Origin of the sequence: Cellulomonas fimi (assembly GCF_012952065.1) — a bacterium.
In the GTDB taxonomy this organism is placed as follows: Bacteria; Actinomycetota; Actinomycetes; order Actinomycetales; family Cellulomonadaceae; genus Pengzhenrongella; species Pengzhenrongella fimi_A.
Genome location: NZ_JABCJJ010000015.1, coordinates 1 through 57,671 on the forward strand (window position 1 = coordinate 1; position 57,671 = coordinate 57,671).

Here is a 57,671-nt window from a genome sequence, read left to right on the forward strand (position 1 = left end):
ACGGGCCCGTGTACGGGGTCAGCGCCACACCGTCGGGGACACCCGTGCTCGTCGCATCCGGGAACCCGGTCGACGACGCCACCGGAGCGACGGGTCCCGGAACAGGGGCCGGGGCCGGTGCGGGGGCAGGGGCCGGGGCAGGGGCCGGTGCGGCAGCGGGTTTCAGCCAGCCGTTCCGCTTCGCGTACTCGTCGCTGGCCACGATGCTGCCGATGACGGCCTCCGTTCGCGCGCCCTGCTGGATCGCCGTGACCCACGTCGCGCGGCCTTCCAGGTCGACGCCCCTGCGCAGCAGGTGCTGGTAGTAGCCGTCGATGTCGGTGGAGAGCCGCTCGGTCGAGAGCAGGAAGCCGCGCGCGACCGCCTCACGGCTGGCTCCGAGGGCGAGCTGGCTCACCCAGTGCCGCACCTCCGCGGCACCCGCGTCTCGGCCCAGGACGTGCCGGTACAGCTGCTCGACCCAGACAGGATCCGTGGCCCCGGCCCGGTAGAAGTACTCGGGCGAAGCGACGAAGCCCCCCTCCATCTGCTGGATGGTCATCCCGCTGTCCATGGCCGCGAGCCAGTGCGCCATGCCAGTCGGATCGGGCGCACGGCCCAGGAAGTCCTCGTAGGCCTGCCGGATGAGCCCGCTGCGGTACTCGGCGGCCCGGGTGATCGCGTTCGCGACGTACACCCGAGGTGTCCCCGAGGTCAGTGCCGCCGTCCACGTCTGGAGCCCCGAGGGGTCGGGTGCGCGACCGAACAGGTCCCGGTAGACCGCCGTCACATACGCACCGACCCCCGGGGACGACTGGGCTGGTGCGGCGACGACCGCGGGCACCGCCGCAGGGGCCGCGGTGGCCTGCGCCATCGGGACCGCAGCCCCGCCCGCGAGAACGACGCTGAGTGCTGCGCCTACCGTCAGCGCGGTCCGGCGGGAGCGCGATGCACCTCGGACGCCTCTTCCGGCCGCCCGACGTGTGGACTTGTTCGAAGGCATAAGGAACTCCATGATTCGGCGGCCTGGCAGACCTCTTGGGGTCCCATGGCTTTGCGTCCCCGTCTCGCGACGGGTTTGCCCTTGTCGTCAATGCGTTCCACAGGGACCATGCCCGGAGCCGGCCACCTGTGCGCTGCCATGGTGACCCGCCCACGAGCGTCCCGGAAGCGCAGGCGTGCTCAGCGCCGCCCGCGAATCGTGTGCATTTGGGACTTGTCCGGACAACCTTGTTCCGAATGTGATGAGAATCACAGAGATCGCGGCCCGCCCGGGTGGCTCATGTCCGGCGAATGTGCAAAGGCCTCCCCACGACACCGGCCGCGGTCCCTCCCGATCTCGCGAGAGAGCGGCGTGAGGCCTCGGCCGGCAGGCCCACGCGCCCACCGCCGACTCATTTCAACGCGAAGCGCCCACTGTCCACGCAGAGCGTTCCGCGCTCAGTGCCCGATGAGACCCTCCGCGCAGGCCAGGTCACCAACGTCGGCCCGACCTCGGCCCCGACGCCCTGAGGGTTGGACGGAGCGGCGGTCAAATGGCCTACACGGTCCGCGACACTCGGTCTCACCACTTAACAGACTCTTTGGCCGCCTTATGGTCCGCCCCACGGGTCACAGGCGCTACGACTTGCCTGGTCAACCCGCGCGCGTCTCCGCTCGAGCGCACCACGCAGGTAACGCAACGCACCCCACCGTTCAACGCGCAGCGGTCCCCGCTCCCGCTCCGCCTCCAGGATTCGAACCTGGACCGCAAGGCTCCAAAGGCCTGCGTGCTGCCGTTACACCAAGGCGGACCGACCTCGCCCGACGACCTGTGCAGGCGCCGGCGCGCCCACAGTCTGCCAGCACGGCACGGCATGATGGCCGCGTGGCAGCCGAGAGCAAGCGACCCGCGCGCGCCCGCATGACGGGCAAGGAGCGGCGAGAGCAGCTGCTCGACGTCTCGCGCCGGCTGTTCGCCGAGAAGGGCTTCGAGGGCACGAGCGTCGAGGAGATCGCGGTCCGGGCGCAGGTCTCGAAGCCGGTTGTCTACGAGCACTTCGGCGGCAAGGAGGGGGTCTACGCCGTCGTCGTCGACCGCGAGATCGAGGCGCTCACGGGCGCCCTGACCGAAGCCCTGACCTCCGGGGGCCATCCCAAGGTGCTGCTCGAGCGGACGGCGCTCGCGCTCCTGACCTACATCGAGCAGAACACGGACGGCTTCCGGATCCTCGTGCGAGACTCCCCCGTCGCCCAGGCCACCGGCACGTTCTCGAGCCTCATCGGGGACGTCGCGACCCAGGTCGAGCACCTGCTGGCCGACCAGTTCAAGCGGCAGGGGCTGGACCCGAAGACCGCGCCGATCTACGCACGCATGCTCGTCGGGATGGTCGCCCTGACCGGCCAGCACTGGCTCGACTCGCGCAGCCCGAAGAAGACCGACGTCGCGGCGCACCTGGTCAACCTCGCGTGGAACGGCCTCAGCGGGCTCGAGCGGCGGCCGAGCCTGGCGCGCGCGGCACCGGTCGACGGCGCGCGGTAGCTCAGCGGAAGCAGGCGGGCTTCTGCAGGCGGCCTCGCGCAGGCGACCGGGCGGCTCTCCCGCGGACACGCGTGCGATATCTCGATGTCGAGTAATCTCCGGTCCATGACCTCCGACCCCGACGCGCGCGGCCCGCGACGCGAGGACGAGGTCGACCGCATCGTCGCCGCGTGGCGCCGGGAACGGCCCGATCTCGACGTCGAGCCTCTGACCGTGCTGTCCCGCGTGTCGCGACTGGCCCGTCACCTCGACCTGGCCCGGCGCGGGTCGTTCGCGCGTCACGACCTGGAGCCGTGGGAGTTCGACGTCCTCTCGGCGCTCCGGCGCGCGGGCGAGCCGTACCGGCTGTCCCCCGGTGCCCTGCTCACGCAGACGCTGGTCACCTCGGGCACGATGACCAACCGGATCGACCGGCTCGCCGAGCGCGGGCTCGTCCAGCGCCTGCCGTCGCCCGGCGACCGGCGGGGCGTCCTGGTCCAGCTCACCGAGCAGGGGCGGGCACGCGTCGACGCGGCGATGTCGGAGCTGCTCGACGTCGAGCGTGGGCTCCTCGCGCGGCTCGACACCCGGGACCGCGAGCGGCTCGCAGAGCTGTTGCACGACGTCGTCGCCCCCTTCGACTCCCCCTGACCCCGCGCCCGACGCCCGAGCCGCCCTCGCCCCGCCGCCCCGCCGAGTGCGACGTTCCGCCGCCCATTCACGCGACAGCACCGCCACACGTCTCACTCGCGCGCCCGGAGGACAGGGGACCGGTGGCGCGGTGTGGGTGTGGATGTCGGGTGCGTGGTGCGGGGTGCGGCGTCGTCAGGGCCGGCGGGTCCAGAGCTCGATGTTGCCGGCGCGCCCGGCCGGCGTGAAGTGCTCCTCGAGGTAGGCACGCGCACGCGGCCCGAGGTCCTGCTTGGGGCGGTGCGCGGCGAGCAGCGCGCCGTCGCTCGCGGCGAGCTCCTCGAGCACGAGGGCGTCGAGGTCGCGGGCCGACGTGCGCGGCAGCGAGCCGCCGGCGTGCAGCAGCAGGGAGGCTCCCACCACGTCGGGCGTCGCGGGGCAGCCGGCGTCGACCTGGTCGGCCGCCACGTCGGCGACCTGCAGGAACGACGGGTTGCGCGCCCACAGGCACTCGTGGCCGGCGACGAGCTCCGCGAGAGCGGCGTTGTCGACCTGGCTCCGGATCGGCAGCGGGGGCTGCGTGAGCGCCAGACCGGCCCCGCCGACGACGGCGAGCGTCGTCAGGGCGGCCACGCCCACCCGGGCGGGCCGCCCGCCGCGCGCCCGGACGACGCGCACCAGCCCGCCCGCGCCCGCACCGAGCAGCAGGCAGAGCGCCGGTGCCACGAACGCGGCGTAGTGCAGGTAGTAGCTGGGCGCGAGAGCCAGCGCGAGCAGCTGCACGGCGGCGAGCAGCCCCCACCACACGGGGTCGGCCCAGCGCCGCGGGCGCACACGCCGCGGGGTGGCGGCGGCGAGCGGGGCGAGGACGAGCGCGAGCAGCACCAGCCCGACGCCGAGCGCGACCGTCTCGCTCGGCGGCGCGTGCAGCCCCGCCGTCGGGTCGAGCGTCCCCAGGCGGAAGGCCAACCCCTTGTCCTGCCTGGGGCGGGCGAGCTGGGTCACGACGACGTCCTGCCAGAACGCGCCCGGCGCGGCGACCAGGAACGGGAGGACCACGGGGGCCGCACCTGCGACGCACCACGCGACCCAGCGCCCGGCCGCGCGCACGCCCCAGCGGGACAGCACGAGCAGGCCCAGCACCGCGGCGTCGAGCACGACCCAGGTCTTGACCGTGACGGCGAGGCCGAGCGCGACGCCCGAGACTGCCAGCGCGCGGCGCACGAACGGCGTCGACGCCGACGTGCCCGGCGCCGCGCGGCGCAGAGCGAGGAGCGCGACCAGCAGCCCGACGTTGATCGGGACCTGGAGGTAGGCGGTGTGCTCGGCCGCGACAGCCGCTCCCCACAGCGCGTACGCGCCGCCGCCGACCGCCGCGGCCAGCGCACCCCGCGGCGCGAGGACCAGGGCGACGAGCACGGCGGCCGTCGCACCCAGCGCCATGAACGCGAGCCGCACGAGCGCGAGCGCCCACGAGTCGCCCAGCAGGTCGGCGGTCGCAGCGAACGGCGCGAGGAGCACCGCGATCCCCGGCGGGTGGAGGAACACCTCGTCCCGGTACGGCAGCAGCCCTGCCAGCAGGCGCTGCGCGAGGGCCAGGTGGACGCCGTCGTCGTACCCGAGGACACCGCGCAGCGTGCCCGCGGTAAGCACCGGGACCAGGCGCGCCGCGAGCGCGATCACCGCGACGGCGACGAGCAGCGGGCCGAGCCCGCGCGGGCGGGCCGCTCGGGACGTGCGGAGGCTCCCGTCGGCGTCGTCGACCAGGGCGTCGCGGTCCGCGACCGGCGCGCCGGTCACGCCAGGTCCGCCAGCTCCAGCCACTGCTCCTCGAGCTCCTCACGTTCGGTCGCCAGGGCGCGCAGCTCGGCGTCGAGCGCCGTCACGGTCTCGTGGTCGGTAGCCTGCGCCGCCATCCTGTCGTGCAGGTCCGCCTCGAGGTGGGCGATCGTGGCGAGGCGGCGCTCGATCCGCCCGAGCTCCTTGCGCGCCGCCCGGGCGTCGGCGCCGCTCGCGGGCCCCGAGCGACGCCCGTCGCCCGACCCGGCGGATTCCACGCCCGCGACGCGAGCGACGGCGGCGGCAGGCGGCGGGCCCGACGACGCGGCAGTCCGGCGCAGGGTCAGGTACTGCTCGACGCCGCCGGGCAGGTCGCGGATCCTGCCGTCGCCGAGCAGGGCCACCTCCCGGTCGCACACGCGCTCGAGCAGGTAGCGGTCGTGCGAGACGACGATCAGCGTGCCCGGCCAGCCGTCGAGCAGGTCCTCGAGCGCGGCGAGCGTATCGGTGTCGAGGTCGTTGGTGGGCTCGTCGAGCAGCAGCACGTTGGGTTCGCCGACGAGCAGCCGCAGCAGCTGGAGCCGTCGCCGCTCGCCACCCGACAGGTCGCGCACAAGGGTCCGCGCGCGCTCGTTGGTGAAGCCGAGCCGCTCGACGAGCTGCGACGCCGTGAGCTCCTTGCCGCCGACTGAGACCGTCCGCTTCTCGCGCTCGATCACCTCGACGACGCGCAGCCCGCCGACCTCGTCGAGGTCCTCGACGTCCTGCGTGAGCTCGGCGACCTGGACGGTCTTGCCCCGCTTGACCCGGCCCGATGTCGGGCTCAGCCGGCCGGCGAGGAGCGCGAGCAGCGACGTCTTGCCCGCGCCGTTGACCCCCACGACGCCGTAGCGGTCCCCCGGCCCGAGGCGCCACGTGACGTCGTCGAGCAGCACCGTGGGAGCCGCGCCGGGCGCGGTCCCCGGGAAGCTGAGCGTCACGTCCTCGAGGTCCAGCACGTCCTTGCCGAGCCGCGTCGTCGCCATCCGCGTCAGCTCGAGCGGGTCGCGGGGCGGCGGCTCGTCCGCGATGAGCGCCGCCGCGGCGTCGAGGCGGAACTTGGGCTTCGAGGTCCGCGCCGGGGCCCCGCGGCGCAGCCACGCGAGCTCCTTGCGCAGCAGGTTGTTGCGCTTGTCGGCCGTCGACGCCGCCATCCGGGCCCGCTCGGCCCGCGTGAGCACGTACGCCGCGTACCCGCCGTCGTACATGGCGACGGAGCCGTCGGCCGCGCTTCCCTGGACCTCCCACATCCGCGTGCAGACCGCGTCGAGGAACCACCGGTCGTGCGTCACGACGACCAGCGCACCCTGCGACCCACGGCCGAACCGGTCGGCGAGGTGCTCGGCGAGCCACGCCACGCCCTCGACGTCGAGGTGGTTGGTCGGCTCGTCGAGCGCGATGACGTCGTGGTCGCCGACCAGCAGGGCGGCCAGGGCGACCCGGCGGCTCTGGCCTCCCGAGAGCGTCGCGACGTCGGCGGCGAGGTCGAGGTCGCCGAGCAGGCCCACGTGCACCGACCGCACCCGGGCGTCCGAGGCCCACGTGTGCTCCGCGGCGGTGCCGTGCACCAGCTCGCGGACGGTGGCGCCGGGCGGCAGCTCGTCGCGCTGGTCGAGCAGCGCCACGTCGGCGCCGCCCGCGCGGGTGATGCGACCGGCGTCGGGCTCGTGCCGACCCGCGAGGAGGCGGAGCAGCGTGGACTTCCCCGCGCCGTTGGGCCCGACGACGCCGATGCGGTCGCCGTCGTCGACGCCGAGGCTCACGCCGTCGAGGAGCGTGCGGGTGCCGAGGGTGAGCGAGATCGAGTCCGCTCCGAGCAGGTGGGCCATCGAACCGTTTCGTGGAGGTGTCAGGTACGGGGGGTCAGGTACGGGGGGGTGCGGAAGGACCTCCGCGGTCAGTCCGAGTCGTCCGCCACGTCGCCGACGCCGCCACGCGCGCCGTGCACGACGCGCGCTCCGGGCACCGGGCCGACGGCGGTCGCGACCTGGTCCGCGACACCCGCGGCGGTCCACGCGGCCGCGACGACGAGCGCGTGCTGGCGGCTGCGGGCGAGCGCGGCGACCGTCGGACCCGAGCCGGACACGAGCACGCCGAGGGCGCCGGCGTCCTCCGCGACCGCGAGCGACTCCGCGAGACTCGGGGCGAGCTCGAGCGCGGCGTGCTGGAGGTCGTTGTGGAGCGCGCGGCCGAGCGCGGGCGCGTCACCGGCCCGGAGCGCCTGCATGAGCGCGCGGTCGGCCTCGGGCTCGAGCCGCGTGGCGCCGGAGATCAGCTCGTCGAAGACGCCGAACACGCGCGCGGTCGACAGCCCCTCGTCCCGCACCGCGAACGCCCAGTGGTACTCGCCCCGGCTCATGGCGGGGGTCAGCAGGTGTCCCCGGCCGGTCCCGATCGCGGTGTGACCGGCGAGCGAGAACGGCACGTCGGAGCCCAGGCGGGCCGCGAGGTCGGCGAGCTCCTCGCGCGCGAGCCCCGTGCGCCACAGGGCGTCGCACGCGATCAGCGCCCCCGCGGCGTCCGCCGAGCCGCCGGCCATCCCGCCCGCGACGGGAACCGCCTTGTGCAGGTGCAGGTGCACGCCGGCGTCGACCCCGGTGCGGGCGGCGAGCAGCTGGGCCGCCGCGAGCGCGAGGTTCTCGGGACCCGTCGGCACGAGGTGCGAGTGCTGCCCCGAAACGGTCACGCTGAGGGCCGTCGAGGGCCGCGCCACGACCTCCTCGTAGAGGGAGACCGCCTGGAAGACGGTCGCGAGCGGGTGGTAGCCGTCGGCCTCGCGGGCGCCCACCCGGAGGGACAGGTTGACCTTGCCCGGCGCGCGCACGCGCACCTCGCGGTCGGTCCGGACCTGGCTGGGAAGGCTCACGCGTCCACTGTGCCAGGTGTGCGGCCAGGTGCGCTCGGCCGGGCGACGCCCTCGGCGACGCGGGCGAAGTCCTCGATGGCGAGCCGCTCGCCGCGCGCCTCGGGGTCGACGCCGGCCGTTCGGAGCGCGGCCACAGCGCCTTCGGATGACCCCGCGATCCCCGCGAGCGCCGACCGCAGCATCTTGCGCCGCTGAGCGAACGCGGCGTCCACCACGGCGAAGACCTCCTCGCGTGACGCCGTCGTCGGCGGTGGGTCGCGCCGCTCCAGGGCGACCAGGGCGGAGTCGACGTTGGGCACGGGCCAGAAGACGCTGCGTGCGATGGTCGACGTGCGGCGCGCCGACGCGTACCAGGCGACCTTGGCCGACGGGACACCGTAGGTGCGGCTCCCGGGCGGTGCCGCGAGGCGGTCGGCCACCTCGGCCTGCACCATGACGAGCACGCGCTCGAGGCTCGGGAAGCGTTCGAGGAACGTGAGCAGCACGGGCACCGAGACGTTGTACGGCAGGTTCGCGACGAGCGCGGTCGGGGGCGGGCCGGGCAGGTCGGTCACGTCGAGCGCGTCGGCGAGGACCACGTCGAGGCGGCCCTCGCCCCCCGCACCGGCACCCGGGAGATGACGCTCGACGGTCTCGGGGAGCAGCCGCGCCAGCACCGGGTCGATCTCCACCGCCACCACCGAGGCACCCGCCTCGAGCAGACCGAGCGTGAGCGACCCGAGGCCGGGCCCGACCTCGACGACCCGCTCCCCCGGGCGCACCTGGGCGGACCGCACGATCTTGCGCACCGTCCCGCCGTCGATCACGAAGTTCTGGCCCAAGGTCTTGGTCGGACGGATGCCGAGGCGCCCCGCCAGGTCCCGGATCTCCGCGGGACCCAGCAGGGCGCCGGGGATCTCACTCGTGCTCACTCGCCGGACCTCATGGGCGTCGAGCCTAAGCCGCCGGCCGTCCCCCCGTGTTCCCGGCGCGTCACGCGGGGACAGGCTCGAGGGCCGTCTTGCCGGTCTCGGGACCGCCGAAGTCGTGGACCACGTGCACCGTGGACATCGTCTTCTCTTCTCTCGTGGTCGCGGGTCAGCGGGTGGCGAGCTCGACCGGAGCGGTCGGTGCCTTCTGGGGCGCCTGCGCGCGGGGGGTGGTGTCGTCGCGGCGACGCAGGAGCCGCATCGCGTTGGCGATGACGACCAGGACCGACACCTCGTGGACCAGCATCCCGATCGCCATGGTCACCCCGCCGGTGAAGACGCCGGCGAGCAGGAGGGTGACGGTCACGAGAGCGACGGTGATGTTCTGCCGCATCACGGACACCGTGCGCTTGGCGAGGCCGATGGCCTCGGGCAGCCTGAGGAGGTTGTCACCCATGAGGGCGATGTCGGCGGTCTCGACGGCGACGGCGGAGCCCGCGGCCCCCATGGCGACCCCGACGTCGGCGGTTGCCAGGGCCGGGGCGTCGTTCACGCCGTCGCCGACCATCGCGACGGTGTGGCCCTGGGCCTGCAGCTCCCGGACGGCGTCGAGCTTGTCCTCGGGGAGCAGGCCGGCGCGGACCTCGTCCACCCCGGTGACCGCCCCGATCGCGTCCGCGACCAGCGGGGCGTCACCGGTGAGCATGACGACCTTCTTCACCCCGGCCGCGTGCAGGCGCCGGACCATCTCGGCGGCGTCCTCGCGGACCTGGTCGGCGACGGCGACCACCCCCGCGACCGCCCCGTCCACCGCGACGATCATCGGGGTGCGGCCCGCCGCTGCGAGGCGGTGCGCGGTCAGGGCGGCGCCCACCGTGTCGGCGACGCCCTCGACGGCCAGCAGCGCGGCGTTGCCCACCAGGATTCGGCGCCCGCCGACGACGGCAACGATGCCCTTGCCCGGCACCGGCTCGGTCACCTCGGGCAGGCCGGGGGTGCCCACCCCCTCCGCGACGGCCGCGGCGAGGACCGGGCGCGCGAGCGGGTGCTCCGAACCGGCCTCGGCGGCCGCAGCCCAGGTCAGGACCTGGGCGCGGTCGAGGGCCGGGTCGAGGACCACCACGTCGGTCAGGTACGGGCGTCCCTCCGTCAGCGTGCCCGTCTTGTCCACGGCGACGACGTCGATCCGGGCGGAGCTCTCCAGGAACTCCCCGCCCTTGATGAGGATGCCGTCCTTCGCCGCGCGGCCGATGCCGGCGACGACGGCCACCGGGATGGAGATGACGAGTGCCCCGGGGCAGCCGATCACGAGCAGGGTCAGGGCGAGGACGACGTCCCCGGTGACCAGGCCGACCACCAGAGCGAGGGCCATGATGCCCGGGGTGTACCAGGTGGAGAACCGGTCGATGAACGCCTGGGTCTTCGCCTTGGCGTCCTGGGCCTCCTCCACCCGGTGGATGATCCGGGCGAGGGTGGTGTCCGCACCCACCCCGGTGGCACGCACCTGCAGGAACCCGCCACGCGAGACCGTGCCCGCGTAGACCAGGTCGCCCTCGACCTTCTCCGCCGGCATGGACTCACCGGTGATGGACGCCTCGTCCAGCGCCCCGGACCCGGCGACGACCTCGCCGTCCACCGGGACCTTGGCGCCGTTCTTGACCAGGACGGTCTCCCCCGTGCGGACCGCAGCGGCCGGGACCTCGACCTGCTCACCGTCGCGCAGGACCACGGCGACGTCGGGGGCGACGGCGACGAGCTCGGCCAGTGCCGAGCGGGTCTTGTTCATGGTGCGCGCCTCGAGTGCGTGCCCGACGGCGAAGAGGAAGGTCACCGCCGCGGCCTCCCAGTACTCGCCGATGACGATCGCGCCGGCCGCGGCGACCGAGACCAGCAGGTCGATGCTGATGACCTTCGCCGTGAGCGCACGGACCGCCTTGACGGCGATCGGGACACCGGCCACGAGCGCCGCCGCGACCATGAAGACGTTGCTCACCGCGTCCGAGCCGAGGACCCGTGCCACGCCGAACGCCAGCAGGATCAGCGCTCCGGACCCCGTCGGCACCCCCCACGGGCCGCGCCACCACGAGTGCTGCCGCCTGTTCATGACTGTTCCTCTCGTCGAAGCCGTCACCCGGGGACCCGGGGCCCTGGCCCCGACGTTACGAAGGCCGGTGGTCGTCAGACATGACGGGCGTCAATCAACCGCAGCGCGCCCCTGCCTGGTGCGGTGCGGCGGCCACGCCGCCTCGCCAGGACCGCACATGACGACAGCGCCACCGCCGGGATCCGGCGGTGGCGCTGCTGTGGCGCTGCTGTGGCGCTGCTGGTCGGGTCAGAACGTCGCGGGCTTGGCGACGTACCCGGCCTTGGCGACGGCGGCGACCAGGTCGTCCACGCTCGCCGTCGCCGGGTCGTGGTCGATCTCGACCCGAGCGGAGGCGAAGTGGACCGTCACGGCGTCGACGCCGTCCAGGCGGCCGACCTGCTTCTCGATCTTGGTGACGCACGACGGGCACGAGAACCCCTCGGCGCGCAGGATCGTGCGGGCGGTGGTGGGAGCGGTGGCACTCATCTCGACCTTCCTTTTTTTGTGTGCGGTCCACCCCTCGTCCGGGGTGCTGACCTCGACACTAGGAAGCCGGGAGCACCCGAACCATGACGTGCGTCAATCGACCGCAGCCGAGTGCCTCGCACCGCCGCAGGGGTGGCGCTCAGGAGAAGAGACGTGGCCCGCAGCTCGGCCACTGGCCCGCCCCAGAGCGGTTGTAGAGCATCTTGGCGCGCATCGTCTGCTCGTCGGGCGACGCCTGCGAGGGCAGGCCTGAGCCGCCGACCCCGTTCCACGTCGCCACCGAGAACTGGTAGAGACCGTGGTACTTGCCGGTCGACGAGACGGCGTCCGGGCGACCGCCCGACTCGCACGCCGCGAGCGCGGCCCAGTTGAGCGAGTCCGCGTCGCCGCCGACGTTCGGGTTCACCGGGCCGGAGCTGCCGGAGCCCGCCGACGGCGCCGAGCGAGCCGGCGCGGGCGCGGCCGGGCGCTCCTTGGTGCCGACCGCCACGACCTTGTCGACCGGCGCCGCGGTCACCGCGTCGGTGACCAGCTCGCGGGCCGTCTCGAGCCCGTCGACCGTCGTGATGCGGTGGACGAGCGTGCGCTGCCCCTCGACCCCGGCGGTCGTGACCTTCTTCGAACCCTCGAACCGGTTCGGGTCGGGCTGCTCGACGACGGCGAACGGGATCGGCTGGAGCTCCGGGACGTCCTGCACGACGACGCGGTTGATGACCACCGCGACCTTCGCGCCGCCCGCACGCGCGACCGAGACCTGGTCGAGCTCACCGAGGGTGAGGCCGAGCTGGTCGAGCACCGCGGCCAGGCCGCGCGAGCCGTCGGCCACCTCGAGCACCTGGCCGTCGACGCGCACCTCGACCGGGCCGTCGAGCGCCAGGTCGATCGGCAGCTCGGCGCGGCCGGCGGAGCGCGACGCCACGAGGCGGACGTCGCCGCCGCGGGTCGCGAGCGTCGTGAGCGCCTCGTCGGCGTCGAGCGCCGTGGTCCACACGTCCGTCGCGACGCCGTCGACCTGGGCCGTCACGAGGGTCGCGTGACGGACGACGATCTCCGAGCCGTCGCGCAGGGCCGACGGTGCCGCGGGGGCGACGGTGTCGCGGTCGCCGACCTCGATGCCCTGGTCGTCCAGGACGCCGTCGACGCTGCCGGCGAACGTCGTGACACGGCTGATCTCGCCGTCGACGTCGAGGGTGATGGTCTTGTGCGCGACGCCGTAGGCGGCGGTGCCGCCGGCGAGGACGGCGAGCGCGGCGGCCGAGGCGGCGATGGTCACGCGGCGGCGGCCGGGCTCACGGGAGCGGAAAGGAGCGGACAGGACGGAAGAGACGCGAGAAGGGAGAGCCACTGTGTTCCAGACGTCGGGCTGTCCGGGCACGGGGAGGGTGACGCTCGCTCGAGCGCGACGCGGTTGCGGCGACTGCCGCTGCGATCGCCCGGTCCGACCGGGCAGTCCCGCAGTTCCCGGATCCCCGATCCGGCCGTCACGGCGTCGGGACGGGTGTCCGCACGCCGGTCGCACGCGACCTCGCCCCTATCGGATCCGGGCCGAGCTCGCTAATGCGACACGGAACCGTAACTGATTCGTGACCTCTCGCCAAACGGTGAGACCACGGCGGCACGCGCCGGCCGGGCGCTCGTCACCACCGGCGCAGCGCAACCGGTGCGGGTCAGTACCAGTTCTTGACGAGGAACGACCCCCAGGCGCCGCAGGGGGTCCCGTACCGGCCTCCGATGTAGTTGAGGCCCCAGGTGATCTGCGTCGCGGGGTTCGTCCGCCAGTCGTCGCCGACGGTGGCCATCTTGGAGCCCGGCAGCGCCTGCGGGATCCCGTAGGCGCCGCTCGAACGGTTCTCGGCGTCGACGCGCCAGCCGCTCTCCCGGTTCCAGAGCTGGAGCAGGCACGCGAACTCGTCGTCGCCCCAGCCTCGCGCGGCGGCGAGCTCGCGGCCGATGGCCTGCGCGCTGCCGGGCGTGACCTCGGGCAGGTCGGGCACGACCATCGTGCCGATGCTCACCACCTGGTCGACCGGCTGGGCCAGCACGACCTGCGCGAGGACCGTGCGGTCCACCTCCGCCCCGCCGACCAGCGCGGTCGCGTACGTGATCTGGCGCTGGCCCGCACGGCCGGGCGTCGTGACCCTGCGCGTGCCCTCGGCGAGCCGCGGGTCCTCGACCTCGCGCTCGGTGAACGGCATGGCCTCGACGACCGTGCCGCTCCCCTGCTGCGCGCGCGTCACGAGGACGACGAGGCCGTCCACCGCCGTCGCACCCAGGGGCACCGAGACCTGGTCGCCCTCCTGGAGCACGAGGCCGATCTCCTTGAGGGCCTCGCGCACCGTGGGAGCGCTCGTCAGGCCGTCGATGACCTGGCCGTCGACCACGAGGTGGAGCGTCTTGAGCGTCGACACGCGCAGCACGTCGCCACGAACGAGGGAGGCCGAGCGCGAGGCGGAGACCCGGGCGCCGTCGTCGCGCACGCCGACGTCGCCGATCGCCTCGCCGACCGTGAGCCCCGTGGTCCAGACCGTGCGCTGCGCCCCGTCGACCTCGACCGTGATCTCGCGGCCGTGACGCACCACGATCTCGCCGCCGTCAGGCACCGAGTCGTCCAGGGCCGGCGCCACGAGGTCACGCTCGCCCGCCTCGATGCCGGCGTCCGCCAGCACGTCCGCGACCGTGCGGCCGAACGCGCTGACCTCGACCTGCTCGCCGTCGACGTCGACCGTGACCTCCTTGTGCAGGACGGCGAACGCGCTCGTGGCACCGGCCACCAGCATCAGCACGACTCCCTGGGCCGCGAGGCGGGTCGCTCGGGGGGTCAGGCGCAGGTGCACGCGTCAGGGTCCTTCGGTCGGGACGGGATCGGGCCAGGGTGACCGTAACCGATTCGTGACCGTGACGGGTACCCGCCGGCCGCCGACCGGTGGACGGGGCGGGGCGCCGGCTGGGCGGCTCGGCCCGATCTGCCGCCCCTCACGGGCGCGACCCGACAGATCTCACCCGGGCCCGACGACGTGGCTCACCAAGGGCCGTACACCGCCTCCGACGTCGCCGCGATCGTGCGGCAGACCCGCTCGAGGTCGATCCCGAGCACCTCGGCGACCGCCCGGACGGTGAGCGGCACGAGGTACGGCGCGTTCGGGCGTCCGCGGAAGGGGTGCGGGGTCAGGTACGGCGCGTCCGTCTCGACGAGCAGCTGCCCGAGCGGCACCTCGCGGAGCGCGGCGCGCAGCTCGTGGTTGCTCGTGAACGTCACCGGTCCCGCGATCGACACGAACCAGCCGCGCTCGGCGCACACCCGGGCGAGCTCGGCGTCGCCCGAGAAGCAGTGGAAGACGGTGCGGTCGGGTGCGCCGTCGCGCTCGAGCACCTCGAGGACCTCGGCGTGCGCGTCGCGGTCGTGGATCTGGAGCGCGAGGCCGAGCTCCTTGGCGAGGGCGATGTGGTCCCGGAACGACTCGACCTGAGCGGCCCGGCCGTCGGAGCCGGACCGGAACAGGTCGAGGCCGGTCTCGCCGATCACCCGGATGCGGTCGTTGCCCCGCGCGAGCTCGGCGATCTCGGCGATCGCTGCCGCCAACCCCCGGGCGTGCTCCTCGCGCGGCCGGGGCGGCAGGCCGTCGGGCCCGACGTCGGTGGCACCGGCGAACAGCGTGGCCTCGTTGGGGTGGATCGCGACGCCGCCCAGCAGTGCCTCGTGCTCACGGACGACGCGGTCGGTCCACCGCGCGGCGTCGAGGTCGCAGCCGATCTGCACCATGCGCGGGACGCCGACGGCGGCCGCGCGGGCGAGCTGGTCGGCCAGCGTCGGCGCGACCTCGCCGTCGGCGGGCTCCGGGTCGAGGTCGAGATGCGTGTGGTTGTCGACGACGCCGAAGGGCAGCGGCTCGGGGTCCGGCGGCCAGGTGCGGTCGCGGGGCCGCCGGCTCATGCGCGGCTCACGCGCCCGCGTCCGCCGGCTCCTCGAGCCGCGGGAAGAGCGACGCGCCCTTCGTCACCCGGGTGCCGGCAGGCAGCCGGCCGGACGTTGCCACGGTGCCGACGGGCTGCGCGCCGAGCGGGCCGAGCACGTCCGCCGCCCCGAGCGACTCCCAGAGCCCCGTGGCTGCCTTGGGCGTCACGGGGTGCAGCAGCACCGCGAGGACGCGGAGCGCCTCGGCCGACGCGACGAGGATCGTGGCGAGGCGACCGCCCTGGCGGAACCCGGCGTCGGCGGCGGAGTCCGCAGAGCTGGCGGTGTCCGCAGAGCTGGCGGTGGCCGGGCGCTCCGTCGGGTCCTTCGCGACCTGCCAGGGCGCCTGCTCGGTGAGGTAGCCGTTGGTCGCCTCGACGAGCGTCCACACGGCGTTGATGGCCTCGTTCAGCGCCATCCGGTCGACCGCGGCCTCCGCGTCCGTGACCGCCTTCGCCGCGACGTCGGCCAGCGCCTGCTCGGCGGGACCCGGCTCCCCCGGCGTCGGCAGCGCCCCGCCGAAGTACTTGCCGATCATCGCCGCGACCCGTGAGGCCAGGTTGCCGAAGCCGTTCGCGAGCTCGGCGTGGTAGCGGGCCGACAGGTCCTCCCACGAGAAGGACCCGTCCTGCCCGAACGGGATCGCGCGCATGAAGTAGTAGCGGAACGCGTCCGACCCGAAGTGGTCGATGATCTGGCTCGGCGCGATGCCCGTGAGCTTGGACTTGCTCATCTTCTCGCCGCCCACGAGCAGCCAGCCGTGGGCGAAGACCTGCCCCGGCAGCTCGAGCCCGGCCGCCATGAGCATGGCCGGCCAGATGACGGCGTGGAACCGCAGGATGTCCTTGCCGACGAGGTGGACGTCGGCGGGCCAGATGCGCTCGAAGCGCGCCTTCTCCTCCGGGTCGTCGCTCGCGTACCCGGCCGCGGTCGCGTAGTTGAGCAGCGCGTCGAACCAGACGTAGAGCACGTGCGAGGGGTCCCACGGGATCGGGATCCCCCAGTCGAACGTGCTGCGCGAGATCGACAGGTCCTGCAGACCCTGCCGCACGAACGCCATGACCTCGTTGCGCGCGCTGGCGGGCTGCACGAACGTCGGGTTGGCCTCGTAGAAGTCGAGCAGCCGCTGCGTGTAGGCGCTCATGCGGAAGAAGTAGTTCTGCTCCGAGAGCATCTCGACCGGCTTGCCGTGGATGGCGCAGACCTCCTGCCCCTCGAACTCCCCGGTGCCCGGGACCAGGTCGCCCGGGAGCTTGTACTCCTCGCAGCCGACGCAGTAGGGGCCCTCGTACGAGCCCGCGTAGATCTCGCCCTTGTCGTACAGGTCCTGGATGAACGCCTGGACCCGGGTCGTGTGCCGCTCCTGGGTCGTGCGGATGAAGTCGTCGTTGGTCACGTCGAGGACGCCGAGCACGGGCTTCCAGGAGGCGTCGACCAGGCGGTCGGCCCAGTCCTGGGGGCTGACGCCGTTCGCCTCGGCGGTCCGCATGACCTTCTGGCCGTGCTCGTCCGTACCGGTGAGGAACCAGACGTCCTCCTGCCGCTGCCGGTGCCACCGCGCGACCATGTCGGCCGCCACCGTCGTGTACGCGTGCCCGATGTGGGGGGCGTCGTTCACGTAGTAGATGGGCGTGGTCAGGTAGAAGGACCGGCGGGGTTCGGGCATGGGGTCATCGTAGGGCGCACGGGTGGTGCGCCCAGGAGCCCCGTTGTGAGACCCAGCGCGTCACCGGGCGCGCGTTCCGCCTGACACGTCCGCAGCCTGCCCCCCGTTGTCAGACCCAGCGCGTCACCGGGCACCCGTTCCGCCTGACACGTCCGCAGCCTGCCCCCCGTTGTCAGACCCAGCGCGTCACCGGGCACCCGTTCCGCCTGACACGTCGGCGGCCTGCCCCCCGTTGTCAGACCCAGCGCGTCACCGGGCACCCGTTCCGCCTGACACGTCGGCGGCCTGGTCGGCTCGCTCGACGGTGACGTGGACGATGCGATCATCCCCCGGGCGCGGGTCACCGCGGCCGTCGGTGTTGTTCGTGACGACCCACAGCCCGCCGTCGGGCGCCGGCTCGACCGCGCGCAGGCGGCCCAGCTCTCCCGCGAGCAGCGCCTGGGGCTCGCCGACGCCGTCCTGCGTGAGCGGGACCCGCCACAGCCGAGCCCCGCGCAGGCCCGCGAGGTAGACGCCCTCGGCTGTGACGGCGAGCCCGCTCGGCGACGCGTCGGACGTGGCCCACGTCGCGAGCGGGTCCGTGAACCCGCGTGCGGCGGCATCGGCCCCACCGGTCCCCTCGACCTCCGGCCAGCCGTAGTTCGCCCCGGGCAGGATCTCGTTGAGCTCGTCGAGCGTGCTCTGCCCGAACTCCGAGGCGAACATGCGCCCGTCGGGTGCCCACCCGAGCCCCTGCACGTTCCGGTGCCCGAGCGACCACACCGGGGACCCAGGGGTCGGGTTGCCCGGCGCGGGTGCGCCGTCGACGGTCAGGCGCAGGATCTTGCCGCCCAGGCTCGTCGGGTCCTGGGATCGTTCCGGGCGGCCGGCGTCCCCGGTCGTCACGTAGAGGAAGCCGTCCGGCCCGAACGCCAGCCGGCCGCCGTTGTGGTTGCCGGACGACGGGATCCCCGTGAGGACCGGTTCGAGCTCACCGAGCACCGGGGCGCTCCCCGGCGCGGCGTCCAGGGTCGCGCGGACGACCTCGTTGCCGTCCGCCGTCGTCCGGTAGAGGTAGACGTCGCCCGCGCGCGGCCCGCTCTCGGGGGCCACCGCGATGCCGAGCAGACCGCCCTCGCCGCGGACCGTCGTCGTCCCCGCGAGCGCGTCGGCACCCGGGCCCGTGAGGAACGTGGCGGCGGCGCCGGGCGCCGGCGCGTCGATGACGACGACGCGGGCGGCGTCGCGCAGCGTCACGAGGGCACGCCCGTCCGCCAGGAACGCCACGCCCCACGGCGCGTCGAGGCCGGTCACCACGTCCGAGACGCCCGTGACCGCGACGGTCGGGATCGCCGTGACCGCCGACGGCGTCGGGCCGGTGCCCGCGCCGGCGCTCGGCTGCGAGGTGGACCGGTCGGTCGGCTGGTCGGTGGCGACCGTCGGCGTGCGTGCGGCACCCGGATCCGCCCCGGTGCACCCGGCGAGGACGAGAATGCACGCGAGCGCGCCGACGCCCGGCACGGACGGGCGGGCCGGAGGACGACGCGGCCGCCTCACCAGGCGATCCGCGACGTCACACAGGCCACATGCCCTGGCCGGCCGACTTGCCGCGCTCGATGTCGCGGAGCGCGTCCCGCGCCGCAGCCGCTTCCTCGGGGGTGACCGACCTCCCGCCGTGCCCCGAGCGGCTGAGGTTCTGGTAGAGGTCGAGCCGCCACGCGAGGACGGCCAACGCAAGCAGGACCCCGACCAGGATGATCCAGTCCCAGACACCCATGGCTGCCTCCCGACACCGAGCACGGCACGTGCCGGATCGTCACGCTACTCGCGGCGTGCCCGCGGGACCAGAGCCCGCTGGAGCCGCGCAGCACTCACTGGGTCGCGATCCTCGCAGCCGCACGTGGTGCGCCTGCGACGGGTGGGTCGACAGGGATTCGCAGGAGTCGCCAACGTTCACATGAGTCACTCGCGCGGCTGTCCGGATCGTGCAGACGTGGTGGCTGTCCCCTCACACAATCAGCCCTGGGCGGTCAGGACCGCCTGGACCGCCCGCACCACCATCGACGGAGAGCGCATGACGTCCTCGTACGTGAATCGGAGGACGAGGTAGCCCTGACGGACCAGCTCCCTGTCGCGGCGCCTGTCCTCCCGGTACTCGGCCCGGCCCGAGTGGTAGGCGAAGCCGTCGAGCTCCACGACGACCCTGCCCTCGACGACGAGATCCACCCAGCCGACTCCGGCGATCCGCACGCCTGGCTCGACGCGCAGCCCCGCCTGCATGAGCGCCAGCCGCGCGACGGTCTCGATCGGTGACTGGCTGCGTGCGTCAGCTTGCCGTAGCGCCAGGCGAGCCCCGACCTGACGAGGCCCGCGCACGCGCGCGGCGATCTCCTCGACCGTGACGAGCCGTCCGGCAAGGGCTGAGTCGATCGCCACGATCGCGTCGACCGGCCCACGGCACGACAGCATGCGCGCAAGGGCGTCCGGCACGCTCACGAGCGGGCGAGAGCCGTCACCGACCGTCTCGACCCCGTCCTCCCGATGAAGGACCGCCGGCCACTCCCTCCGCGCGGGTGACGCCGTCCTTCCCCTGGACCGGGGGACGGTCAGATGCGGGGCACTGGCAGGCGTCAGCACGGGGAGTCCGTGCAATGACGCGGCAGTCACGCAGGTCACACGCGCGCGGTGGACGCATGCCGTGAGCAGGTTCGGATCGATCCCGGGAAGCGCGTAGACACCCGGGGCGACCTTGACGACGGATCCACGCTCGACCGCTCGCAGCAGGTCGCGTGCCTGCGCCGAGGAGGTGACGAGCTGGGATCGTCGCGCCATGCCGCCCGATCGCTCGAGACTGTCCACCACATCCATCCGGGAACGGTCTGACGCCGCGCCTGTGCCGCTCCCCCGCACGGACCCGTGCTGTGGACGCGCATGGCCGGGCCTGCCCTGGGGACGCCCGCGGTCCCTGTGATCCTCCCAGCCGCGCGAGTGACAGGAGGTGCCCCCGTGACCCGCGCGACGCACCACGGGCCTCGCGAGCCCCACGCGTCACACGCGCGGCTGTGAGGGCCGGGCGAGCGACCCCGGGGTCAGGCCAGCTTCGGCAGCGCCCTGCGCAGCCCGCGCGCCGCCTGCGCGATCCGCTGCTCGTTCTCGATGAGCGCGAACCGCACGAACCCTTCGCCCCCGGGCCCGAACCCCACACCGGGCGACACCGCCACGTCGGCCTCGCGCACGAGGTGCGTCGCGAGGACGACGACGCGCGGCTTGGGCCAGCCGAGGTCCCACGCCTCCATGACGCGGTCGACGTACCCCGCGCCGTCGGACCCGTCGCCGATCGGCACCTGCCGCGTGTCCGCCCCCGCGAAGTACGGCCCCCAGATGTGGATCGGGTAGCTGGGCGTCGGCACGATGGCGGCGTCCCCCGGCTGCAGCAGCACCCACATGAGGTGGCTGAAACCCTCCTTGGCGCCGATCGTCGAGAGCACCTCGGTCTCGGGGTCGAGCACGACGCCGAACGACCGCTGGTAGTGGTCCGCCACAGCCTGGCGGAGCTTGGGGATCCCGCGCGACGACGAGTAGCGGTGGTTGCGCGTGTTGTGGGCCGCCTCGGCGAGCTTCTGGACCGCGATGGCGGGCGACGGGAGGTCGGGGTTGCCGAACCCGAGGTCGACGACGTCGCGACCCGCGCGCCTGGCCTCGAGCTTGAGCCCGTCGATGATCGTGAACACGTACGGCGGCAGGCCGGGGATGCGGCGGAACCCCATAAGCCGACGCCAGCGCCCTGCGCGCCGCCGCCGGCCGGGACCTGGCAGGCTGGGGTCCAGCCCGGCCTCTGGTTCCCGGCACGTCATCGAGGAGGTCTCCCGTGAGCAACCCCGACGAGCACGCAGGCGCCGCGCCCCCGCGTGAGCCGAGCCGTCGCGCGCTGGTCGTCGTCGACGTCCAGCCCACCTTCTGCGAGGGCGGCGCGCTGCCGGTCGAGGGCGGAAACGCCGTCGCCGGGCGCATCGCCGCCTACGCGGCCGAGCACCGCACCCGCTACGACCTGGTCGTGACGACGCAGGACTGGCACGTCGACCCCGGCCCGCACTTCGCGGTCCCGCCTGCGGAGCCGGACTTCGTCGACACGTGGCCGCCGCACGGCGTCGCGGGGACGGAGGAGGCCGAGCTGCACCCCGCGCTCTCCGAGCTGTTCCCCGACGCGAGCGTCCGCAAGGGCGAGCACCAGGCCGCCTACTCGGGCTTCGAGGGGGTCGACGGCGAGGGCCGCTCGCTGGAGACGATCCTGGCCGAGGGCGGGATCACGGCGGTCGACGTCGTGGGCATCGCGGAGTCGCACTGCGTCCGCGCGACCACGCTCGACGCCCTCGGGGCAGGCCTCCGAGCCCGCGTGCTCACCGACCTCACGGTGCCGGTCACCCCCGAGCAGGGCGCTGCCGCACGCGAGGCGATGGCGGCTGCGGGCGCGGAGCTGGTGGCGTCAGACGCCGTCTGACCCCGGAGAACGTCACCCTCGGCGTCGCGCGATCGCTGCGGCGTAGAGCTCGCGCTTGCCGACGCCGGCGGCCTCCGCGACCTCCGCGACCGCGTCCTTGAGCCGCTCGCCCCCGTCCGCACGCGCGAGGACCTCGTCGACGACGTCGCCCACCGAGCGTGTCCGCGCCGGCGCGCCGCCGACGACGACCGCGATCTCCCCCCGCACCTCGCCCGCGTCGGCCCAGGCCGCGAGCTCCCCGAGCCGGAGCCGGACGACCTCCTCGTAGGTCTTCGTCAGCTCGCGGCACACCGCCGCGGGCCGGTCCGCACCGAACGCCTCGGCCATGGCCGCGAGCGTGCCCGCGAGCCGGTGCGGGGCCTCGAAGAACACGATCGTCCGGCGCTCGTCGGCCAGCTCGGCGAACGCCCGGGCCCGCTCCCCCGACTTGCGCGGCGGAAAACCCTCGAAGCAGAACCGGTCGGTCGGCAGCCCGGACAGCGCGAGCGCGGTGAGCACCGCGCTCGGCCCAGGAGCAGCCGTCACCGGCACGCCGGCCTCGACCGCAGCCGCCACCACGCGGAAGCCGGGGTCCGAGATCGCGGGCATCCCGGCGTCGGTCACCACGAGCACCGTCCCGCCGCCACGCACGACGTCGAGCAGCTCCTGCGCGCGGGCCGTCTCGTTGTGCTCGTGGTAGCTGACGACGCGCCCGCCGACCCGCACGCCCATCCGCGTCGCGAGCGCGTGCAGGCGCCGGGTGTCCTCGGCGGCGACGACGTCCGCCTCCGCCAAGAGCCGACGCAGTCGCAGCGAGGCGTCCTCGACGTCGCCGATCGGCGTGGCAGCGAGCACGAGACGGCCGGCGGTCATGGACGCCAGCCTGCCACGGGGCTCCGGCCGCCGGTCGCGCGAGGGCCGCCCGAGGGTCCGTCCAGGACCCGCACCTACGATGACCGCGTGACGACGAGCCCGACCCCGGACGGCGACCGCCGCCCCTCCGGTGGGACGGGGCCGGCGCTGTGGCCGACGATCGAGCGCGACGGACCGGTCGCGACGGCGCTCACCCCGGCCGAGCGCGAGCCGACCGAGACCCGCCTCCTGCGTCGCCTGCTCGGCGACGCGACCCTGCGCCTGGGGACGACGCCGCGCGACCGCCTCTGGGGCTGGCTCGGTCCCCTGCTGGTCATGGTGCTCGCGGCCGTCGCGCGGTTCCCGGCCCTCGGCCGGCCGGCCGAGCTCGTGTTCGACGAGACCTACTACGTCAAGCAGGCGTACACGCTGCTGCGCGTCGGCTACGAGGCGCGCTGGCCGGAGGACCCGAACCCCGGCTTCGAGGCCGGGAACCTCGACACGTTCCTGCCACAGGCCGAGTACGCGGTGCACCCGCCGGTCGGCAAGTGGCTGATCGCGCTCGGCATGGAGGTCGCCGGCCCGGCGAGCTCGGTCGGCTGGCGGCTCGCGGCGGCCGTCGTCGGCACCCTGAGCGTGCTCGTGCTCGCCCGCATCGCGCGCCGCCTCTTCGCGTCGACCCTGCTCGGCACGCTCGCCGGCGGCCTCCTCGCGGTCGACGGCGCCGCCATCGTGCACTCCCGTACCGGGCTGCTCGACGGCTTCCTGATGTTCTTCGCGCTCGCCGCGTTCGGGGCGCTGCTGATCGACCGCGAGCAGGCCCGACGCCGCCTCGCGGCCCGGGCGGCGCAGCGCCTCGACGCGGGGCACGGCCTGGGCGGCTGGGGACCACGGCTCGGGTTCCGCGGGTGGCGCCTCACGGCGGGGCTGCTGCTCGGGCTCGCGATCGGGACCAAGTGGTCGGGTCTGTACTTCCTCGCCGTCTTCGGCCTGCTCACGGTGCTGTGGGACGTGACCGCGCGCCGCGCCGTCGGGGTGGACCGGTGGTTGCCCGCCGGGGTGCTGCGCGACGGCGTCCCCGCCTTCCTCGGGCTCGTCCCCGTGGCCGCGGCCACCTACGTGGCGAGCTGGTTCAGCTGGTTCCGCTCGCCGGGCGCCTACCTCCGCGACTGGGCCGCGGGCAACCCGGGCGAGGGCGTGACGTGGCTCCCCGAGTCGCTCCGGTCGCTGTGGCAGTACCACCTGGAGATGTGGCAGTTCCACAACAACCTCACCAGCGAGCACGCCTACGCCGCGCACCCCCTGGGGTGGATCGTCCAGTGGCGGCCGACGTCGTTCTTCTACGACACGCCCGTGCCCGCGAACGCCGCGTGCGGTGCCGACCGCTGCTCGCAGGCGATCACCTCGATCGGCAACCCCATCCTGTGGTGGGCCGGGGCGGTCGCTTTGGTCGCGCTCGTGTGGTGGCTGATCCGTGACCGGGACTGGCGCGCGGGCGCGATCCTCGCCGGGATCGCCGCCGGATACCTGCCGTGGTTCGCCTACGCGCACCGCACGATCTTCACGTTCTACGCGATCGCGTTCCTGCCCTGGGTCGTGCTCGCCGTGGTCTACGCCGTGGGCCGGCTGCTCGACCGCGCGCGTGCCGACCCGGCCCGCCGACGCCGGGCCGTGGGGCTGGTGGCCGGCTTCCTCGGCGTCGTCGCTGCCGTCAGCGTGTTCTTCTACCCGATCTGGACCGCGCAGGTCGTGCCGTACTGGTTCTGGCGGCTCCACATGTGGCTCATCACCTGGGTGTGAGCCCGTCGACCTGCGGGCCGGCGGGCCAGGCGAACCCGTCGGCGTCCCAGCGGCGCAGGTGGTCCGCGACGCGCCGGCCGGGCGGGGCCGGGCGGGGTCAGGCGCCCGGGCGTTCCTCGCGCGTCGCCGAACGCGCCGGGCCGACCGACTCGAGGCCACCCTGGATCGCGAGCGCGATGTCGCGCAGGTGGGCGACCTGCTCGGGCGTGAGCGGGTCGAACACGCCGGCGTGCACCGTCTCGACGTGCCCCGGCGCCGCCGCGACGAGCACCTCCCAGCCGAGGTCGGTGAGCACCGCGACGTGACCGCGGCCGTCGGTGGCGTGCCGCTCACGGCGCACCCAGCCGGCCTCCTCGAGCCGAGCGACCGCGTGCGACGTGCGCGACGCCGACGCGTTGAGCACGCCGGCGAGCTGACTCATGCGCAGCGACCGGCCGTCGGCCTCCGAGAGCATCGCCAGCACCATGTAGTACGCGTGCGGCATGCCCGAGGCCTGCTGGAGCTGCCGGTCGAGCACGGCCTGCAGCGTCCCCGTCATCCCGATGAGGGCGCGCCAAGCCTCCTGCTGCTCTGCGTTCAACCACCGGGTCTCGGTCACGGCGACATCGTAGGGGCGGCCGCTGCGGGCGGCCGCTCCCACGCGACGTGCCGAGGGAAAGCCCCGTCGCCCCGAGGAGGACTCGAGGTTGCTCACGCGTCCCGGCATCCCGACCGGCCGGGCGTCATCGCGCTGCGGCGCTTCCCACGCCGTCCGCGACGACCTGGCCGACGACGTTGTCGACGAACACGGGGCTGTCGAAGTAGGTCACGGTCGGGTCGGTGCCGTACTTCGCGCGCACGAAGGTGCGCCACGCGTCGGTGTACAGCGCCTCTGCCGCCGTTCGCGACTCCCACAGGTAGACGCCGCCCGCCGTCCGTCCGTCCTCGGAGAGCGTGTAGTGCTTGCGTACCAGGCCGTCGACGCCCTGGTACGTGGGTGCCGTGCTGAGGAAGATGTCGCGGCCCCGCTCGGGCGTGATCGGTTCCGGCAGGACGAAGGCGGTCACGGCGATGATCATCGGCAGCTCCTGTCGGACGGCGCGTGTGGACGTGACGCCAAACCTGCCAGAGATCGCGGCGCGAGGCGGCGGATCGCTACGGTCGGCCCTGGGGGCGACTGTCCTCCACGAGGGACACGCGTCGAGCACGGACGACCCGGTGGCTACACCAGGCCGACGAACCGTTCGAAGAAGACGGTCAGCCGCTGGAGCACGATCTGCTTCCTCTCGGAGTGGTTCGACCCCTGAGAGAACCGGGACAGGGGCGGAAGGATCGTGGTGACCGCGGTGCCGGTGGCTCTGATCGCACCGTCGCGGAAGGCGGTGTCGACGAACGCGCGAGTCGCCGCCGGCTTGAGCTGTTCTTCGGTGATGATCCGCTCGAGCTCGGCAGCACGCTTGGCCTCGATGTAGGTGCGCCAGTCAGCAGCGACGTCGTCGGTGATGGTGAGGTCGTCGACGAACGTCTCGATGAGGTCCTTCTTGTTGCGCAGCGACGGGGAGGAGTCAATGGCCCGGTCGATGGTCGCCTTGATCTCCTTGTCCTCGCCGTCGCCGTGCGCGGCCCGGTACCGGACGACGAGCATGAGGATGTAGTCGACGTTGATCTCGACCTGCCTGATGAGCTCGATCTCGAAGACGACGTCGTCGTTGATCGACTCCTTCTCCGCGTCGGTGGCGCGGCGGAAGGACTGGTACAGGTCCAGGTACAAACTCTGGTAGTCCTGGAGGTCACGGTCGGACAGGATGCCCTGGCCGGCGAAGTCGTCGAACGAGGTCAGGATGTTGCGCAGGCGCAGGATCGCGCCGAACAGGGCGATGAACGCCTTCTGCGCGTCCTCCCCGACGATCGCCTGCCCGAGTGGGATCCGCTGCTGCAGCTCGGCGACCTTGTCGGCGTACTCGTCGAAGTACTCCTGGTAGGGCTTGAGGAGCACGATGCCGGTGGCGTCCTTGTTGCCGAACAGGGCGATGGCGTCGTTGGTCTCGTCCTCCAGGTTCCTGAAGCTCACGATGTTCCCGTAGGTCTTGACCGAGTTCAGGATGCGGTTGGTACGCGAGTAGGCCTGGATCAAGCCGTGGGCGCGCAGGTTCTTGTCGACCCACAGGGTGTTGAGCGTGGTCGCGTCGAAACCGGTCAGGAACATGTTGACGACGATGACGAGATCGATCTCGCGGTTCTTCAGCCGCAGGGACAGGTCCTTGTAGTAGTTCTGGAACTTGTCGGCCGACGTGTCGAAGCTCGTGCCGAACATGTCGTTGTAGTCCTGGATCGCGTCCTCCAGGAAGTCCCGGGAGGACTTGTCCAGCCCATCGGTCTCGAACTCTTCCTCGTCGAGCAGGCCGTCCGGCTCGTCCTCGTTGGCCGCGTACGAGTAGATGAGCGCGACCTTCAGCCGCTGCGCCTCGGGCAGGTCGAGCTGCTGCAGCCCGAACTGGTTGTAGTAGATCTTGGCCGCCTCGATCGACGCGGTCGCGAAGATGGAGTTGAACCCGGCCACCCGCTTGTCCGCGAGGCGGTAGGTCTCGTTGCGCTTCGTCTTCTGGTCGAAGTGCTCGCGGATGTACTCCACGACCTTGCGCACCCGTTGCGGGGCGAGGAGCGCCTTGGCGGTGTCGATCGCGGACACCTGCTTGTCGACCACGGTGTCGGCCTGGCGGACGGTGTTGACGTAGTCGATGCGGAACGGCAGCACGTTCTTGTCGTTGATCGCGTCCACGATCGTGTAGGTGTGCAGCTTCTCCCCGAAGGCCTGCGCGGTGGTGCGCAGCTGCACGTTGCCGCCCGACCCCGCATTGGCCGCGAAGATCGGCGTGCCGGTGAACCCGAACAGGTGATACCGCTTGAACGCCTTGGTGATCGCGGTGTGCATGTCCCCGAACTGGGAGCGGTGGCACTCGTCGAAGATGATCACCACGTGGCCCCCGAAGACCTCGTGCCCCTTGTTCTTGGCGATGAACGTCGAGAGCTTCTGGATCGTGGTGATGATGATCCGCGCCCCAGGGTCCTCCAACTGCCGCTTGAGCACCGCCGTCGAGGTGTTCGAGTTCGCGGCGCCCTTCTCGAAGCGGTCGTACTCGCGCATGGTCTGGTAGTCGAGGTCCTTGCGGTCGACGACGAACAGCACCTTGTCGACGTCGCCCAGCCTCGACGCCAGCTGCGCGGTCTTGAACGAGGTCAGGGTCTTGCCCGACCCGGTCGTGTGCCAGACGTACCCGCCGGCCGCCAGGGTGCCGAACTGCTTGTACGTCGTCGAGATCTCGATGCGGCTGAGGATCCGTTCCGTCGCGACGATCTGGTACGGACGCATGACCAGCAGCATCCGGTCCGCCGTCAGCACGCAGTACCTGGTGAGGATGTTCAGCAGCGTGTGCTTGGCGAAGAACGTGCGCGCGAACCCCGTCAGGTCGCCGATCGGCGCGTTGCTCGCGTCGGCCCACCACGAGGTGAACTCGAAGGAGCTCGACGTCTTCTTCTTCGCCCGCCTCGCCGCGGCCGTCTCGCTCAGGTGCTGGAAGCGCGTGGTGTTCGAGTAGTACTTCGTCAGGGTGCCGTTCGAGATCACGAACAGCTGGACGTACTCGAACAGACCCGAGCCGGACCAGAACGAGTCGCGCTGGTAGCGGTCGATCTGGTTGAACGCCTCCCGGAGGTCCACCCCGCGTCGCTTGAGCTCGATGTGGACCATCGGCAGCCCGTTGACCAGGACCGTCACGTCGTACCGGTTCTCCCGGCGCTCGGCGGCGGTGGCGCCGGTCGAGGTGACCTCGTACTGGTTGACGACCTGGAGCCGGTTGTTGTGGATGTGCCGCTTGTCGAGCAGCGTGATGTTCTTCGTCGACCCGTCGTCACGCTTCAGCAGCTGGACGTGATCCTCCTGGATCCGGACCGTCTTCTCGACGATCCCGTCCTTGTCGCCCGCGATCGTCGTGGTGAAGAACCGTTCCCACTCCGCGTCCGAAAAGGCGATGTGGTTGAGCGCCTCGAGCTGCGTGCGGAGGTTCGCGACGAGCTGAGCCTCGGACGTGATCGGCAGGTGCTCGTACGCCTGCTCCCGAAGCAGCTCGATGAATGCCGCCTCGAGCTCCGACTCCGACTGGTACCCGTGCTCGGCGCGTTGGTCCGCGACGAACTCGGCGACGACCGTGCTCTCCGAGCTCAGCGCGATGGGCTCGAAGTGACGCGCCGGTGCCTCACTCACGGGACAGCCTCCTCGAAGGACAGGAGCCGGTCACGGTAGTACTCGTACTGCTTGCGGCGCCCGGCGATCTCCGCAGGCAGGCCGACGGCGATGTCGGCGATCAACGCGTCGAACTTGTCGAGGATCCCGACGACGCGCTCCTGCTCCTCCCTCGGCGGCACCTGGATCTTGATCTTGGCGAGGTTCGCACCAGAGATTCGAACGACCTTCGACTCTGAGGCGAACTTGACCTTCTGCTCCTGAAAGCTCGCCGACTGGAAGAAGTACGACGCGTACCTCGGGTCGAGTGTGTGTCGGAAGATCTGGCAGTCGTCGTGGACCGCCACCTCGTCGTCGCTGAGCCAGGCAACCGCCTTGCAGACGTCCTCGACGTTCTCCCCCGTCGCCGCGATCACCAGGTCGCCCTTCTTGGCTAGCCGGAGCGATGCACTCATAGCGGGGTTCAAGAACGCAACCGTCGACGTCGCCGAGGTGCCGTAGTCGGTGTAGATCTGCCCGTAGTGGATGCACCCCAGGCCGGACTCGACGTAGTCGTCCTTGGTGAAGCGGCGGCCCCGGATGAACTCGCCGACGTCACCCAGAGTCGTCCACCGCGCGTCCCCGTCATCGGGAAACGTCAGGAGCCGCTCCCGATACTGGGCATACTGCGCCTTGCGGGCCTCCAGCTCCGCCTCCAGCTCCGCCTCCAGCTCCGCCTCCAGCTCCGCGAAAGAGTCCAATACTCGCACGATCTCCTGTTGAATATCGAGAGCGGGAGCGGGGATTCGAACTCTCGCCAGCCCTGTGCCCGAAATACGTCGCACTTTCGTACCAGTGATGCCGACCGTCTTCTGCGCTTGGAATCGCTCAGACTCGAAGAAGTATGCGACAAACTTCGGATCCATCGAGTGACGGAATATGTATGCGTCACCGCTCACTGCAGCGTCCTCGTCGCCAAGCCAGGCAACGGCCTTTGCTACTGCATTGTCGTCCTCGCTCGTGGTGGCGATGACAAGATCGCCAGGTTGCGCTTTCCGCATTCCACGCGCGAATTCGGGCGTGACGAACGAGATGGACTCCGCCGTCCAGGTGCCGTAGTGGGTGTGAATCTGGCCGTAATGGATCGCGGGAACACCCACGTCGGTCAAGTCCTTCTTCTGGAGGCCGTTCCCCCGAGTGAAGGTTCCGATCTCCCCGAGGAACTTGTACTCAATGCCGTTTGGCGCGAACTCCGCAATAAGGTCGTCGATCACGCTCACTCGGCGTCTCCTTGCAGCTCGGCCTCGATCTGCTCGATGGTCGGCATCGCGACCTGCAGCTGTTCTGGCAGCGACTCGACGAGCTGGTACTCCGCGACCCCGAGCGGCTGGGCCGTCCCGCGCAGCGCGTACTCGGCCACGACCTTGTCCTTGCTCTTGCACAGCAGCAGGCCGATGGTCGCGCCGTCGTGCTCGTGCTTCACCTGCGCGTCGACCGCGGTCAGGTAGAAGCCGAGCCGACCGAGGTACTCGGGCTCGAACGTGCCGGCCTTGAGCTCGACGACGACGTAGCGCCGGAGCGTGAGGTGGTAGAAGAGCAGGTCGAGGTAGAAGTCCTCCTCCCCGACCTGCAGATGAACCTGCCGTCCGACGTAGGCGAACCCGGCGCCGAGCTCGAGCAGGAACTCGGTCACGTGCGCGACCAGCGCGTTCTCGATCTCCCTCTCGCCCGCCTCGTCACCGAGCCCGAGGAAGTCGAACAGGTAGGGGTTCTTGAGCGACTCGCGGCCGAGGTCGGAATGCGGCGTAGGGAGCGTGCTCTCGAAGTTCGTGACAGCCTGCCCTTGCCGCTCCACCACGTGCCGCTCGATCTGGATGGCCAGAACGTTTCGCGACCAGCCGTGCCGCACAGCTGCTTCGGCGTACGCCAGCCGCTCCTCCGGCGTCTTGAGCTTGGTGAGCAGCACGAGGCTATGACTCCAGGGGATTCGTCCAACAGCCTGTTGGACGATTGCCTCCTCAGGCCAGGCATCCGCGAACGCCCGCATGTACATGAGGTTCGCGCGGGAGAACCCCTTCATGTCCGGGAAGGCCGAGCGGAGGTCATGGGAGAGGCGTTCGACGACCTTGCGTCCCCAACCCTGCTCCGACTGACGGACGAGGATGTCGTTGCCGATCTGCCAGTACAGGTGCAGCATCTCAGCGTTGACCGCCAGCGCTGCCCGCTGCTGGGCCGCGTGGACGCGGGACTTCAAGCCGTCCAGCCAGGCCCGGTACCCGTCGGGAGGATCGGTCAGCGCGAGCGGGCGGTCCGTCATCCGGCCCCCTCGAGGTCCGCGACGATCGCGTCGATCGCTGTCCGCAGCTCGGTCTGCCGCTCGACGATGCCTGCGATGCGCGCGTTGAGCTCGTTGATGTCGACCGCCTCGCGGGTGTCTTCGGCCTCGACCCAGGACGACACCGAGAGGTTGTAGGCGTTCTCGGCGATCGCCTCGTTGTCGACGAGGCGGACGAAGTGGTCGGCGTCCTGACGGTCGACGAACGCGTCGAGGATCTTCCGCTGGTCGGCGTCGGTGAGCTTGTTCTTGTTGCCGCGGCGGACGAACTGGGCAGAAGCGTCGATGAACAGCACCTTGTTCTCGGCCTTGGACTTCTTGAGCACGATGACGCAGGTCGCGATCGTGGTGCCGAAGAACAGGTCCGCCGGTAGCTGGATGACGGCGTCGACGTAGTTGTTGTCGATCAGGTACTTGCGGATCTTCGCCTCGGCGCCGCCACGGTAGAGCACGCCGGGGAACTCGACGATCGCCGCGGTCCCGTTGACGGCCAACCACGACAGCATGTGCATCGTGAACGCCAGGTCCGCCTTGGACTTCGGTGCCAGCACGCCGGCCGGCGCGTACCGCGGATCGTTGATCAGCAGCGGGTTCGCGTCGCCGTCCCACCTGGTGGAGTAAGGCGGGTTGGACACGATCGCCTCGAACGGCTCGTCGTCCCAGTGGGCGGGGTCCGTGAGCGTGTCGCCGTGCGCGATGTCGAACTTCTCGAAGTTGATGTCGTGCAGGAACATGTTGATCCGGGCCAGGTTGTAGGTGGTCAGGTTGATCTCCTGACCGAAGAAGCCCTGGCGGACGTTGTCCTTGCCGAGGACCTTGGCGAACTTCAGCAGCAGCGAGCCGGACCCGCAGGCCGGGTCGTACACCTTGTTCACCCCGGTCTTGCCGACCACGGTGATGCGGGCGAGGAGCTCGGAGACCTCCTGCGGCGTGTAGAACTCCCCGCCGGACTTGCCTGCGCTCGAGGCGTACATCTGCATCAGGTACTCGTACGCGTCGCCGAACGCGTCGATCTTGTTCTCGCTGAAGCTGCCGTCCCCGAGGTTCAGGTCTCCGATCGCGTCGAGCAGCTTGACGAGCTGTGCGTTGCGCCTGGCCACGGTGCTGCCGAGCTTGGCGCTGTTCACGTCGAGGTCGTCGAACAGGCCCTTGATGTCGTACTCGCTGTCCGTACCGACCGCGGAGGCCTCGATGTTCTTGAAGACGCGCTCGAGCGTCTCGTTGAGGTTCTCGTCCCTCGGGGCACTCTTGCGCACGTTGACGAAGAGCTCGCTCGGCAGGATGTAGAAGCCCTTCTCAGCCACCGTCTCCCTGCGGCCGAACTCGGCGTCCTTGTCGCTGATGGCGGTGTAGTCGAACCGGATCACACCCGCCTCGAGCTCGAAGCCGTTCAGATAGGCCGTGAGGTTCTCGGAGATGTAGCGATAGAACAGCATGCCGAGGACGTACTGCTTGAAGTCCCAGCCGTCCACGCTCCCTCGGAGGTCGTTCGCGATCCGCCAGATCGTCTTGTGCAGCTCCGCGCGCTGCGTCTCGCGGTTCATACGTCGGTCTCTCCTGTCGCCGCGCTTGTGCGGGCGTGCTCGTGGTCTCAAGGTCCTGCGACAGCGTCCGTCGATGCGGGCGTCAGGCCCTGGCGACTCTATCGACGGGGACCGACACGGCAGGGATGCGCGCCGATCCTCGCCGGGTTGTCGGCCGGCCGCCCGGCCGCCCGGCCGCCCGGCCCTCACAGTCGGACGGACGCCGCATCGCCCGACTGGCGGAGCGGTCCGGTTGGGAGACGACAGAACCCCGCCGGACCGGAGTGCTTGCGCTGGTCCGACGGGGTCCCGTCGAGGGTGGAGCTGAGGGGATTCGAACCCCTGACCTTCTCATTGCGAACGAGACGCGCTACCAACTGCGCCACAGCCCCTCGAGCGGGCTACAGATTAGCACCCGGCTCCGGGGTTCTGAGAAATCGGCAGGTCACTCGCCCGACGCACGCCGGCGCGCGAGCACCGCGTCCAGGTCGATCGACGGCGCGGGTGCCCCCGGCTCGGCCGCCGCTTCGCCGGCCGCAGCAGTCCGCCCGCTCGCCGACGACGCCGCGTCCCCCACCTCGGCCTCGTCCTCGCCCTCCGCGTCGGTCGCCGACGACGCCGTCGCGACAGCCGCCTCTTCGAGCACCAGCGGCGCCGGCTCACGACGTGGAGCGGCGGCCTTGGTCGTATAGGTCGGGCGCGGGACGGGGACCGGCTCCCACTGGGTCGAGCCGGCCTCCTCCGCGTGCGACGCCTCGGTCTGCGCGTCCGGCTCGTCCGCCACGGCGGTCACCGCGTCGTCGGCCTCGGTCTCGATCCCCGCCTCCGTCCGGGTCTCGATCCCCGCCTCCGTCCGGGTCTCCGTCTCACTGCCGGTGCCCACCGGCACCGCACTCGTCGCGCGACCCCGCGCGGAGCGCCCGCGCGTGATCGCGCCGTCCGTCGCGACCTCGTCCCCGACCCGCTCGATCACCTCGGTGTGCGCGTCCGACGGGTGGTACGCGCGCCCGGTGACGGGAGCGCCGGGCGCGAGTGCCGCACGAGCCGGCGCCGCCTCGCGACGCGCCCACGCGGCGTCGGCGGCCTGGCCCTGGAGCACCGCGCGCCGGCCGAGCACGAGGACGCCGGCGAGCGCGACGGTCGGCACAGCGGCCGCGACGAGCGGGAGCGTCCCGAACCCCACCACGACCCACGCCGCCGCGCTGAGCGCGAGGAGGGCGACGGTCAGGACGGCGCGACGCCGGGCTGCCGCGGCACGACGCGCGAGGGTCGCTGCGCGCTGGGCCCGCCGCTGGGCCGCGCGCCGGGCGGCGTCGGCCGTGGTCTTGTCCTGCGTGCCGTGCGGTCGTTCCACGATGCCGCCCACCCTCGCCGCGCTGTGCTTCCCGACCGGACCCTGCTGCCCGGTCGAACCCTGCTGCCCGGTCGAACCCTGCTCCCGAACCGAACCCTGCTCCCGAACCGAACCCTGCACCCGAGCCGAACCCTGCACCGGGATGCCCCAGCCGGGCGTGAGCAGCCCGGTCCGCTTCTCAGCGCCCGGGCCGCACTCTGCCCGGGCCTCGCCGGCGCGCGCCGCCCGACCTGCCCTGTCTCCGAGCCGGTCGGCCACCGCGAGCACCCGCAGCGCCTCCGAGAACCTGTCCTCGGCACGCGACTCGAGCAGCTGTTGCCGGTACCGCAACCGCTGCGGCACCAGGTACGCGATCCAGAGGGCCACCGCCGCGAGGGAGGCGACCCCAGCCAGATCTCGCACGTCACCGACCGTAGGCGCGCGCGCCGCACCACGGCGGCAGCCGGCGCGGCGTGTCGGCGGGCGAAACTACACGCGTGTCATTCCCGGGCCGCGCTCGGTCATTCCGGGGCGCTCGACGCCGACCTCGTGACCTTCCACCGGGTCAGCAGCCCCTCCGGGACCTCCTCCGCGGTCAGCGCGAACGTCCGGTGGTCGCACCACTCCCCCGCGATGTGGAGGTAGCGCACCCGCACGCCCTCGTCGCGGAAGCCGAGCTTCTCGACGACGCGCAGGCTCGCCGCGTTCTCGGGCCGGACGTTGATCTCGACGCGGTGCAGACCGAGCGCGCCGAAGCAGTGGTCGGTGGCGAGCGCGACCGCCGTCGGGATGATCCCTCGCCCGGCGACGTGCTGGGAGACCCAGTAGCCGATGGTCGCCGACCGCAGCGAGCCGTAGGCGATGCCGGACACCGTGAGCTGCCCCACCAGCCGCTCCTCGTGGTCGACGGCGAACGGCAGCGCCGTCCCGGCCCTCGCCTGCCGGGAGAGCTGGCGCACGAACTGCGCGAACGAGGGCGGCGGACCGGGCACGGGGACCGGCGACGACGCCTCCCACCGGTCGAGCCAGCCCGCGTTGGACGCCCGGAGCGCGAGCCACGTCCGCCCGTCGTGGCGCGTCAGCCCGCGCAGGCGGACGTCGCCGTCGGCCAGCGCCACGGGCCACCCGGTCCGCATGCCTAGCCCTCGAGCACCTGGGAGCGGGCCCGGTCCCCCGCCCGGACCGCCGTGCTCTGCTGGGAGACGACGGCGAGCGCGTCGCCGTACGCGCGCGACCCGAGCGAGAGCTCACCCGGGTCTCCTACGGGCGTCACCTGGCGCCCCTCCTCGGGATCGTCATGGGGTGGAGGCTAACAACGGCTCTCGGCGCGTGCCGCGTCGGACCACCCCGCCCCATGCGCGAGACTGTTCGCCATGAGCAACGTCGCCCAGCCCGTTCCGGCCGCGCACGGCGCCATGGACCCCGAGGACGCGAAGGACGCGCTCAGGAAGGCCATCCGGGCCGCCCGGCAGGCCCGCTCGGAGCGCCGCCGGCTGGAGGCGGCCGAGGCGTTCGGGTCCGTGCTGAGCACGCTGCCGCCGCTGCGCGAGGCCCGCTGCGTCGCCGCCTACGCCGCCCGCGCGTCCGAGCCCAGCACCCTGCCGCTGCTCGAGTGGCTGACCGACCGGGGCGTCCGGGTCCTCCTGCCGGTGCTGGGCTCGGGCCTGCAGCGCGACTGGGCGGAGTACCGCGGCGCCGAGGACCTGCACCAGCGCGCCCCCGGCCGACCGCCCGAACCGGGCGGCCCCCACCTGGGCCCCGAGTCGCTCGCCGAGGCCGACGTCATCGTCGCGCCGGCACTCGCGGTCGACACCTCGGGGGCCCGGCTCGGCCAGGGCGGAGGCTGGTACGACCGTGCGCTGGAGCACGCGCGGCCGACGGCGCCCGTCGTCGCCATGGTCTTCGCCGAGGAGGTCTACGACGCCGGCACGCGCCCGCTGCCGCGGCAGGCGCACGACCGCATGGTCGACGCCGTCGCGACGCCCGAGGGTTGGCGCTGGCTCCGGCCGCAGACCGCCGGGTAGCCGCCGTCAGGGTCGCAGCGTCAGCCGGTCGCGCGCCGCCTCGTCGACCGCGGCGGGGCTGAACGGCCACGCGAACGTCCTGCCCTGCGCCCAGTCGTCGAGCTGGTCGGCGTAGTGCGTGCTCGCGGGGTGCCCCGACACGCCGGTGAGGTTGACCCACGTCGACGCGTCGAGGTCGGCGAGGTCGACGACCATGCGCATCGAGGGCGCCGACGTCACCGCGTACGAGTCGGTCCCGGCGTCCCAGTTCATCGCGTTGACCATGGCCGACCCGCCGGGCACCGCGACCGCTCCGGGGTTCATGAGGGTGCGGATCGCGGACGGCACACCCTCGCCACCGAGCACGCTGTGCTCGGGCGCTGCGGTGTGCAGCTTGCCCCAGCTCCAGTCGGACGGGTCCTTGCTGATCTCGACCGTGAGCTCGAGGCGGGCCGACGTCAGCGCGCGCGTCAGGATCTCGTCGCGCCCCTCGACGACGCCCACGGTCGTCCGGTCGTCCCACCACGGGTCGTCGGGGCGCTCGAGCAGGCCGCGCACGACCTCGAGCCAGCGGCTGCCGCCGGTCGGCCGGTAGCTCTCCGGGAAGTCGTCCCAGAACGTCAGCTCGAGGAGGTTCGACCAGACGGCCGCGAAGTACGCGGCCGCCGCCGAGTCGGTCGTCGAGCGGCGGTCCCAGTCGCGCAGCAGCCGCTGCCCGGCGCGGTCGAACTCGGACTCGAGCCGGGTCGTCATCAGCGTGCGGACCAGCATCTCGGCGTACGGGTTGGCGTCGTCGAGCTGGAGCGCCTGGGTGCTCGCGACGTCGATCTTCGTGCCCGCCTCCGTCGCCGCCGAGAGCACGTCGCGGATGCGCTGCGCGCGGTACCCGTAGTCGTAGTCGCTCGTGAGGAAGGGCCCGACGCCGGGCCGCGTGACCGCCTGGTTCGCGGCCACGATGAACCCCTCCTCCGGGTCGAGGACGGCGGGCATGTCGGCCGGGTCGACGAACCCCTGCCAGTCGAAGGCGCTGTCCCAGCCGGGCCGTGGCCAGCTGCCGTCGGACGGGACCGGGCTGCCCGGGACCTGCGCGCGGATCGGGATCTTGCCGGGTGCCTGGTAGCCGATGTGGCCGTCGGTCGTGGCGAACACGATGTTCTGCGACGGCACCTCGAACAGGGCGGCGGCGGCGGCGATGTCGTCGGCGTCGCGCGCGAGGTTGATGGCGAACACGGCGTCCGCCGACCGGCCGGGCGCCAGGGCCGTCCAGCCCAGGGAGATCTCGTAGACGCCGGCCGGCGCGCCCTCGGGCAGCGGCGCGACGCGCGCGGCGTTCACCTCGGGCAGCACGCCCGAGATGATCGGGCCGTGGCCGGTCGAGCGGACCACGAGCTCGACGTCGTCGCCGCCGTTGACCTTGATCGTCTCCGTGCGGGTCTCGAGGTCGATGCGCTCGCCGTCGAGCAGGTACTGCTCACCCGAGATGCGCTCGAGGAAGAAGTCCGTGACGTCGGCACCGAGGTTGGTCAGGCCCCACGCGAGCTGCTCGTTGTGCCCGATGATCACGCCGGGGAACCCTGCGAACGAGAAGCCGGTGACGTCGAACGGGCACTGCGGGCCGACGTCGGCGCAGCGCAGCCCGACCTGCGACCAGACGCTCGGAGCGGAGATCCCCAGGTGCGGGTCGTTCGCGAGGATCGGCTGGCCGGACGCGGTGTGCTCGCCCCCGACGACCCAGGAGTTCGAGCCGATCCCCTCGCCGCGGCCCACCAGCTGGGGCACCGCCGCGAGCGCGTCCTGGGCCGAGGCGAGCGCCCGCTGGAGCTCCTCCGAGGCGAGGTCCGGTCCCAGCCCTGCCGCGCCGTCGTCGGCGGTGGCGGTGGCACGCAGCGACTCGTCGGTGAGCTCCGGGAGGATCGGCGCGTTGCGGTCCTGCGGGTAGGCCGGGAAGAGCTCGTTGACACGGGCGACGTCGCGGACGGCGGCGAACGTGGTGGCGCGCGCGAGCTCGTCGTCGTAGTTGCCGCGCAGGTCCCAGGCCATCGCCTTGAGCCAGGCGACGGAGTCGATGGGGTCCCAGGGCTCGGGGTCGGCGACGTCGACCTGCAGGCCGAGCACGGTGTACTCGACGCCGAGGGCGTCCGGCGAGCGCGAGTCGAGGTAGGCGTTGACGCCCTCCGCGTACGCCTCGAGGTACGAGCGGGTCTCGGGCAGCAGCAGCTCCCACTCCTGCTCCGCCACGTCGCGCCAGCCGAAGGTCCGGATGACGCTGTCCGCCGCGAGCGCGTCCTCGTTCGCGCCGACGAGCTCCGAGACGCGGCCCGAGGTCACGTGCCGGCGGTAGTCCATCTCGAAGAAGCGGTCCTGAGCCGCGACGAAGCCCTGCGCGCGGAACAGGTCGTCGGTCGTCCCGGCCGTGATGGACGGCACGCCCTGGGCGTCCCGGACCACCTGGACCTCGGCGTCGAGCCCGGACAGCTCGAGCGTGCCCGACGTCTGCGGAAGCGGCTTGCGGATCGTGACGGCGGTGACCACCACTCCGCCGGCCAGGACGAGCACGAGGCCGGCGGCGATGGCTGTGGCGACGATGCGGAGGCGGCGGCTGGGCACCCCGCGAGAGTAGCCCGCGCGACGCTCCTCGGTGAGGCGCGCGCGGCGTGGGCGCACGGGTGCATCGACGGGCGAGTACGATTAGCACTCAGTCGAGCAGAGTGCCAGCGCCGCTGGTGGCCCGTGAGGAGGACCCGTTGCCCACCTACGCCTACGCGTGCACCGAGTGCGCGCACACGTTCGAGGCGCTCCAGTCGTTCAGCGACGCCTCGCTCACCCAGTGCCCCGAGTGCGCCGGACGGCTGCGCAAGGTCTTCTCGAGCGTGGGCGTGGTGTTCAAGGGCTCGGGCTTCTACCGGAACGACTCGCGGTCGGGGAAGTCGGGCGCTGGGACGCGCGCCGACGCGTCCCAGGGCGGCGAGTCGGCGACCGGGTCGGGCGACTCTGCGTCGGGTGGCTCGGGGTCGGGTGGCTCGGGGTCGGGTGGCTCGGGGGGTTCGGCTTCGGGTGAGTCCGGGTCGTCGGGCACCGGCACGGCCGCCGCTCCCGCGACGACGGCCGGCTCGACGAGCGGTCCCGGGGCGAAGCCCACGAAGTCCAGGGCACCCGCGACGACGTCGGCCGCGGCCGGCTGACGTTCACCCCAGGGCGGCGCACCGACATCCACAGCGCACCTCGGTCCCACGGCGGCGGACTGCGCGAGCGACCTAGCGTCGCGCCATGCCTCGCCGATCCTGGTCCGTGCCCGACGACGGCGCTCGGCGTCCGCGTCGACGCTCGCCCCGCCTGCGCTGGCGGCTGGTCCTGTGGCGCTGGCGCTTCCTGGTGGCGGCGGCCCTGCTCGGGCTCGCGGCGGCCGTCGTCGTCGCTGAGCTACGACCGCCGCCGCCGGTCACCCGACCCGTGACGGTCGCGGCGCGCGACCTGCCCCCCGGCGTCCCGCTCCAGGAGCAGGACCTGCGTGTCGCGCGGCTCCCGGCCGGCTACGCCCTGGCGGGGATCCCCGAGGCGAGCTCCGACGTCGTCGGGCGAAGCCTCGTGACCGCGGTCCCGGCGGGACTGCCGATCGTCGAGCCGCTGCTGGCCGGGGAGCGGCTCGCGGCGTCGGGACCGCCGGGCACGGTCGTCGTGCCCGTGCGCCTGGCAGACCCTGCCGTCGCCGCGCTCCTGCGTCCCGGGGACCGGGTCGACCTCCTCGCCGGCTCGAGCGGCTCCGACGGGCGGCCCACCGCACAGCGCCTGGCCGAGCGCGCGCTCGTCCTGCCGGGGCCGGGTGCGGGCCGCGGAGGGGCCGCGGAGGCTGCGGACGCCGGCGACGGCGGGCTCGCCGGGGGCCTGCTGGGCGGCGGCACGGTCTCGACCGACGGAGCGCTCACCCTCGTCGCCGTGGGCCCGGACGAGGCCGAGGCTCTGGCCGGAGTGCTCGGATGGGCGGACCTGAGCGCCGTGCTCGTGCCATGATCGGCCCGACACCCGCCCGGACCCAGGACAAGGGGCACATCGATGCTGAACGGCTTCAAAGAGTTCATCATGCGCGGCAACGTCGTCGAGCTGGCCGTCGCGGTCGTCATCGGCACGGCGTTCACGGCGCTGGTGACCGCAGTCGTCGACGGGATCCTCACGCCCCTCGTGGCCGCGATCTTCGGCAGCCCCGACCTGAGCCAGGCGGGCGCCTTCGTGGTCAACAACGCGAACTTCTACCCCGGCCTGGTACTCGATGCGATCGTGAAGTTCCTCATGATCGCGGCCGCGGTCTACTTCCTCATCGTGCTCCCGCTCAACAAGCTCGCCGAGCGCCGCAAGCGCGGCATCGAGCCCGAGCCCGAGAAGCCCGCGGAGGACGTCCTGCTGCTGCAGGAGATCCGCGACCTGCTCGCGGCTCAGGGTCAGGCCGGTCGGTCCGGAAGCGGCCTCCACGCGTCGCCCGGAACCGGCTGGACCTCTGCGGGCGAGGCGCCGCCTGCTCCACCCGTCGTCTGAGAGCCCCCGCCCGCGGGACCGGCCCCGCGGCCCGACTCCGCGTGTGCCCACCCGCGCGCCGGGACGGTCACCAGTGCGGTGGGACGTCGCGGCGGAGTCGGTCGTCGTTGGAGTCCGACCCCTCGTGCCACCCCACGTCCGAGTCGTCGGCGTGCGGGTCGGCTGTCACGGGCTCGCCGCCCGCCCCCGGACGGACCGCACGCCGAGGTCGACGTCGCGTGGCCGCCCGGCGCGGCTCGTCGACCGGCTCCCGCTCGGGCTGCGGGTCTGGTCCGGGGCCCGGCGAGCCGGCCGGCGCAGGGTCCGGTCCCGTCACGTCAGCGCGCGCCGGACCGCGCCGTCGATCGCGGCGTCCACCCGCGCGCCACGTCGCGTGATGCCCAGCTCGAAGCGCAGCGCGGCGGTGAGCTCGGCGGGTTGCCGAGCGACGCCGTCGGACATGATCCACTCGGCCAGCTCGTCCAGCTGGTCGTCGCCGTACGCGCTGATCGGCAGCCCGCGCTCGACCGGTGGGCGCGGGCGGCCGGGCACGGGGAGGGTGGGCTGCTCGTGACCTGCGGCGCGTCCCGCATCCGGTTCCGGAGCGGCCGTTCCGGGCCCGGCGGCAGGTCGCGCCCGCGGCACGACGCTGCGTCGAGCGGGCACGCGCAGGCCGTCGACGGCGTCCTCCTCCGAGCCCGCGCCCGGAGCGGTGACGTCCCCCTCTCCCCCGGAGCTGTCAGACCCACGTGAGCCCTGTGCGTCACCCAGCTCTGACAGCTCCGTGGGACCGGACGGCACGTCGCCGTGCAGCGCCGGCGCGAGCGGGACCGCACCGCGCGCCCGGCGGTCGGCGACGCGTCCCAGCACGGCCCGCTGGATCGAGTCCGCCTCGGCCTGCGGGTCGAGGAACGCGGCGGCGGACCACACCTGCACGACGGTCCAGCCCAGCCGCTCGAGCCGCTGCGCCACCTGGCGGTCACGGACCCGGACGCTCGGTTCCGCGACGTACGCGGCGTCGTCGGTCAGCACCGCGACGACGAGCTCACCGGGCAGGTCGGGGTGGCCGACCGCCAGCGGGATGCGGCGCCCACCTGCGACGCCGTAGTCGATCTCGACGACGAGCCCCGCGCGCCAGAGCCGCTCCGCCAGGTCGACCACGAGCCGGTCGGGTGCGGTCGCCGCCCCGACGTCGGGTGCGGTCACGGCCGGCCCGGCCTCGTCACGCCCTCGCGCCGCGGCGAACTCGAGCAGGTCGGCGAGGAGCCGGGCACCCGGGCCGCGCAACCGGTCGGGGTCGAGGTCCGCGGCAGCGAAGCAGCTGACCAGCACGAGTCGGTGCCGCGTCGCGCCGAGCGCGTCGAGCAGCAGCGCCTCGCCGCCCGGTCCGCTCACCGGCCCGAACCGGTGCAGCACGCGCCCGTGCGGGGTCCGGCCGTAGCCGAGCGAGAAGATGATCGCCTCGCGCCGCAGCCCGGCGACCCCGGCGAGGTCCGCGACCACGAACGGCTCCGCCCGCCCGGGGTCGAAGAACGACGCGAGCGCGGGGTTGTCGCGGACCTCCGTCATGATCGCCTCGCGCACCCGGTTCGCGTGCACGGGCGACGACGTGATCACGGCCAGCGACTCCTCGGGGCGCGTCAGCGCGTGCTCGATCGCGAGCTCGACGACGTGCTCGACCTCGGCGCGCGTGCTCTCCACGGCCCCGGTCTCGCCGTCGGGCATGCCCGACCCGTCCACCACGTCGAGACGCACGAGCGGCGCCGCCTCGGGCAGCGGCACCGCCTCGAGCACCCCCGCGTAGCCGTGCTCGGCGAGGAACGCGGTCAGGTACGGGTCGCGCCGCGTCGCGTCGGCGCGCAGCGCCACCTCGGGGAGCACCGCCGCGAGCTCGCGCACGGTCGTCCCGGACGCGCAGCGGGCATCGCCGACCACGACGACCTGCCGCCCCCGCACGAGCGCCGCGAGCGCGAGCTCGATCGGCAGGTGCTGCACGGCGTCGAGCACCACGAGGTCCACCGTGCGCGTCGGCGGCAGGAGCTGAGGCACGAGCATGGGCGCGGCGGTGAGCACCGGACGCAGGCGCCGGACGAGCTCGGGGTACCGCTCGACGGTGTCCCGCAGACTGGTCAGTCGCTCCTCGACGAGCTCCCCGAACAGCGACTCGGCCTGCGCGTGGCGCACCCGCAGCGTGGCGCCGACCTGCTCGACGACTGCGGTGCGCACCGGCGCGGACAGGCTCGCGACGTGCGCGAGGTCGAGCCGGCGGACCTCGGCGGCGAGCGCCGAGAGCGCCGCGCCGTCGTAGCCGGCGAGGGCAGGGTCGGCACGCAGCAGCTCCTCGAACACGGTGCTCCACCAGGCCAGCTCGAGCTCGGCCCCGACCAGCTCGGGCGGGACCCGCCGGTTCGCGAGATCGGTCAGCAGGGGGTCGAGGCCGGCCGAGCGGAGCGAGCGGATGGTCGCGGTGCGCTCAGGAAGCACGCTGAGGACGGCCCGGTCGGCGAGCAGGCGGCGCAGCCGGTCCTGGAGCTCCGCGAAGGGCGTGCGGAGCAGGTTCCCGCCGCCCGGTGTGGTCGTGAGGACCTGCTCGAGCTGCTCGAGGTCCTCGCGCACCTGGCGGTACTGGCCCTCGATCGCGCTGAGCCCGTGCGGCAGGCGGGGCCAGCCACCGCCCGGGCAGTGCGCCTGCCAGATGTCCCGCTGACGCTGCACCTCGACCAGTGCGGCGTGCAGGTCGGCGACGGGGCGCCCCGGCCGCACCATGTCCTTCGCCTGCTTCGTGAGCCGACGCCGGTGCAGCAGGCCCATCGGCATGTCGTGCCGGGCGCGCCACTCCTTGGTCGCCGTGGCCGCGACCAGGTCCGCGGCCGTCCGTTCGAAGACGAGCGGCTGGAACACGTCCAGGGCCGTCCGGATCCCGGCGAGCATGTCGAGCTGCTCGCCCCAGGCCGCGAGCGTCTGGGCCGTCGTGAGGCCCGTCGAGCCCGCGACCTCCTCGGCGCGCGCGGCGAGCGAGGCGAGCCCCCCGCCCACCAGCCGGTCGATCCGCGCGACCGCGTCGTCGGCCGCCTCGTTCGTCGTCAGATCAGCGCCGAACCACGGCGTCTCCGACGGCCGCGTCGCGAACGCCCCGAGCGCCGCGGCGGCCGCGAGCCGCTCGGCCAGCTGCTCGCGGCGCCGGGCGTCCAGCACGCGCACGACGTCGGAGCCGAGCCGGACGGTGGTCTGCGGCCCGGGACGCGTCGAGGTGAGCCGGGCGAGCGCCTGGAGGGCGTCGTACGCGGACGCCCCCCACGGCTCGCGGCGCTCGTGCAGGGCGGTGACGTACCCGCTCAGCCGCCCGCGCTGCGCCACCAGGTCACGGCGCAGGCGCGCGACCGCGTCGGTGTCGACCGGCTGCGGCTGGAGCGACATGGCACCCAGCAGGCGCCGGGTGACCGCCGTGCGCCACCCGGCGTCGGGGGCGACGTCGAGCAGCAGGTCGTCCAGGCCGAGCTCCGTCAGGCGCGCCGTGAGCGAGGTCGCCGCCCGCCGGTGGCCCGGCACGTACAGCACGCTGCGCCCCCGGGCGGCCGCGTCGGCGACGACGGCGGCGAGCGTCCCCGTCACGTCGCAGCCCGCCGGCGCGTCGATGAACAGGTGGCTGCCCGTCGCGAGGACGTCGAGCACGTGCCGCTGGACCGGGTCGAGGTCGCCGACCCCGCGCTCCTCGGCCGGGTCGCGGTCGCCGCGGATCGGTTCGGGCAACGGGCGGGCGAGGGCGGCGAGCGCGCGCCCGTCGCCCGCGAGCGCGGCGACGACCTCGTGCCGCTCGAGCGTCGCCGAGCTCTGGTCGAGGTCCTCGACCAGGACCTGGCCCGGGTGCACGAACGTGCCGACGAGCAGCCGCTCCGTGAGCGAGAAGTCCTCGAGCACCGCGCTGCCCAGCGCCTTGAGCCGGTCCAGCGCGGGCCGCGGGTCGAAGCCCGAGCTCGTGAACGCGCCGCGCGCGACGGCGAGCGGGTCGAGCAGCGCGCCACGGCCGCGGAGCGCCCGGGCCAGGACGGGGTTCACCTCGATCGACGGCTCGAGCGTCAGCTCGTAGTCGCTCTCGCCGCTGCCCCGCGCGTGCAGCGCGACGGGTCGCAGCAGCACGGGGGCGCGGACCACGCGCGGCGCGGACGCGGACGCGGGCGTGTCGGCGGGCGCGGGCGTGTCGGTCGGGGTCGCGACCGCGGGACGTCCGCGCATCACGGCCGCCAGGGCTGCGACGTCGTCGGTCGAGACGTCCGGCGCCGTGCGCTCGACCCACGTCGCGACCCCGATCGCCAGGTACGTCGGGGCGATGCCGTAGCGCTGCGCGTACTCGTCGGCGCGCGCACCCACCACGCGCGCGCGCCGCTTGGCCGTGCTGAGGGAGCTGCCCTCGCGGACCAGGTTCGACAGGCGGGTCTGGCGGCCCGCGAAGAGCTGCGCGATACCCGACGGATGGGCCGCCGAGAGGTCGAGGGCGACGTCGCCCAGGAGGTCGACGTCGGCGAGGGTCGAGCCGCCGGCCGCCTCGACGAGCGTGGTGCGCCAGGTGGCGACGGCGGACGCGACCAGCTCGGCGGTCGACGGCGCCTCGACGACGACCGGGGCCGCCTCGGCCCGCGGGGCGTCGGCAGACGGCGCGGCGGCGGGCGGCGCGCCCGGCCGTGGGTGCTCGGGGGTCGCGTCGGGTCCCGGGCCGGGGGTACGCGCGGGGGCATTCACCTGAAGAACGCTAACCGCCTCGCGCGCTGGTTGGGGGCTGGCACGCCGAGCCGCCGACCGCGATCGCGGCTTTCGTGAGGGGCGAGACCCGCGTCTCGACGAGGGGGTCCCGTGTCCGGGAGGGGTCCAGGAGGGCCCGGGAGCGACCGGGAAGGGTCGGGAGAACGACCCGAGAATAGGAACAGTGCGCACCGCGCAGGGGGCAGGCGATGCGCACTGTCAGGGTCGATTGTGTGCCTCCCGGCGAGCCGGGTCAAACCCTCAGCGCACCCCGACCGGGTGAACTCCGGATGACGTGGCGGTGACCCGTACTCGCCGGTACGTCGACGACCTACCGACCAGTAGGCAAGGGTGACGAACCGTGCGCCACGGGTCGCGCTCCCCCCGGCGGCGGGGCGTCGGGAGGAGCGCGAGCCGACGGCGGGAACGGCGACGGCGAGCCGTCAGGGCATCCGCTCGTACGCCGGCAGCGTGAGGAAGTCGACGTAGCCGTCCGCGATCGCGACCTCGAGGAACGTCGCGCGCGCCTCGGCGTAGTCGGCGGGCGAGCCTGGGAGCGTCGCGACCTCCTCCTCGACCAGCCTCTCGACGAGCTCGCGCGTGACCTTCTCGCCCGAGTCCGCCAGCACGACGTCGTTGTGCAGCCACTGCCACACCTGCGAGCGCGAGATCTCCGCGGTCGCGGCGTCCTCCATCAGCCCGTGGATCGCGACCGCGCCGAGGCCGCCGAGCCACGCGGCGAGGTACTGGATGCCCACGTTGATGTTGTTGCGCAGGCCGGCCTCGGTCACGTCGCCCGGCGTGCTGGCGATGTCGAGCAGCTGCTCGGCGGTGACGTGGACGTCGTCGCGCCTGCGGTCGATCTGGTTCGGCCGGTCGCCGAGCACCGAGGTGAAGATCTCCGTGCACAGCTCGACCATGCCGGGGTGGGCGACCCACGAGCCGTCGAAGCCGTCGTTCGCCTCGCGCGTCTTGTCGGCGCGCACCTTGGCGAACGCCGCCTCGTTCGCGGCCGGGTCCTTGCTCGGGATGAAGGCGGCCATTCCGCCGATGGCGTGCGCCCCGCGCTTGTGGCACGTGCGGACCAGCAGCTCGGTGTAGGCGCGCATGAACGGCACGGTCATGGTGACGGTGTTGCGGTCCGGCAGCATGAAGTCCGCTCCGCGGGTCCGGAACGTCTTGATGATCGAGAACATGAAGTCCCAGCGCCCCGCGTTCAGGCCGGCGGAGTGCTCGCGCAGCTCGTAGAGGATCTCCTCCATCTCGAACGCGGCCGGGATGGTCTCGATCAGGACGGTGGCCCGGATGGTGCCGCGCGGGATCCCGAGCGCCTCCTGCGCGAGGAGGAACGCGTCGTTCCACAGCCGCGCCTCGAGGTGCGACTCCATCTTCGGCAGGTAGAAGTACGGCCCGAGGCCCTTCTCGACCTGGCGCCGGCCGGCCGTGGTCAGGTACACGGCGAAGTCGACGAGCGAGCCCGACACGGCCTCGCCGTCGACCCGGATGTGCTTCTCGGGAAGGTGCCACCCGCGGGGGCGGACGACGATGGTCGCGAGCTCGTCGTCGGGGCGCAGCGTGTAGGCCTTGCCGTTCTCCGCCGTGAAGTCGATCGTGCGGTTGATCGCGTCGAGCAGGTTGAGCTGCCCCTCGACCACGGACTCCCACCGCGGGGTGTTGGCGTCCTCGAAGTCGGCGAGCCACACCTTCGCGCCCGAGTTCAGCGCGTTGACGGTCATCTTGCGGTCCGTCGGGCCGGTGATCTCGACCCGGCGGTCGACGATGCCCGGTGCGGCCGGCGCGACGCGCCAGGAGTCGTCCTCGCGGATCGACGCCGTCTCGGGCAGGAAGTCGAGCGTGCCGCCGGCGGCGATCTCCGCGACCCGTCGACCGCGCGCCTGGAGCAGCTCGAGCCGCCGGGCACCGAGCTCGCGGTGGAGGCGGGCGACCAGCTCGAGCGCCTCGGGGGTGAGGACCTCGTCCTGACGATCGACCTGCGCGCCGGTGATCTCGACGGTCCGGGTGGGGGTCACGGTGTCTCCTTCGTGGTGGGCGCGCGGGGCTCGGGCGCGCCGGAGGTGTCGACGGGTGTCGCTGGTGTCAGACGCCACGGGTAGCGGCGGTCACGCGGGCCGGCGGATGCGCGGGCGGTTCAGGCGTCACGGGTGCGGACGTGCGAGCCGGGCGTCAGGCGCGCAGGGCGGTCCAGCGTTGTTGCGCCTCCTCGCGCGTGGCCTCGCTGAGCTCACCCCACAGCCGGAACCGGCTCATCCCGCCGTCAGGGTAGACGTCGAGGCGCACGTGCGTCGCCTCCACCGCCCGCGTCGAGACGAACCGGTGCCGGGTGTCCGGCCGCACCGGCCGCCTGGGCAGGATGTCCGTCCACGCGTCGTCGGCCTCGAGATCACCCGAACGGGCGTCGACCACACCCACGCGGACCCAGCCGGGCGCGTTGCCGACGAAGTAGCCGGTGTCGATCTCGAGGTGTCGCACGGTGCCCGGCAGGCCGAGCGCGAAGATCGCGAAGTCGTTGCCGCCGCCGCGGCGTCGGGCGTTCTCCCAGCCCTCGCCCATGGATCGGGCGCGGCCGGGCAGGATCAGCTGCGCGGGCGAGGAGTAGAACGCGTCGGACGTCCGCACGAGGCGGCCGCCGTTCTCGGCCGCCACGAGGTCGAACGTGCCGTCGAGGAGCCGCGGGTCGGCGATCGCCTCCCCGTGCACGCGCAGGCGCGCGACGCCGCCGTCCGGGTAGATCGACAGCCGCACGTGCGTCCAGCAGCGCTCGTCGTCGACGGCGTAGTAGTTCTTGGCGTCGCCCGCGCAGTCGGTCCGGGCCACGAGGGTCGTCCACTCCGCGTCGACCAGCTCCGCGACCGACGGGTAGTCGTCGGCCGCGAGGGCCTCGATCGAGACGAACGGCGGGTAGTTGCCCCGGAACCACGCGGTGTCCACCACGACGCCGCGCACGACCCCGGCCGCACCGAGCCGGACGATCGCCCAGTCGTGGCCCGGCTCGCGCCGCCGCCGCGTCTCCCAGCCGTCGTAGACCTTGCCCTTGTGCCCGAAGACGGCCGGGTCGAACGCCGCGTCGCCGGCGGTGATCAGGTTCTCCCGTTGGGCGAAGAGCTCGTCGTTCGCGGCGACCACGCTCGCGCCGAGGGCACGCGACGCGAGGTCTGTGAACGCGGTGAAGGCAGGTGGTCCGGCGGTGCCCTCGGCCCCCGGTGGTTGCGTCTGGTTCATGCGTCTCCTCGTCCGAGCAGGTGGCCGCGGGGTGCGCCCGTCGGCCCGGTTCCGGGCACGTCCTCGCCGCGCAGCAGCGTCCGGCGCACCCGGCCTGCCAGGGTGCGGCCGGCGTACGGCGTCACGGGGTTCTTGTGGAGCAGGGCGCCCGGGTCGACGACGACGCCCTCGTCGGGCGCGAGGACGACCAGGTCGGCGTCGTGCCCGACGGCGACGGCCCCCTTGCGCGCCATCCCGACGAGGCGGGCGGGCCCCGACGACATCCATCCCACGACGCGCTCGAGGCCGATGCCGCGCCGTCGGGCCTCGGTCCACACCGCCAGCAGGCCGAGCTGGAGCGACGCGACGCCGCCCCACGCCGCGCCGAAGTCGCCCGTGTCGAGCGCCTTGAGGTCGGGGGTCGACGGCGAGTGGTCCGAGACGATCGCGTCGATCGTGCCGTCGAGCAGGCCCTGCCAGAGCCGGTCGCGGTTCGCGGCGTCCCGGATGGGCGGGCAGCACTTGTACGCGGTCGCGCCGTCGGGGACGTCCTCGGCCGTGAGCGTGAGGTAGTGCGGGCACGTCTCGGCGGTGAGCCGGACCCCCTCGGCGCGCGCGCGAGCGATCAGCGGCAGGGCGTCCGCGCTCGACAGGTGCAGCACATGGGCCCGCGCGCCGGTCCGTCGGGCCGTCTCGATCACGAGCTCGATCGCCCGGGTCTCGGCCTCGGGCGGCCGCGACCGCAGGAAGTCCACGTAGCGCCTGCCGTGCGGCGCGGGTGCCTGGGCCACCGCGTCAGGGTCCTCCGCGTGGACGAGCAGCAGGCCGTCGAACCGCGCGAGCTCGCGCATGACCGCGTCGAGGCCCGGCGCGTCGAGGTGACCGAACTCGGGCACGCCCGAGTCGATCAGGAAGCACTTGAAGCCGAGCACCCCCGCGTCGTGCAGGGGGCGCAGATCGGCGAGGTTGCCCGGGACCGCGCCGCCCCAGAACGCCACGTCCACGGTCGCCTGGGCGCGTGCGGCGTCGCGCTTGAGCGCCAGGGCTGCCACGTCGACCGTCGGGGGGATCGAGTTGAGCGGCATGTCCACGATCGTGGTCACGCCGCCGGCCGCGGCGGCCCGGGTCGCCGAGGCGAACCCCTCCCACGCGGTGCGGCCCGGCTCGTTGACGTGCACGTGCGTGTCGACCAGGCCCGGGAGCAGCACCTCGTCGTCCTCGAGGTCGATGACCCGGGACGCCTCGAGCCGGGCGCCGAGCGGCTCGACCGCGACGACGGCGCCGGCGCGCACGCCCACCTCGCACGCGGCGAACCCGCCGGGGGTGAGCACGCGCGGGCCCCGCACGACCAGGTCGAGCGTCATCGCGCGCCGCCGTCGGCCGGGTGCTCGGCCGGGTGCACGGTGACTCGCTCGGCTGGGTGCTCGGCCGGGTGCTCGGCCAGGTGCACGGTCAGGTGCACGGCGGCGACCTGCGCCCCGAGCCGTTCGAGGAGCGGGCCGGGCTCGGCGATGCAACGCGCCAGGTCGGGCTCGAGGTCGGTCAGCGCGTACGCGGCGACGATCCCGGCATCGGCGAGGTGCTCGGGCGTGAGCGCCAGCCGCCCGCAGACGGCGACGACCGGTACCCCGGCCGCGGCGGCTGCCTGGGCCACCCCGACCGGCGCCTTGCCGTGCAGCGACTGGCGGTCGAGGCTGCCCTCACCCGTGACGACGAGGTCGGCGCCGCGCACCCGCGCGGCGAAGCCGGTGAGCTCGAGAACCACGTCGACGCCGGGCCGGCGCCGGGCACCGAGCAGGGTGAGCGCGGCGTAGCCGACCCCCCCGGCCGCTCCCGCGCCCGGCGCCTGCGCCAGCCCGACGGCGTCGGGCACGCCCGCCTCCGCGAGCGCACGGACCCACCGCGCGAGGCCCTCGTCGAGCTCGGCGACCGTCTGCGCGTCCGCACCCTTCTGCGGCCCGTAGACCGCTGCGGCGCCGGTGGGGCCGAGGAGCGGGTTGTCGACGTCGCTCGCGAGCACCACGTCGGTCTCGCGCAGGCGCGGGTCCAGGCCCGTGACGTCGACGCCGGTCAGCGCGCGCAGGTCGCCGCCTCCCGCCGCGCGGTCGTCCAGGGCGCGGTCGTCGAGGGCGGGGTCGTCGAGGGCGGGGTCGTCGAGGGCGGGGTCGTCGAGGGCGGGGTCGTCGAGGGCGGGGTCGTCGAGGGCGGGGTCGTCGAGGGCAGGGCCGTGGAGCCGCACGCCGAGCGCCTGGACCATCCCGGCGCCGCCGTCGGTGCTGGCCGAGCCGCCGACGCCGAGCACGATCGTGCGGGCGCCGTGGTCGAGCGCGTGCCGCACCAGCTCGCCGACGCCGCGCGAGGTGGCGTGGCGGGCCGTCGCCGGGTCGGGCGTCACCATGTCGAGCCCGGAGACGGCGGCCATCTCGATGACCGCGGTGGTCCCGCGGACCGCGTAGCGCGTGGCCCGCTGCTCGCCGAGCGGGCCGGTCGCGGTGAGCTCGACCGCCGTGAACCCCGCGGCCAGCGCCGCCTCGACCGTGCCCTCTCCCCCGTCGGCGACCGGCAGCTCGGTGACGACGACGCCGTCGACGGCCCGTCGCAGCCCGGTCGCCACGTGGGCCGCGACCCCGGCGGCCGGGAGCGAGCCCTTGAACTTGTCGGGCGACACGACGACGCGCGGGGGCACCATGGCGGACAGTCCACCAGAGTCAGCCACCGGAGCGCTCGTGCCGCGGCAGCCAGGCGAAGGGGTCGACGGCGTCGCTCGCGTACTCGAGCGCGACCTGGCCCGCGTAACCACCGGCGCGCAGGTCGGCGACCCACTCCCGGATCGGCAGCGTCCCGGTGCCGGGCTCGCCGCGCCCCGGCGCGTCGGCGACCTGGACGTGGGCGATCCGGTCGCGGTGTCGCTCGATGTCCGCGGGCACGTTCGGCACCGTTGACAGCCAGGTGGTAGGTATCGAGCAGCAGGCCGAGGTTCGTCGGTCCGTGCTCGCTCGTGACCCGGTCGATGGCGTCGACCGCGTCGTCCGCCGTCCGCAGCGGGTACGCCGGCACGCCCGAGAGCGGCTCGACCAGCACCGTGCCGCCCACGCGCCCGAGCGCCTCGGCCGCGAGCGCGAGGTTGCGCGCGGCGAGGTCGTCCTGCGCGCGCGCGTCGACGCCGTCGAGCCTGTTCCCGTAGAGCGCGTTGAACGCCCGGCAGCCGGTGCGCTCCGCGAGCGCGGTCACGACGTCGAGGTTGGCGCGCAGCTCGCGCTCCCGGCCGGGCCACGAGACCAGCCCCCGCTCGCCGGCCGCCATGTCGCCCGCGGCCAGGTTGAGGCCGGTCAGGCGCACGCCGGCGTCGTCGAGGGCGCGGACGAGCGCGTCGACGTCGTCGGCCGCGGGGGTCGCGGTGGGGAACGGCCACCACAGCTCGACGGCGGCGAAACCCGCCGCCCGGACGGCCTGGAAGCGCGCGGCGATCGGGAGGTGCGTCAGGAGGATCGAGCAGTTCACTGCGTAGGGGAGCTCGGGCGACGCGTGCGGCGTCGTCGTCGGTGTGGGCGTCATGCCGACGACGCCGACGGCGGGCGCCGGAGGAGACGCGTCAGGTCGCCGGGGGTGACGCCCGCGCGCTGCTCGAGCTCGTCGGCTGTCACCGCGCCGCAGTCGAGCCCGCGCCGGAGGAATCCGGCGAGCGCCTTCGCAGTCGCGGGCTCGTCCATGACCGCCCCCTCGGTCCGCGCCAGGTAGTCGCGCAGCCGGTCCGCGGCGGCGTCGAACCCGGCCCGGAAGAACGCGTACGTCGCCGCGTAGCGGCTCGGCAGGTGCGCCGGGTGCATGTCCCAGCCCTGGTAGTACCCGCGCTCGAGCGCACGGCGGACCAGCCGTGCGTGGAGCGCCCACGCCGCCCGCACCTGCGCCGGCGTGCCGACCGGGAGCACGTTCGTCGACCCGTCCGACAGCCGGACGCCCGTGCCGGCCGCGGCCACCTGCATCACGGCCTTGGCGTGGTCGGCGGCCGGGTGCTCGGGGCTCTGGTACGCCGCGGCGATCCCGACCGACGCGCTGTAGTCGAACGTCCCGTAGTGCAGCCCGGCGACCCGGCCGCGGCCGGCGTGCACCATGCGCGCGACGAGCGCGGTGCCATCGGAGCCCAGGACGGCCTGCGGCGTCTCGACCTGGAGCTCGAAGCGCAGCAGGCCGGGGGCGAGGCCGTGCGCGCGCTCGAGCGCGTCGCACACCGCGACCATCACGCTCACCTGGTCGACCGAGGTGACCTTGGGCAGCGTGACCACGAACCCGGCGGGGAGGGTGCCGCCGTCGGCCAGGAGGGTCGCGAGGACGAGGTCCAGGGTGCGCAGCCCGCGCCGGCGCGTCGGGCGCTCGAGGGACTTGAACCGGATGCCGACGAACGGCGTGCCGCCCCCGTGTGCGGCCTCGTCCCGCAGCACCCGGGCGGCCGCCACCGCGTCGTCGTCCTCGGCGGCGCCGTGGTCGCCGTAGCCGTCCTCGAAGTCGACGCGCAGGTCCTCGACCGGCTCTCGGGCGAGCTTGGCGAGCACCTGGCTCCCGACCCGCTCGCGCTCGCCCGGCGGCACGGCGCACGCCTCGAGCAGCGCGTCGATGCCACCCGCCGCCTCGACCGCGGCGCGCGCGACCTCGCCCCACTCGCGCGCGAGGCCGGCGTGGAAGCGGTCCGCGGGCACGTAGACCGTGTGCACCGGCTGACGGGAGCCGTCGTCACCCGGGTAGGCGCGCTCGAGCAGCGCGTCGGCAGGTGCCAGCCGCGCGTCGATCCGGGCGAGCATCTCCTCGCTCAGCGCCGTGCTCACCAGCGGGTCACCGGCCGCACTCACCGGCCGGTCACCGGCCGCCGCCCGACGCCACGTGCCGCTGGGGCGCGGCGCCCGAGCCCTCCTTGCGGGCCTCCTCGCGCACGGCCTCGGCCACCGCCTCGGCGACCCTGGGGTCGAACACGCCCGGGATGATGAAGGCGGCGTTGCGCTCGTCGTCGCTCACGACGTCGGCGATCGCGACCGCCGCGACTCGCAGCATCTCGTCGGTGATGTGCCGCGCGCCGACGTCGAGCAGGCCCCGGAAGAGGCCCGGGAACGCGAGCACGTTGTTGATCTGGTTCGGGTAGTCGCTGCGTCCCGTCGCCACGACCGTCGCGTGCTCGGCGGCCTCGATCGGGTCGACCTCGGGGGTCGGGTTCGCGAGCGCGAACACCACCGCGCCGTCGTTCATCGTCGCGACGTCGTCGCCCGTCAGGATGTCCCCCGCGCTCACCCCGATGAACACGTCCGCGCCCACGAGCCCCTCCTTGAGCGACCCGGAGAACCCCGTGGGGTTGGTGTGGTCGATGACCCAGTCGCGGTGCGGGTCGCCGTCGCGGCGGCTGCCCGGATGGAGCGGACCGTCCTTGTCGAAGCCGACGACGTCCCGGGCGCCCTGGGCGAGCAGCAGCGTGATGATCGCCGAGCCGGCCGCACCCACGCCGGCCACCACGATGCGCACGTCGGCCAGCTCCTTGCCCACCACCTTCAGCGCGTTGATCATCGCCGCGAGCACCACGATCGCCGTGCCGTGCTGGTCGTCGTGGAAGACGGGGATGTCGAGCTCCGCGCGGAGGCGTCGCTCGATCTCGAAGCAGCGCGGCGCGGAGATGTCCTCGAGGTTGATGCCGCCGTAGACCGGCGCGATCGCCTTGACCACCGCGATGATCTCCTCGGTGTCCGTGGTGTCGAGGCAGACCGGCCAGGCGTCGACTCCTGCGAACGTCTTGAACAGCGCCGCCTTGCCCTCCATCACGGGGAGCGCCGCACCGGGGCCCAGGTTGCCGAGCCCCAGGACGGCCGTGCCGTCGGTGACCACGGCGACCGTGTTGCGCTTGATCGTGAGGCGACGCAGGTCGGCCGGGTTCGCCGCGATCGCCAGGCACACCCGCGCGACGCCCGGCGTGTAGGCACGGGAGAGGTCGCGGCGCGTCTTGAGCGGCACCTTGGGGTTCACCTCGATCTTGCCGCCGAGGTGCATGAGGAACGTCGAGTCGCTCATCTTGAGCACCCGCACGCCCTCGAGCAGGTTGAGCGCGTCGACCACGCGCTGGCCGTGCTCGGCATCGACGGTGTCGCACGTGATGTCGACGACGATCGAGCTGCCGTGGGACTGGGTCATGTCGATGCCGGTCACCGACGCGCCCGCGACGGCGATCTCGTGCACGAGGTTGCTCGTCGCCACCTGCGACGCCGGCGCCTCCACGCGCATCGTGATGGTGTAGCTGGGACTGGGCTGAACCATGCTCCTCGATCCTCCGGTCCGTCAGCAGAACCCGGCGACGGTCGCCCAGGCGCGTGGCTCCGGCGTCGTGCCCTGGCGCGTGAGCGTGGCCTCGATGAGGCCGTACGGACGGTCGGCCGCGTAGAACACCTCGTTCGGGTTCTCGAGCCCGAACGGGGCCAGGTCCACGAGGAAGTGGTGCAGGTTCGGCATCGAGAGCTTGACCTCCGCGATCTCGGGATGCGCTTGCAGAACGCGCTCGCCCATGTGGAACAGCGTCTGCTGGAGCGCGAGCGAGTGCAGGTCGGCGAAGCTCTCGAGGAGCACGCGGCGCACATCCGCGAACACCGCATCGAAGTCGAGGGCCGTCGTGGTGTACCGCCAGCGGCTCGTCACGCTCGTGGCGAGGATCCGGTCGGTCGTCTCCGGCAGCGTGGTGAAGCGGTCGCGCGGGAAGCCGTGGAACTCGGACCCCGTGGACTTGAGGACGGCGAGGTCGGTGAGCCCCGAGACGACGAACACCTCGTCGCGGTCGCGCTGCACGACGGTCGTGCGCGTCTCCGTCCCGCCGCGCACGAACGCGTGGTCGTGGGTGCCGTCGGTGGCATGGGTCGCCAACGACGTGGGGATGCGCTCCCAGGTGTACTGCTCGACCTCCCAGCGGCCACCGTGGATCCACGGGTACGTCGACAGGAAGTGCTCGCCGAGGCGCAGCGCGAACCCCTCGGGCGACCCGACGCCGTCCTTGGCGAGCGCGAAGACGGTGTTCTTCTGGCTGTCGGTCGCGACGACCAGGGAGTTGTCGCCCTCGGTGTGCGCCTTCTCGACCTCCCCGCGCAGCTGGGACGTGACGTTCACGTCGGTGATCCGGTGCCGGGGCTGCGAGCGGTCGATCCTGACGAGCCGGACCTCGGCCTTGCCCCACTGGTTCTCACCCAGGACGACGACGCCGGGGCTCGGCTCGTGCGTGCTCGTGACGGGCTCGGACTGTGTCATCTGGCTCGCTCCTCAGCTGCCGCGGTAGGTGGAGTAGGCGAACGGGCTGAGCAGGATCGGCACGTGGACGTGCTCGCGGTCCGGCTCGAGGACGAAGTCGACGAGCACCTCGGGGTAGAACGTCGCGACCCCCTGGGCCGCGAAGTACGCACCCGTCGCGAACACCAGCCGGTAGGTGCCCGGCTCGAGGCGCTCGGGCCCCAGCACGCGGTTGCGGCCGTCGGCGTCGGTCACTCCAGTCGCCACCGGCACCAGACCGGCGTCGGCGTCGGCGTCGGAGACGGCGCGCCGCGAGAGCACCAGCCCGACGCCGACCGCGGGCGCGCCGGAGACGGCGTCGAGCACATGGGTCGTGACGTGGGAGGTCATGCGCCCGCACCGCCGGACGAGAGAGCACCGCTTGAGAGAGCACCGCTTGAGAGAGCACCGCGCAGGCGCAGCAGGGCGATGTCGAGCAGCTCGTCGGCGACGATCGCGCGCTCGTCGGCCGGGTCGTGCGTGAGCCGCTCCTCGAGCGCGCCCAGCAGCTCCTCCGCCGTGCGACCCGCGGCCCGGATGAGGAAGACGCGCCCGAACCGCTCCTCGTAGGCACGGTTGCCCTCGGCGAACCGCCGCCGCACGTCGTCGTCGGCCGGGTCCACCGCTGCCTGCTCCTGGCGGGAGAGCCGCGCCTCGGCGTCGTCCCCTGGCGGCCGCTCGCCGATGCGGGGGTGCCGGCCGAGCGCCTGGTCGAGCTCCGCGTCGGTCCAGGGCCGCGCGGCCGCGGACGCCGCCTCGACCGCCGCGTCGACGTCCGCGAACGGGCGGGCTGCTGCGAGCTCGGCCGCCCAGCGCGGGACGTCGACGCACGTGCGCAGCAGCCGCTCGGCGTCGGCCGCGTCGGCGGAGTTGAAGCGCTCGAGCGCCGTGGGTCCCACCGTTCCTCCTCGAGGTGACCACCGGGTCGGGTCGCGCCGTCGCGCCCGATCACCGCGGTCCAGCCATCCTGGCAGGCCCCACCCACATCGCGGCACTCGCGCTCGCCCCGCCGGACCAGCACCATGAGCGCCATGGCCGACCCACCGACGACGCGTGAGGTCGAGACCCGTCACGGGATCGCGCGGCTGCACCTGCGTCCTGTCGCCCGGCCGGTCGCGGCGCTCGTGCTGGGCCACGGCGCGGGGGGCGGCGTCGGCGCGCCCGACCTGGTGGCCGTGGCCGACGCCGCTGCGGACGTGGGCCTGGCGGTCGCGCTCGTCGAGCAGCCGTACCGCGTCGCAGGCCGCCGGGCGCCGCCGCGGGCGCCCGTGCTCGACGCGGCGTGGGTCGACGTCGTCGCCCACCTGCGCGAGATCTGGTCCGACACGATGCCCGAGACGTCGTCCGGCGGCCCCCTGCTGGTCGTCGGCGGGCGGTCGTCGGGGGCGCGCGTCGCGTGCCGGACGGCGGCCGACGTCGGCGCGGTCGGCGTCCTGTGCCTCGCGTTCCCGCTGACCCCGCCGGCCCGGGCGGGCAGGCCCGAGCCGCCGAGCCGGCTCGACGAGCTCGACGCCGTGGAGATGCCGGTCCTGGTCGTCCAGGGCGAGCGCGACCCGTTCGGGATGCCGCCCCAGCGCGAGCGCCGGACCGTCGTGGTGGTCCGCGGCGACCACGCGCTCACGGCGGACCTCGCGGCGGTGCGCACGGCGGCGCGGGAGTGGCTGGGCGGCCGCGCGGAATACCGGCCGTCGCAGACTTCTTGAACGTTCACATGAGCGCTCCCGTCTCCGTCCACGTGTGGTCCGACGTCATCTGCCCCTGGTGCTTCATCGGCAAGCGCCGCTTCGAGCGGGCGCTGGCCGACTTCGACGGCGAGGTGACGGTCGAGTACCACTCGTTCGAGCTGGCCCCCGACACCCCGGTCGACTTCGACGGCAGCGAGGTCGACTTCCTCGTCGACCACAAGGGCATGCCGCGCGCGCAGGTCGAGCAGATGCTCGCCCAGGTCACCGAGCTGGCCGCCGCCGAGGGACTCGCGTTCGACTTCTCGACCAGCAAGCAGACCAAGACGCTCAAGGCGCACGAGCTGCTCCACCACGCGAAGGCGAAGGGTGTGCAGCCGGAGCTCGTCGAGCGGCTGTTCGCCGCGCACTTCGAGCAGGGCGGGCACGTCGGGCGCGACGACGCCCTCGCGGCGCTCGCGGCCGACGTCGGGCTGGACGCCGACGAGGTTCGCACCGTGCTCGCCGCGGGCACGTACCGCGACGCGGTCCAGGCCGACATCGCGACCGCGCGTCAGCTCGGCATCCGTGGCGTGCCGTTCTACGTCATCGGCGAGAAGTACGGCATCTCGGGCGCGCAGAGCCCCGAGGTGTTCGCCGAGGCGCTCCGTCGTGCGGCGGCCGACCAGGCGGCCGACGCTGAGGCCGCGTCGGCGGTCACGGCGTGACGGGCGGAGCGTCGGGGGCCGACGCGCCGACGCAGCCTGCAGGGACGGGCCCGACGCCGACGCCGGTGCTCCCCGGGCTCGCGAGCCTCACGGCGCTCGAGACGCTGGGCGACGACGACGCCGGGACGTGCGTCGACGGAGTCTGCGC

General features: G+C 73.4%; 48 protein-coding genes, 2 tRNA genes, 2 pseudogenes and 1 riboswitch (1 of these 53 running past the window's edge). Of the genes and pseudogenes, 11 read left to right on the forward strand and 41 right to left on the reverse strand.

The window, feature by feature from the left end; translation table 11 throughout:
• Together HIR71_RS10495 and HIR71_RS10500 are read right to left on the reverse strand one after the other, a co-directional pair.
• The coding region (locus HIR71_RS10495; RefSeq protein WP_169325022.1) for a DUF4214 domain-containing protein at positions 1–853 on the reverse strand (853 nt) is incomplete at its 3' end.
• Positions 854–996: 143 nt separating this feature from the next.
• Positions 997–1,072: riboswitch (cyclic di-GMP riboswitch) on the reverse strand.
• Between the two features lie 628 nt (positions 1,073–1,700).
• Positions 1,701–1,772 (reverse strand) — tRNA-Gln (locus tag HIR71_RS10500).
• 110 nt (positions 1,773–1,882) lie between these two features.
• Between HIR71_RS10500 and HIR71_RS10505 the strand changes: the two genes are divergently transcribed.
• Positions 1,883–2,500, forward strand: a complete 618-nt coding sequence (locus tag HIR71_RS10505) for a TetR/AcrR family transcriptional regulator (RefSeq protein WP_169325071.1) — start codon at positions 1,883–1,885, stop codon at positions 2,498–2,500.
• Between the two features lie 105 nt (positions 2,501–2,605).
• Positions 2,606–3,130: a MarR family winged helix-turn-helix transcriptional regulator gene (locus HIR71_RS10510; protein ID WP_169325023.1), complete on the forward strand. Its 525-nt coding sequence runs from the start codon at positions 2,606–2,608 to the stop codon at positions 3,128–3,130.
• 174 nt (positions 3,131–3,304) lie between these two features.
• Here HIR71_RS10510 and HIR71_RS10515 read toward each other — a convergent pair whose 3' ends face one another.
• From HIR71_RS10515 to HIR71_RS10585, 15 genes and pseudogenes are all read right to left on the reverse strand, one after another.
• Positions 3,305–4,909, reverse strand: coding sequence for a hypothetical protein (locus tag HIR71_RS10515; protein ID WP_169325024.1), 1,605 nt, complete (start codon positions 4,907–4,909; stop codon positions 3,305–3,307).
• Positions 4,906–6,756: an ABC-F family ATP-binding cassette domain-containing protein gene (locus tag HIR71_RS10520; RefSeq protein WP_169325025.1), complete on the reverse strand. Its 1,851-nt coding sequence runs from the start codon at positions 6,754–6,756 to the stop codon at positions 4,906–4,908. Before HIR71_RS10520 ends, HIR71_RS10515 begins: the two co-directional genes overlap by 4 nt.
• Positions 6,757–6,824: 68 nt before the next feature.
• Complete coding sequence (locus HIR71_RS10525; RefSeq protein WP_169325026.1) at positions 6,825–7,793, reverse strand: 4-(cytidine 5'-diphospho)-2-C-methyl-D-erythritol kinase; 969 nt, start codon at positions 7,791–7,793, stop codon at positions 6,825–6,827.
• Positions 7,790–8,704, reverse strand: coding sequence for a 16S rRNA (adenine(1518)-N(6)/adenine(1519)-N(6))-dimethyltransferase RsmA (gene rsmA / locus HIR71_RS10530; RefSeq protein WP_311836217.1), 915 nt, complete (start codon positions 8,702–8,704; stop codon positions 7,790–7,792). Before rsmA ends, HIR71_RS10525 begins: the two co-directional genes overlap by 4 nt.
• A gap of 166 nt (positions 8,705–8,870) precedes the next feature.
• Complete coding sequence (locus tag HIR71_RS10535; RefSeq protein WP_169325027.1) at positions 8,871–10,805, reverse strand: heavy metal translocating P-type ATPase; 1,935 nt, start codon at positions 10,803–10,805, stop codon at positions 8,871–8,873.
• 228 nt (positions 10,806–11,033) lie between these two features.
• Complete coding sequence (locus HIR71_RS10540; protein WP_169325028.1) at positions 11,034–11,273, reverse strand: heavy-metal-associated domain-containing protein; 240 nt, start codon at positions 11,271–11,273, stop codon at positions 11,034–11,036.
• A 139-nt stretch (positions 11,274–11,412) separates the two neighbouring features.
• Positions 11,413–12,546: a G5 domain-containing protein gene (locus HIR71_RS10545; RefSeq protein ID WP_311836218.1), complete on the reverse strand. Its 1,134-nt coding sequence runs from the start codon at positions 12,544–12,546 to the stop codon at positions 11,413–11,415.
• Between the two features lie 394 nt (positions 12,547–12,940).
• The gene (locus HIR71_RS10550) at positions 12,941–14,107 is read right to left on the reverse strand and encodes an aggregation-promoting factor C-terminal-like domain-containing protein (RefSeq protein WP_311836219.1); all 1,167 of its coding nucleotides are present in this window, start codon (positions 14,105–14,107) and stop codon (positions 12,941–12,943) included.
• Between the two features lie 185 nt (positions 14,108–14,292).
• The gene (locus tag HIR71_RS10555) at positions 14,293–15,204 is read right to left on the reverse strand and encodes a TatD family hydrolase (protein ID WP_169325029.1); all 912 of its coding nucleotides are present in this window, start codon (positions 15,202–15,204) and stop codon (positions 14,293–14,295) included.
• 7 nt (positions 15,205–15,211) lie between these two features.
• Positions 15,212–16,891, reverse strand: a complete 1,680-nt coding sequence (metG, locus tag HIR71_RS10560) for a methionine--tRNA ligase (RefSeq protein WP_169325030.1) — start codon at positions 16,889–16,891, stop codon at positions 15,212–15,214.
• A gap of 249 nt (positions 16,892–17,140) precedes the next feature.
• Positions 17,141–18,427, reverse strand: coding sequence for a PQQ-dependent sugar dehydrogenase (locus tag HIR71_RS10565; protein WP_169325031.1), 1,287 nt, complete (start codon positions 18,425–18,427; stop codon positions 17,141–17,143).
• Between the two features lie 16 nt (positions 18,428–18,443).
• Positions 18,444–18,647, reverse strand: coding sequence for a hypothetical protein (locus tag HIR71_RS10570; protein WP_169325032.1), 204 nt, complete (start codon positions 18,645–18,647; stop codon positions 18,444–18,446).
• Between the two features lie 239 nt (positions 18,648–18,886).
• The gene (locus tag HIR71_RS17490; RefSeq protein WP_169325021.1) at positions 18,887–19,366 is read right to left on the reverse strand and encodes an endonuclease domain-containing protein; all 480 of its coding nucleotides are present in this window, start codon (positions 19,364–19,366) and stop codon (positions 18,887–18,889) included.
• A gap of 237 nt (positions 19,367–19,603) precedes the next feature.
• A pseudogene (locus HIR71_RS17615) lies at positions 19,604–19,738 on the reverse strand (hypothetical protein); the annotation flags it as partial.
• Positions 19,739–19,959: 221 nt separating this feature from the next.
• Positions 19,960–20,637, reverse strand: coding sequence for an aminotransferase class I/II-fold pyridoxal phosphate-dependent enzyme (locus HIR71_RS10585; protein ID WP_169325033.1), 678 nt, complete (start codon positions 20,635–20,637; stop codon positions 19,960–19,962).
• 101 nt (positions 20,638–20,738) lie between these two features.
• Here HIR71_RS10585 and HIR71_RS10590 point away from each other — a divergent pair, with 101 nt between their 5' ends.
• Positions 20,739–21,368, forward strand: coding sequence for an isochorismatase family protein (locus HIR71_RS10590; RefSeq protein ID WP_169325034.1), 630 nt, complete (start codon positions 20,739–20,741; stop codon positions 21,366–21,368).
• A gap of 12 nt (positions 21,369–21,380) precedes the next feature.
• Here HIR71_RS10590 and rsmI read toward each other — a convergent pair whose 3' ends face one another.
• The gene (gene rsmI, locus HIR71_RS10595; protein WP_169325035.1) at positions 21,381–22,220 is read right to left on the reverse strand and encodes a 16S rRNA (cytidine(1402)-2'-O)-methyltransferase; all 840 of its coding nucleotides are present in this window, start codon (positions 22,218–22,220) and stop codon (positions 21,381–21,383) included.
• Between the two features lie 87 nt (positions 22,221–22,307).
• On the opposite strand from rsmI, the gene HIR71_RS10600 reads away from it, so the two are divergent.
• The gene (locus HIR71_RS10600) at positions 22,308–23,999 is read left to right on the forward strand and encodes a dolichyl-phosphate-mannose--protein mannosyltransferase (RefSeq protein WP_311836220.1); all 1,692 of its coding nucleotides are present in this window, start codon (positions 22,308–22,310) and stop codon (positions 23,997–23,999) included.
• 97 nt (positions 24,000–24,096) lie between these two features.
• Here HIR71_RS10600 and HIR71_RS10605 read toward each other — a convergent pair whose 3' ends face one another.
• The 10 genes from HIR71_RS10605 to HIR71_RS17190 form a co-directional block, all read right to left on the reverse strand.
• Complete coding sequence (locus HIR71_RS10605; RefSeq protein ID WP_211374050.1) at positions 24,097–24,597, reverse strand: MarR family winged helix-turn-helix transcriptional regulator; 501 nt, start codon at positions 24,595–24,597, stop codon at positions 24,097–24,099.
• A 124-nt stretch (positions 24,598–24,721) separates the two neighbouring features.
• Positions 24,722–25,057: a monooxygenase gene (locus tag HIR71_RS10610; RefSeq protein ID WP_169325037.1), complete on the reverse strand. Its 336-nt coding sequence runs from the start codon at positions 25,055–25,057 to the stop codon at positions 24,722–24,724.
• Positions 25,058–25,200: 143 nt separating this feature from the next.
• Positions 25,201–28,239, reverse strand: coding sequence for a type I restriction endonuclease subunit R (locus HIR71_RS10615; protein ID WP_169325038.1), 3,039 nt, complete (start codon positions 28,237–28,239; stop codon positions 25,201–25,203).
• Positions 28,236–29,477: a restriction endonuclease subunit S gene (locus tag HIR71_RS17495; protein ID WP_169325039.1), complete on the reverse strand. Its 1,242-nt coding sequence runs from the start codon at positions 29,475–29,477 to the stop codon at positions 28,236–28,238. Before HIR71_RS17495 ends, HIR71_RS10615 begins: the two co-directional genes overlap by 4 nt.
• Entirely contained in the window at positions 29,474–30,514 is a 1,041-nt protein-coding gene (locus tag HIR71_RS10625; RefSeq protein ID WP_169325040.1) for a PDDEXK nuclease domain-containing protein, read from the reverse strand. The genes HIR71_RS17495 and HIR71_RS10625 overlap by 4 nt, the downstream gene beginning before the upstream one ends.
• Positions 30,511–32,076, reverse strand: coding sequence for a type I restriction-modification system subunit M (locus HIR71_RS10630; RefSeq protein ID WP_169325041.1), 1,566 nt, complete (start codon positions 32,074–32,076; stop codon positions 30,511–30,513). Before HIR71_RS10630 ends, HIR71_RS10625 begins: the two co-directional genes overlap by 4 nt.
• A gap of 298 nt (positions 32,077–32,374) precedes the next feature.
• Positions 32,375–32,447: transfer RNA gene (locus tag HIR71_RS10635), tRNA-Ala, on the reverse strand.
• 53 nt (positions 32,448–32,500) lie between these two features.
• The gene (locus HIR71_RS10640; RefSeq protein WP_169325042.1) at positions 32,501–33,811 is read right to left on the reverse strand and encodes a hypothetical protein; all 1,311 of its coding nucleotides are present in this window, start codon (positions 33,809–33,811) and stop codon (positions 32,501–32,503) included.
• Positions 33,812–33,909: 98 nt separating this feature from the next.
• A complete protein-coding gene (locus HIR71_RS10645; protein WP_169325043.1) occupies positions 33,910–34,524 on the reverse strand; it encodes a GNAT family N-acetyltransferase in 615 nt (204 codons plus the stop codon).
• Between the two features lie 2 nt (positions 34,525–34,526).
• Positions 34,527–34,661, reverse strand: coding sequence for a hypothetical protein (locus HIR71_RS17190; protein WP_282959276.1), 135 nt, complete (start codon positions 34,659–34,661; stop codon positions 34,527–34,529).
• Positions 34,662–34,761: 100 nt separating this feature from the next.
• On the opposite strand from HIR71_RS17190, the gene HIR71_RS10650 reads away from it, so the two are divergent.
• Positions 34,762–35,412, forward strand: a complete 651-nt coding sequence (locus HIR71_RS10650; protein ID WP_169325044.1) for a 5-formyltetrahydrofolate cyclo-ligase — start codon at positions 34,762–34,764, stop codon at positions 35,410–35,412.
• A gap of 6 nt (positions 35,413–35,418) precedes the next feature.
• On the opposite strand, the gene HIR71_RS10655 is transcribed toward HIR71_RS10650, so the two are convergent.
• The gene (locus HIR71_RS10655) at positions 35,419–37,998 is read right to left on the reverse strand and encodes a penicillin acylase family protein (protein WP_311836221.1); all 2,580 of its coding nucleotides are present in this window, start codon (positions 37,996–37,998) and stop codon (positions 35,419–35,421) included.
• Between the two features lie 137 nt (positions 37,999–38,135).
• Between HIR71_RS10655 and HIR71_RS10660 the strand changes: the two genes are divergently transcribed.
• From HIR71_RS10660 to mscL, 3 genes are all read left to right on the forward strand, one after another.
• On the forward strand, positions 38,136–38,573 hold the full coding sequence (locus tag HIR71_RS10660; RefSeq protein WP_169325045.1) for an FmdB family zinc ribbon protein: 438 nt from the start codon (positions 38,136–38,138) through the stop codon (positions 38,571–38,573).
• Between the two features lie 85 nt (positions 38,574–38,658).
• The gene (locus HIR71_RS10665) at positions 38,659–39,399 is read left to right on the forward strand and encodes an SAF domain-containing protein (protein ID WP_169325046.1); all 741 of its coding nucleotides are present in this window, start codon (positions 38,659–38,661) and stop codon (positions 39,397–39,399) included.
• Positions 39,400–39,441: 42 nt separating this feature from the next.
• A complete protein-coding gene (gene mscL, locus HIR71_RS10670; protein WP_169325047.1) occupies positions 39,442–39,918 on the forward strand; it encodes a large conductance mechanosensitive channel protein MscL in 477 nt (158 codons plus the stop codon).
• Between the two features lie 312 nt (positions 39,919–40,230).
• Here mscL and HIR71_RS10675 read toward each other — a convergent pair whose 3' ends face one another.
• The 12 genes and pseudogenes from HIR71_RS10675 to uraD form a co-directional block, all read right to left on the reverse strand.
• On the reverse strand, positions 40,231–44,634 hold the full coding sequence (locus HIR71_RS10675) for a hypothetical protein (RefSeq protein WP_169325048.1): 4,404 nt from the start codon (positions 44,632–44,634) through the stop codon (positions 40,231–40,233).
• Positions 44,635–45,077: 443 nt separating this feature from the next.
• Positions 45,078–46,664, reverse strand: a complete 1,587-nt coding sequence (aceB, locus tag HIR71_RS10680; RefSeq protein ID WP_169325049.1) for a malate synthase A — start codon at positions 46,662–46,664, stop codon at positions 45,078–45,080.
• A 154-nt stretch (positions 46,665–46,818) separates the two neighbouring features.
• Positions 46,819–47,874, reverse strand: a complete 1,056-nt coding sequence (alc, locus tag HIR71_RS10685) for an allantoicase (protein WP_169325050.1) — start codon at positions 47,872–47,874, stop codon at positions 46,819–46,821.
• Complete coding sequence (allB, locus tag HIR71_RS10690; RefSeq protein WP_169325051.1) at positions 47,871–49,217, reverse strand: allantoinase AllB; 1,347 nt, start codon at positions 49,215–49,217, stop codon at positions 47,871–47,873. Before allB ends, alc begins: the two co-directional genes overlap by 4 nt.
• Positions 49,214–50,542, reverse strand: a complete 1,329-nt coding sequence (locus tag HIR71_RS10695) for a glycerate kinase family protein (protein ID WP_169325077.1) — start codon at positions 50,540–50,542, stop codon at positions 49,214–49,216. The genes allB and HIR71_RS10695 overlap by 4 nt, the downstream gene beginning before the upstream one ends.
• 19 nt (positions 50,543–50,561) lie before the next feature.
• Complete coding sequence (locus HIR71_RS17620; RefSeq protein WP_396031431.1) at positions 50,562–50,780, reverse strand: hypothetical protein; 219 nt, start codon at positions 50,778–50,780, stop codon at positions 50,562–50,564.
• Positions 50,743–51,408, reverse strand: a pseudogene (locus HIR71_RS10700) (TIM barrel protein); the annotation flags it as partial. The pseudogene HIR71_RS10700 and the gene HIR71_RS17620, both read right to left, overlap by 38 nt.
• Positions 51,405–52,649 (reverse strand): DUF6986 family protein, encoded by a 1,245-nt coding sequence (locus tag HIR71_RS10705; protein ID WP_169325078.1) that lies wholly within the window; start codon positions 52,647–52,649, stop codon positions 51,405–51,407. The gene HIR71_RS10705 and the pseudogene HIR71_RS10700, both read right to left, overlap by 4 nt.
• A 55-nt stretch (positions 52,650–52,704) precedes the next feature.
• A complete protein-coding gene (locus HIR71_RS10710; protein ID WP_169325052.1) occupies positions 52,705–54,141 on the reverse strand; it encodes an NAD-dependent malic enzyme in 1,437 nt (478 codons plus the stop codon).
• A gap of 21 nt (positions 54,142–54,162) precedes the next feature.
• Positions 54,163–55,116 carry a factor-independent urate hydroxylase gene (gene pucL / locus HIR71_RS10715; RefSeq protein ID WP_169325053.1) on the reverse strand — a complete coding sequence of 318 codons (954 nt, stop codon included), beginning with the start codon at positions 55,114–55,116 and terminating at the stop codon, positions 54,163–54,165.
• Between the two features lie 12 nt (positions 55,117–55,128).
• A complete protein-coding gene (gene uraH / locus HIR71_RS10720) occupies positions 55,129–55,485 on the reverse strand; it encodes a hydroxyisourate hydrolase (protein WP_169325054.1) in 357 nt (118 codons plus the stop codon).
• Positions 55,482–56,033: a 2-oxo-4-hydroxy-4-carboxy-5-ureidoimidazoline decarboxylase gene (gene uraD, locus HIR71_RS10725; RefSeq protein ID WP_169325055.1), complete on the reverse strand. Its 552-nt coding sequence runs from the start codon at positions 56,031–56,033 to the stop codon at positions 55,482–55,484. The genes uraH and uraD overlap by 4 nt, the downstream gene beginning before the upstream one ends.
• 132 nt (positions 56,034–56,165) lie before the next feature.
• Between uraD and HIR71_RS10730 the strand changes: the two genes are divergently transcribed.
• The 3 genes in view from HIR71_RS10730 to HIR71_RS10740 are tightly spaced (at most 8 nt apart) and all read left to right on the forward strand, a layout consistent with a single transcriptional unit that may run on beyond the window.
• Positions 56,166–56,837 (forward strand): alpha/beta hydrolase family protein, encoded by a 672-nt coding sequence (locus HIR71_RS10730; protein ID WP_169325056.1) that lies wholly within the window; start codon positions 56,166–56,168, stop codon positions 56,835–56,837.
• A gap of 8 nt (positions 56,838–56,845) precedes the next feature.
• Positions 56,846–57,523: a DsbA family oxidoreductase gene (locus HIR71_RS10735; protein ID WP_169325057.1), complete on the forward strand. Its 678-nt coding sequence runs from the start codon at positions 56,846–56,848 to the stop codon at positions 57,521–57,523.
• Positions 57,520–57,671, forward strand: partial view of a hypothetical protein gene (locus tag HIR71_RS10740; RefSeq protein WP_169325058.1) — the 5' portion only. It continues 16 nt past the right edge of the window; 152 of the gene's 168 nt are visible here — the first part of the coding sequence; its start codon is at positions 57,520–57,522; the stop codon falls past the right edge of the window. Before HIR71_RS10735 ends, HIR71_RS10740 begins: the two co-directional genes overlap by 4 nt.

Excerpts from the sequence above, each read along its gene's own strand:
- HIR71_RS10705 (WP_169325078.1), bottom strand. The coding sequence starts at position 52,649 with ATGCTCGCCCGGATCGACGCGCGGCTGGCACCTGCCGACGCGCTGCTC.
- uraH (WP_169325054.1), bottom strand. The coding sequence starts at position 55,485 with ATGACCTCCCACGTCACGACCCATGTGCTCGACGCCGTCTCCGGCGCG.
- rsmI (WP_169325035.1), bottom strand. The coding sequence starts at position 22,220 with ATGACCGCCGGCCGTCTCGTGCTCGCTGCCACGCCGATCGGCGACGTC.
- HIR71_RS10510 (WP_169325023.1), top strand. The coding sequence starts at position 2,606 with ATGACCTCCGACCCCGACGCGCGCGGCCCGCGACGCGAGGACGAGGTC.
- mscL (WP_169325047.1), top strand. The coding sequence starts at position 39,442 with ATGCTGAACGGCTTCAAAGAGTTCATCATGCGCGGCAACGTCGTCGAG.
- HIR71_RS10555 (WP_169325029.1), bottom strand. The coding sequence starts at position 15,204 with ATGAGCCGGCGGCCCCGCGACCGCACCTGGCCGCCGGACCCCGAGCCG.
- HIR71_RS10645 (WP_169325043.1), bottom strand. The coding sequence starts at position 34,524 with ATGCGGACCGGGTGGCCCGTGGCGCTGGCCGACGGCGACGTCCGCCTG.
- HIR71_RS10505 (WP_169325071.1), top strand. The coding sequence starts at position 1,883 with ATGACGGGCAAGGAGCGGCGAGAGCAGCTGCTCGACGTCTCGCGCCGG.
- HIR71_RS10570 (WP_169325032.1), bottom strand. The coding sequence starts at position 18,647 with ATGGGTGTCTGGGACTGGATCATCCTGGTCGGGGTCCTGCTTGCGTTG.
- HIR71_RS10695 (WP_169325077.1), bottom strand. The coding sequence starts at position 50,542 with ATGGTGCCCCCGCGCGTCGTCGTGTCGCCCGACAAGTTCAAGGGCTCG.
- HIR71_RS10665 (WP_169325046.1), top strand. The coding sequence starts at position 38,659 with ATGCCTCGCCGATCCTGGTCCGTGCCCGACGACGGCGCTCGGCGTCCG.
- HIR71_RS10585 (WP_169325033.1), bottom strand. The coding sequence starts at position 20,637 with ATGGGGTTCCGCCGCATCCCCGGCCTGCCGCCGTACGTGTTCACGATC.
- HIR71_RS10610 (WP_169325037.1), bottom strand. The coding sequence starts at position 25,057 with ATGATCATCGCCGTGACCGCCTTCGTCCTGCCGGAACCGATCACGCCC.
- HIR71_RS10625 (WP_169325040.1), bottom strand. The coding sequence starts at position 30,514 with ATGACGGACCGCCCGCTCGCGCTGACCGATCCTCCCGACGGGTACCGG.
- pucL (WP_169325053.1), bottom strand. The coding sequence starts at position 55,116 with ATGACACAGTCCGAGCCCGTCACGAGCACGCACGAGCCGAGCCCCGGC.
- HIR71_RS10650 (WP_169325044.1), top strand. The coding sequence starts at position 34,762 with ATGAGCAACGTCGCCCAGCCCGTTCCGGCCGCGCACGGCGCCATGGAC.
- metG (WP_169325030.1), bottom strand. The coding sequence starts at position 16,891 with ATGCCCGAACCCCGCCGGTCCTTCTACCTGACCACGCCCATCTACTAC.
- HIR71_RS10540 (WP_169325028.1), bottom strand. The coding sequence starts at position 11,273 with ATGAGTGCCACCGCTCCCACCACCGCCCGCACGATCCTGCGCGCCGAG.
- HIR71_RS10520 (WP_169325025.1), bottom strand. The coding sequence starts at position 6,756 with ATGGCCCACCTGCTCGGAGCGGACTCGATCTCGCTCACCCTCGGCACC.
- HIR71_RS10730 (WP_169325056.1), top strand. The coding sequence starts at position 56,166 with ATGGCCGACCCACCGACGACGCGTGAGGTCGAGACCCGTCACGGGATC.
- HIR71_RS10710 (WP_169325052.1), bottom strand. The coding sequence starts at position 54,141 with ATGGTTCAGCCCAGTCCCAGCTACACCATCACGATGCGCGTGGAGGCG.
- HIR71_RS10535 (WP_169325027.1), bottom strand. The coding sequence starts at position 10,805 with ATGAACAGGCGGCAGCACTCGTGGTGGCGCGGCCCGTGGGGGGTGCCG.
- allB (WP_169325051.1), bottom strand. The coding sequence starts at position 49,217 with ATGACGCTCGACCTGGTCGTGCGGGGCCCGCGCGTGCTCACCCCCGGC.
- HIR71_RS10630 (WP_169325041.1), bottom strand. The coding sequence starts at position 32,076 with ATGAACCGCGAGACGCAGCGCGCGGAGCTGCACAAGACGATCTGGCGG.
- alc (WP_169325050.1), bottom strand. The coding sequence starts at position 47,874 with ATGAACCAGACGCAACCACCGGGGGCCGAGGGCACCGCCGGACCACCT.
- HIR71_RS10735 (WP_169325057.1), top strand. The coding sequence starts at position 56,846 with ATGAGCGCTCCCGTCTCCGTCCACGTGTGGTCCGACGTCATCTGCCCC.